Annotated in this window: 50 protein-coding genes and 1 pseudogene (2 of these 51 running past the window's edge); 23 read left to right on the top strand and 28 right to left on the bottom strand. The window is 70.9% G+C overall.

Features of this window, described 5'->3' with window-relative positions; translation table 11 throughout:
- Positions 1-250 carry the start of an LLM class flavin-dependent oxidoreductase gene (locus ACZ6JY_RS27825; RefSeq protein ID WP_469200010.1) on the bottom strand. The gene continues 785 nt to the left of window position 1, outside the view, so the window shows 250 of its 1,035 coding nt (coding positions 1-250); its start codon is at positions 248-250; its stop codon lies beyond the left edge, outside the window.
- Positions 251-472: 222 nt separating this feature from the next.
- On the opposite strand from ACZ6JY_RS27825, the gene ACZ6JY_RS27820 reads away from it, so the two are divergent.
- A complete protein-coding gene (locus ACZ6JY_RS27820) occupies positions 473-805 on the top strand; it encodes an ATP/GTP-binding protein (protein ID WP_469200008.1) in 333 nt (110 codons plus the stop codon).
- 7 nt (positions 806-812) lie between these two features.
- Here the strand turns inward: ACZ6JY_RS27820 and ACZ6JY_RS27815 are convergent, their stop codons facing one another.
- From ACZ6JY_RS27815 to mce, 7 genes are all read right to left on the bottom strand, one after another.
- A complete protein-coding gene (locus ACZ6JY_RS27815; protein WP_469200006.1) occupies positions 813-1,772 on the bottom strand; it encodes an ABC transporter permease in 960 nt (319 codons plus the stop codon).
- Positions 1,769-2,965 carry an ABC transporter ATP-binding protein gene (locus ACZ6JY_RS27810; protein WP_469200004.1) on the bottom strand — a complete coding sequence of 399 codons (1,197 nt, stop codon included), beginning with the start codon at positions 2,963-2,965 and terminating at the stop codon, positions 1,769-1,771. The genes ACZ6JY_RS27815 and ACZ6JY_RS27810 overlap by 4 nt, the downstream gene beginning before the upstream one ends.
- Before the next feature lie 124 nt (positions 2,966-3,089).
- A complete protein-coding gene (locus ACZ6JY_RS27805; protein WP_469200002.1) occupies positions 3,090-3,860 on the bottom strand; it encodes an ABC transporter permease in 771 nt (256 codons plus the stop codon).
- 3 nt (positions 3,861-3,863) lie between these two features.
- The gene (locus ACZ6JY_RS27800; protein WP_469200000.1) at positions 3,864-4,844 is read right to left on the bottom strand and encodes an ATP-binding cassette domain-containing protein; all 981 of its coding nucleotides are present in this window, start codon (positions 4,842-4,844) and stop codon (positions 3,864-3,866) included.
- Positions 4,845-4,928: 84 nt separating this feature from the next.
- Positions 4,929-5,864, bottom strand: a complete 936-nt coding sequence (locus tag ACZ6JY_RS27795) for a cellulose-binding protein (RefSeq protein WP_469199998.1) — start codon at positions 5,862-5,864, stop codon at positions 4,929-4,931.
- 180 nt (positions 5,865-6,044) lie between these two features.
- Positions 6,045-10,082: a polarized growth protein Scy gene (gene scy / locus ACZ6JY_RS27790; protein ID WP_469199996.1), complete on the bottom strand. Its 4,038-nt coding sequence runs from the start codon at positions 10,080-10,082 to the stop codon at positions 6,045-6,047.
- Positions 10,083-10,311: 229 nt separating this feature from the next.
- The gene (gene mce / locus ACZ6JY_RS27785) at positions 10,312-10,752 is read right to left on the bottom strand and encodes a methylmalonyl-CoA epimerase (RefSeq protein ID WP_469199994.1); all 441 of its coding nucleotides are present in this window, start codon (positions 10,750-10,752) and stop codon (positions 10,312-10,314) included.
- A gap of 137 nt (positions 10,753-10,889) precedes the next feature.
- Between mce and ACZ6JY_RS27780 the strand changes: the two genes are divergently transcribed.
- Entirely contained in the window at positions 10,890-12,092 is a 1,203-nt protein-coding gene (locus ACZ6JY_RS27780; protein ID WP_469199993.1) for an acetyl-CoA C-acetyltransferase, read from the top strand.
- Between the two features lie 48 nt (positions 12,093-12,140).
- Positions 12,141-13,097 (top strand): methylmalonyl Co-A mutase-associated GTPase MeaB, encoded by a 957-nt coding sequence (meaB, locus tag ACZ6JY_RS27775; RefSeq protein ID WP_469199991.1) that lies wholly within the window; start codon positions 12,141-12,143, stop codon positions 13,095-13,097.
- Between the two features lie 78 nt (positions 13,098-13,175).
- Here the strand turns inward: meaB and ACZ6JY_RS27770 are convergent, their stop codons facing one another.
- Entirely contained in the window at positions 13,176-13,895 is a 720-nt protein-coding gene (locus ACZ6JY_RS27770; RefSeq protein ID WP_469199989.1) for a PepSY domain-containing protein, read from the bottom strand.
- Positions 13,896-14,046: 151 nt separating this feature from the next.
- Here ACZ6JY_RS27770 and ACZ6JY_RS27765 point away from each other — a divergent pair, with 151 nt between their 5' ends.
- Complete coding sequence (locus ACZ6JY_RS27765) at positions 14,047-14,712, top strand: response regulator transcription factor (protein ID WP_469199987.1); 666 nt, start codon at positions 14,047-14,049, stop codon at positions 14,710-14,712.
- A complete protein-coding gene (locus ACZ6JY_RS27760; protein ID WP_469199985.1) occupies positions 14,709-16,196 on the top strand; it encodes a sensor histidine kinase in 1,488 nt (495 codons plus the stop codon). The genes ACZ6JY_RS27765 and ACZ6JY_RS27760 overlap by 4 nt, the downstream gene beginning before the upstream one ends.
- Positions 16,197-16,230: 34 nt before the next feature.
- Here the strand turns inward: ACZ6JY_RS27760 and ACZ6JY_RS27755 are convergent, their stop codons facing one another.
- From ACZ6JY_RS27755 to ACZ6JY_RS27740, 4 genes are all read right to left on the bottom strand, one after another.
- Positions 16,231-16,707: a MarR family winged helix-turn-helix transcriptional regulator gene (locus tag ACZ6JY_RS27755; protein ID WP_447040057.1), complete on the bottom strand. Its 477-nt coding sequence runs from the start codon at positions 16,705-16,707 to the stop codon at positions 16,231-16,233.
- 118 nt (positions 16,708-16,825) lie between these two features.
- Positions 16,826-17,581, bottom strand: a complete 756-nt coding sequence (locus ACZ6JY_RS27750) for an AIM24 family protein (RefSeq protein WP_469200132.1) — start codon at positions 17,579-17,581, stop codon at positions 16,826-16,828.
- 47 nt (positions 17,582-17,628) lie between these two features.
- Positions 17,629-18,279, bottom strand: a complete 651-nt coding sequence (locus ACZ6JY_RS27745) for an AIM24 family protein (protein ID WP_469199983.1) — start codon at positions 18,277-18,279, stop codon at positions 17,629-17,631.
- A gap of 1 nt (position 18,280) precedes the next feature.
- Positions 18,281-18,919, bottom strand: coding sequence for an AIM24 family protein (locus ACZ6JY_RS27740; RefSeq protein ID WP_469199981.1), 639 nt, complete (start codon positions 18,917-18,919; stop codon positions 18,281-18,283).
- A gap of 165 nt (positions 18,920-19,084) precedes the next feature.
- Here ACZ6JY_RS27740 and ACZ6JY_RS27735 point away from each other — a divergent pair, with 165 nt between their 5' ends.
- From ACZ6JY_RS27735 to glxA, 4 genes are all read left to right on the top strand, one after another.
- The gene (locus ACZ6JY_RS27735; protein WP_469199979.1) at positions 19,085-19,429 is read left to right on the top strand and encodes a DUF3817 domain-containing protein; all 345 of its coding nucleotides are present in this window, start codon (positions 19,085-19,087) and stop codon (positions 19,427-19,429) included.
- On the top strand, positions 19,426-19,719 hold the full coding sequence (locus ACZ6JY_RS27730) for an MTH1187 family thiamine-binding protein (RefSeq protein WP_469199977.1): 294 nt from the start codon (positions 19,426-19,428) through the stop codon (positions 19,717-19,719). Before ACZ6JY_RS27735 ends, ACZ6JY_RS27730 begins: the two co-directional genes overlap by 4 nt.
- 287 nt (positions 19,720-20,006) lie before the next feature.
- Positions 20,007-21,782, top strand: a complete 1,776-nt coding sequence (locus tag ACZ6JY_RS27725) for a glycosyltransferase family 2 protein (RefSeq protein WP_469200130.1) — start codon at positions 20,007-20,009, stop codon at positions 21,780-21,782.
- A 3-nt stretch (positions 21,783-21,785) separates the two neighbouring features.
- The gene (gene glxA / locus ACZ6JY_RS27720) at positions 21,786-23,753 is read left to right on the top strand and encodes a radical copper oxidase GlxA (protein WP_469199974.1); all 1,968 of its coding nucleotides are present in this window, start codon (positions 21,786-21,788) and stop codon (positions 23,751-23,753) included.
- 6 nt (positions 23,754-23,759) lie between these two features.
- Here the strand turns inward: glxA and ACZ6JY_RS27715 are convergent, their stop codons facing one another.
- Entirely contained in the window at positions 23,760-24,803 is a 1,044-nt protein-coding gene (locus ACZ6JY_RS27715; RefSeq protein ID WP_469199972.1) for a glycoside hydrolase family 6 protein, read from the bottom strand.
- A gap of 66 nt (positions 24,804-24,869) precedes the next feature.
- The gene (locus tag ACZ6JY_RS27710; RefSeq protein WP_469199970.1) at positions 24,870-25,868 is read right to left on the bottom strand and encodes an ArsR/SmtB family transcription factor; all 999 of its coding nucleotides are present in this window, start codon (positions 25,866-25,868) and stop codon (positions 24,870-24,872) included.
- 125 nt (positions 25,869-25,993) lie between these two features.
- Between ACZ6JY_RS27710 and ACZ6JY_RS27705 the strand changes: the two genes are divergently transcribed.
- The 5 genes from ACZ6JY_RS27705 (at position 25,994) to ACZ6JY_RS27685 (ending at position 31,242) form a co-directional block, all read left to right on the top strand.
- A complete protein-coding gene (locus ACZ6JY_RS27705; protein WP_469199968.1) occupies positions 25,994-27,271 on the top strand; it encodes an MFS transporter in 1,278 nt (425 codons plus the stop codon).
- Between the two features lie 10 nt (positions 27,272-27,281).
- Positions 27,282-27,791, top strand: coding sequence for a MarR family winged helix-turn-helix transcriptional regulator (locus tag ACZ6JY_RS27700; RefSeq protein ID WP_469199966.1), 510 nt, complete (start codon positions 27,282-27,284; stop codon positions 27,789-27,791).
- Between the two features lie 104 nt (positions 27,792-27,895).
- On the top strand, positions 27,896-28,228 hold the full coding sequence (locus ACZ6JY_RS27695; protein WP_469199964.1) for a DUF3817 domain-containing protein: 333 nt from the start codon (positions 27,896-27,898) through the stop codon (positions 28,226-28,228).
- 74 nt (positions 28,229-28,302) lie between these two features.
- Positions 28,303-30,003, top strand: a complete 1,701-nt coding sequence (locus ACZ6JY_RS27690) for an acyl-CoA mutase large subunit family protein (protein WP_469199962.1) — start codon at positions 28,303-28,305, stop codon at positions 30,001-30,003.
- A gap of 147 nt (positions 30,004-30,150) precedes the next feature.
- On the top strand, positions 30,151-31,242 hold the full coding sequence (locus ACZ6JY_RS27685; RefSeq protein ID WP_469199960.1) for an alpha/beta fold hydrolase: 1,092 nt from the start codon (positions 30,151-30,153) through the stop codon (positions 31,240-31,242).
- A gap of 33 nt (positions 31,243-31,275) precedes the next feature.
- Here ACZ6JY_RS27685 and ACZ6JY_RS27680 read toward each other — a convergent pair whose 3' ends face one another.
- Complete coding sequence (locus tag ACZ6JY_RS27680; protein WP_469199958.1) at positions 31,276-31,920, bottom strand: TetR/AcrR family transcriptional regulator; 645 nt, start codon at positions 31,918-31,920, stop codon at positions 31,276-31,278.
- Positions 31,921-32,239: 319 nt separating this feature from the next.
- On the opposite strand from ACZ6JY_RS27680, the gene ACZ6JY_RS27675 reads away from it, so the two are divergent.
- The 4 genes from ACZ6JY_RS27675 to ACZ6JY_RS27660 all read left to right on the top strand — a co-directional run bounded on the left by ACZ6JY_RS27675 (position 32,240) and on the right by ACZ6JY_RS27660 (position 36,578).
- Complete coding sequence (locus ACZ6JY_RS27675; protein WP_469199956.1) at positions 32,240-33,223, top strand: tetratricopeptide repeat protein; 984 nt, start codon at positions 32,240-32,242, stop codon at positions 33,221-33,223.
- 633 nt (positions 33,224-33,856) lie between these two features.
- Complete coding sequence (locus ACZ6JY_RS27670; protein WP_469199954.1) at positions 33,857-34,474, top strand: DUF6230 family protein; 618 nt, start codon at positions 33,857-33,859, stop codon at positions 34,472-34,474.
- Between the two features lie 156 nt (positions 34,475-34,630).
- Complete coding sequence (locus tag ACZ6JY_RS27665) at positions 34,631-35,200, top strand: DUF6114 domain-containing protein (RefSeq protein ID WP_469199952.1); 570 nt, start codon at positions 34,631-34,633, stop codon at positions 35,198-35,200.
- Positions 35,190-36,578: a hypothetical protein gene (locus tag ACZ6JY_RS27660; protein ID WP_469199950.1), complete on the top strand. Its 1,389-nt coding sequence runs from the start codon at positions 35,190-35,192 to the stop codon at positions 36,576-36,578. Before ACZ6JY_RS27665 ends, ACZ6JY_RS27660 begins: the two co-directional genes overlap by 11 nt.
- Positions 36,579-36,642: 64 nt before the next feature.
- On the opposite strand, the gene pyk is transcribed toward ACZ6JY_RS27660, so the two are convergent.
- The 3 genes from pyk to pta form a co-directional block, all read right to left on the bottom strand.
- On the bottom strand, positions 36,643-38,070 hold the full coding sequence (gene pyk, locus ACZ6JY_RS27655; RefSeq protein ID WP_469199948.1) for a pyruvate kinase: 1,428 nt from the start codon (positions 38,068-38,070) through the stop codon (positions 36,643-36,645).
- A 106-nt stretch (positions 38,071-38,176) separates the two neighbouring features.
- Entirely contained in the window at positions 38,177-39,397 is a 1,221-nt protein-coding gene (locus tag ACZ6JY_RS27650; protein WP_469199946.1) for an acetate kinase, read from the bottom strand.
- Between the two features lie 23 nt (positions 39,398-39,420).
- Positions 39,421-41,499 (bottom strand): phosphate acetyltransferase, encoded by a 2,079-nt coding sequence (pta, locus tag ACZ6JY_RS27645; protein WP_469199944.1) that lies wholly within the window; start codon positions 41,497-41,499, stop codon positions 39,421-39,423.
- Between the two features lie 290 nt (positions 41,500-41,789).
- Between pta and ACZ6JY_RS27640 the strand changes: the two genes are divergently transcribed.
- Complete coding sequence (locus ACZ6JY_RS27640; RefSeq protein WP_447040078.1) at positions 41,790-42,815, top strand: ATP-dependent 6-phosphofructokinase; 1,026 nt, start codon at positions 41,790-41,792, stop codon at positions 42,813-42,815.
- Positions 42,816-42,832: 17 nt separating this feature from the next.
- On the opposite strand, the gene ACZ6JY_RS27635 is transcribed toward ACZ6JY_RS27640, so the two are convergent.
- From ACZ6JY_RS27635 to ACZ6JY_RS27600, 8 genes and pseudogenes are all read right to left on the bottom strand, one after another.
- Entirely contained in the window at positions 42,833-43,462 is a 630-nt protein-coding gene (locus ACZ6JY_RS27635) for an XRE family transcriptional regulator (protein WP_469200128.1), read from the bottom strand.
- Positions 43,463-43,631: 169 nt separating this feature from the next.
- On the bottom strand, positions 43,632-44,666 hold the full coding sequence (locus ACZ6JY_RS27630) for a hypothetical protein (protein ID WP_469199942.1): 1,035 nt from the start codon (positions 44,664-44,666) through the stop codon (positions 43,632-43,634).
- Entirely contained in the window at positions 44,654-45,304 is a 651-nt protein-coding gene (locus ACZ6JY_RS27625; protein WP_469199941.1) for a hypothetical protein, read from the bottom strand. The genes ACZ6JY_RS27630 and ACZ6JY_RS27625 overlap by 13 nt, the downstream gene beginning before the upstream one ends.
- Positions 45,305-45,508: 204 nt before the next feature.
- A complete protein-coding gene (locus tag ACZ6JY_RS27620; protein WP_469199938.1) occupies positions 45,509-46,384 on the bottom strand; it encodes a carbohydrate ABC transporter permease in 876 nt (291 codons plus the stop codon).
- Positions 46,385-47,335 carry a carbohydrate ABC transporter permease gene (locus ACZ6JY_RS27615; protein ID WP_469199933.1) on the bottom strand — a complete coding sequence of 317 codons (951 nt, stop codon included), beginning with the start codon at positions 47,333-47,335 and terminating at the stop codon, positions 46,385-46,387. It abuts the gene before it with no gap.
- Positions 47,336-47,517: 182 nt separating this feature from the next.
- A complete protein-coding gene (locus tag ACZ6JY_RS27610) occupies positions 47,518-48,879 on the bottom strand; it encodes an extracellular solute-binding protein (RefSeq protein ID WP_469199931.1) in 1,362 nt (453 codons plus the stop codon).
- A 198-nt stretch (positions 48,880-49,077) separates the two neighbouring features.
- A complete protein-coding gene (locus tag ACZ6JY_RS27605; protein ID WP_469199929.1) occupies positions 49,078-49,761 on the bottom strand; it encodes a response regulator in 684 nt (227 codons plus the stop codon).
- A 308-nt stretch (positions 49,762-50,069) separates the two neighbouring features.
- Positions 50,070-51,812: pseudogene (locus ACZ6JY_RS27600) on the bottom strand (sensor histidine kinase); the annotation flags it as partial.
- Positions 51,813-52,196: 384 nt separating this feature from the next.
- Between ACZ6JY_RS27600 and ACZ6JY_RS27595 the strand changes: the two are divergent.
- Positions 52,197-53,606 carry a cation:dicarboxylate symporter family transporter gene (locus ACZ6JY_RS27595; protein WP_469199927.1) on the top strand — a complete coding sequence of 470 codons (1,410 nt, stop codon included), beginning with the start codon at positions 52,197-52,199 and terminating at the stop codon, positions 53,604-53,606.
- A 140-nt stretch (positions 53,607-53,746) separates the two neighbouring features.
- Here the strand turns inward: ACZ6JY_RS27595 and ACZ6JY_RS27590 are convergent, their stop codons facing one another.
- Positions 53,747-54,337 (bottom strand): TetR/AcrR family transcriptional regulator, encoded by a 591-nt coding sequence (locus tag ACZ6JY_RS27590; protein ID WP_469199925.1) that lies wholly within the window; start codon positions 54,335-54,337, stop codon positions 53,747-53,749.
- 165 nt (positions 54,338-54,502) lie between these two features.
- Between ACZ6JY_RS27590 and ACZ6JY_RS27585 the strand changes: the two genes are divergently transcribed.
- The 3 genes from ACZ6JY_RS27585 to ACZ6JY_RS27575 all read left to right on the top strand — a co-directional run.
- The gene (locus ACZ6JY_RS27585) at positions 54,503-56,221 is read left to right on the top strand and encodes an MFS transporter (RefSeq protein WP_469199923.1); all 1,719 of its coding nucleotides are present in this window, start codon (positions 54,503-54,505) and stop codon (positions 56,219-56,221) included.
- A gap of 101 nt (positions 56,222-56,322) precedes the next feature.
- Positions 56,323-56,550, top strand: coding sequence for a hypothetical protein (locus tag ACZ6JY_RS27580; RefSeq protein ID WP_469199921.1), 228 nt, complete (start codon positions 56,323-56,325; stop codon positions 56,548-56,550).
- 227 nt (positions 56,551-56,777) lie between these two features.
- Positions 56,778-57,125: the 5' portion of a dihydrofolate reductase family protein gene (locus tag ACZ6JY_RS27575; protein ID WP_469199919.1), read on the top strand. Its footprint extends 246 nt past the window's final position; only the first 348 of its 594 coding nucleotides appear in the window; the start codon lies at positions 56,778-56,780; its stop codon lies beyond the right edge, outside the window.

Below are 57,125 nucleotides of genomic sequence, written 5' to 3'. Positions count from 1 at the left end.
CCGGGTGTACGGTCGGCAGCACGCTGACGGCGGTGCCGATACGGAGCCGTCGCGTACGCCCCAGCAGCAGTGCCGCCAGGGTCGTCGCCGACGGACAGGTGCCGTACGGAACGAAATGGTGTTCGGCGAGCCAGACCGAGTCGAGCCCCGCCTCCTCGGCCACCTCGGCGGACCGCACCGCCCGGTGCAGCGCCTCCCCCTGCCCCTGTCCGGGGAACTGGGCGGCCAGAACAAAACTACCTACACGCATCGAACTCCTGCCTCCTTGACGCCGACGCAGGCACTCCCCCTACGGGCAACAACGCGTGACACGTGCCAAAGGCACGGCTTGGCAAGAAGATTGTTGGATTTTCCGTGCAGCGTGTGGCCGTGCGGTGCGCAGGGGTCGGCGCGCCGGTCCCGGACGGGTACCCATGGGCCCGGCGCTAGGCTTGGGGCACCCCTGATCGCCCGTACAGCCGTGAGGTGTCACGTGTCCCCGCGTCGTAATCGCCCCAAGGGCGCCGGAGAGCCGAGGGCGTCCGCGGGCGCGGAGCCGTCGGGCCGCTACGGCGGCTTCCAGAGCTCGGAGAGCTGGCAGGGCGACGAGTGGAGCGTGCGGCACGTCGCGGGCGCGAGCACGGTGGGCAAGCGGTACCGCTGCCCCGGCTGCGACCAGGAGATCCCCGCGAGCCTGCCGCACGTGGTGGCCTGGCCCGAGTACTCCGGCGTCGACGAGCGCAGGCACTGGCACAAGGCGTGCTGGAACGCGAAGGACCGCCGCACCACGCGGGTGCAGCGGTCCCGTAACGCGCCGAGGTACTAGCTTCCGGCTAGACGTCCCGCTTCTCCAGCAGGGCGAACGAACCGCCGACCGCGAGCACCGTCACGACGATCAGCACGACGAGCTGCGACGTGCCGTTGGAGCCGTCCACGCCGTCGAGGCCGAAGATCTTGGCGAGCGAGTTGATGGCGTTGTAGTCCGTCATCTTCTCGCCGAGCGACTGCGTGCTGTCCCAGATCAACAGGAACGCCGGCAGGATCGCCGGTACGAGGACCACGCCGAGCATCGCGGTGATGGCACCGGCGGAGTGCCGCAGCATGGAGCCGACGGCGAGGGCGACCACGCCGAGCAGCGACACGTACAGGCCGCCCTTGAGGACCGTGCCCGCCCACGGGACGTCGCCCGCCTCGGGGCCGCTGTTCATCGCGGAGGTCGCGAGACCCACGAGCAGGATGGAGCCCGCGGAGACGACGAACGCCACGGCGAAGAAGACCAGGATCTTCGCCGCCAGGACGCGGTGCCGCTGGGGGGACGCCGTGAACGTCGTACGGATCATGCCCGTGCCGTACTCGGACGAGGTCACGAGGACGCCGAGGGTGATCAGACAGATCTGGCCCAGCATCAGGCCGAAGAAGGCGGGGAGCGTGAACGGCACGTCGTAGTAGTCGTGCGGCTGGGTGTTCGCGGCGGCGAGCAGGCCGATGCCGACGACCAGGGCGACGAAGATGCCCAGGGTCCACACCGTCGAGCGGACCGACTTGATCTTCGTCCACTCGGAGGCGAGGGCGTTGCCGAGGTGGGTCTTCCTGACCGGGATCGGCGAGGAGTACGCGTTGTTCATCGCCTGCTGCCACGCCGAGGGCGGCGCGGGGGCGGCGGGCGCGGGCGGCGGCGGGAGGGCCACCGCGGGGGCGCCGGCCGGTGCGTACGCCTGCTGGGGGTGCTGCTGGGGCTGCTGCGGGGCCTGCTGCGCCTGCGGCTGCTGCTGCGGAGTCGGAGGCGTGGTCATCGGGCGGCGTCCTCGTTGTCGGTGGCGCCCTTGGTCAGGCCGGGCGCGGGAGCGGGTGGGGCGGCGGGAGCGGGGGCGGCGGGCTGCTGCGGGGCGGCGGCGTACGGGTTCGGCGTCCCCGCCGGGGCCTGCGGCTGCGGCATCGCGAAGGGCTGACCGCCCTGCTGGGGCGGCGGCGGCGCGTACCAGCCGGGCTGGCCCTGGCCGGGCACCGGCATCTGGCCCTGCGGCATGGCGCCGGGCGGCAGCTGTTCCTGGAGGCCCGCGCGCTGGTCGACCGTGGAGCGGTAGTCGACGGCGCCCTGCGTCATGCGCATGTACGCCTCCTCCAGCGAGGCCTGGTGCGGGGAGAGCTCCCAGAGGCGTACGTCGGCGCCGTGCGCGAGGTCGCTGATGCGGGGGAGCGGCAGGCCGAGCACCCGCAGCGCGCCGTCCTGCTCGGGCATGACCTGGCCGCCCGCCTCGGTCAGCGCGGCCGTCAGCTTCTCGCGGTGCTGCGGCTCGCTGTCGGGCGTGCGCACCCGCGCGAAGTCGGCGGAGTTCGCCGAGATGAAGTCCCTGACGCTCATGTCGGCGAGCAGCTGGCCGCGGCCGATCACGATCAGGTGCTCGGCGGTGAGAGCCATCTCACTCATGAGGTGGGACGACACGAAGACCGTGCGCCCCTCGGCAGCGAGCGCCTTCATCAGGTTGCGCACCCAGAGGATGCCCTCGGGGTCGAGGCCGTTGACGGGCTCGTCGAAGAGCAGCACCTGCGGGTCGCCGAGGAGCGCCGCCGCGATGCCCAGGCGCTGGCCCATGCCGAGCGAGAAGCCCTTGGAGCGCTTCTTCGCCACGTCCTGGAGGCCCACGACGCCGAGGACCTCGTCCACGCGGCGGGCCGGGATGCCGGAGAGCTGCGCGAGGCACAGCAGGTGGTTGCGGGCGTGCCTGCCGCCGTGCACCGCCTTGGCGTCGAGCAGTGCGCCGACCTGGCGAGGGGCGTTGGGGAGCTTGCGGTAGGGGTAACCGCCGATCGTCACCTGCCCCGTGGTGGGCGCGTCGAGCCCGAGGATCATGCGCATCGTCGTCGACTTGCCCGAGCCGTTGGGCCCGAGGAAGCCGGTGACGGTACCGGGCCGCACCTGGAAGGAAAGGTTGTACACGGCTGTCTTGGCGCCATAGCGCTTCGTCAGGCCGACTGCCTCGATCATTCTCCGCACCCATCGAATGGTTCAGGACGTCGGGGCACACGCCCCCGTAAGGGTTAGGAGGATAACGCCGCGCTGACGGTTCCAGTTAAGAGAGGGTAAAACCGTGGGACCGCTCTGCCCGCGGTCAGGCGTCCCGCTTCTTCAGGAGCGCGTACCCGCAGAGCAGCGCGAGAACCACCCACGCCAGCATGATCGCCAGACCTCCCCAGGGCCCGTACGGGGTGTCGTCGTCGAACGGCGCCTTGACCTGCATGATCCTGCTGCCGGCCTGGTCGGGCAGGAAGCGGCCGATCTTCTTCGTCGCCGACACGTTGCCGAGGATGCTGGAGATCAGGAAGAAGAACGGCATCAGGATGCCGAGGGACAGCATGGGGCTGCGCAGCATCGTCGCGACGCCCATCGAGAACATCGCGATGAGCGTCATGTAGAGCGCGCCGCCGATGACCGCGCGCAGCACACCGGGGTCGCCGAGGTCCGCCCTGTACGGGCCGAGCACCGCCTGCCCCACGAAGAACGTGAGGAAGCTGGTGGCCAGGCCCACGGCGAGGGCCAGCAGGGTGGCCACGAGGATCTTGCCGAAGAGGAACGTGCCGCGCTGCGGCACGGCCGCGAGCGAGGTGCGGATCATGCCGGTGCTGTACTCGTTCGAGACGACGAGCACCCCGAAGACGATCATCGCGAGCTGGCCGAGCGACATCCCGGCGAAGCTGATGTACGTCGGGTCGAAGGTCAGCCGGTCCCTGGCGTTCAGGCTGTCGTAGTCGTTCTTGGACAGGATGCTGATCAACATGCCGAGGGCGATCGTGACGACCCCGGCGAGGCCGAGCGTCCAGACGGTCGAGGAGACCGAGCGGATCTTGGTCCACTCCGACTTCAGTACCTGTGCCGCGGCCATCGCTCAGGCCCCTTTCCGCTGCTGCCAGCCCTCGCCCCAGGCGGGCCGCTCGTCCGCGGGGACCGCGCCGCCCGCCGGGCCCGAGTGCGCGTGGTACTCGACCGACTCCGCGGTGAGCCGCATGAAGGCCTCTTCGAGCGACGCCTGCTGAGGGCTCAGTTCATGGAGTACGAGCCGGCGGCTCGCGGCGAGTTCGCCGAGCCGCTCGGACGACGTGCCGTCCACCTCCAGGGCGCCGTCACGCGCCTCGACGGCCCCGATGCCCGCCTCGTGCAGGACGTCCAGGAGCAGCTCGCGCTGCGGGGAGCGCAGTCGTACGTACGAGCGTGAGTTCTGCCGGATGAAGTCGGACATGGAGGTGTCCGCGAGGAGCCGGCCCTGGCCGATGACGACGAGGTGGTCGGCGGTCAGTGCCATCTCGCTCATCAGATGCGAGGAGACGAAGACCGTGCGGCCCTGCGCGGCGAGGGACTTCATCAGGTTCCGGATCCAGTGGATGCCCTCGGGGTCGAGCCCGTTGACCGGCTCGTCGAACATCAGGATCTCGGGGTCGCCGAGCAGCGCCCCCGCGATGCCGAGGCGCTGGCCCATGCCGAGCGAGAACCCCTTGGCCTTCTTCCTGGCGACGGCGGTGAGCCCGACGGTGTCGAGCACCTCATGGACGCGGGCGCGCGGGATGCCGTTGCTCTGCGCGAGGCAGAGCAGGTGGTTGAAGGCGCTGCGCCCGCCGTGCGTGGCCTTGGCGTCGAGGAGCGCGCCGACGCACTTGAGGGGGTCCTTGAGCTGGGAGTAGTGCTTGCCGTCGATGCGGACGGCACCGGCCGAGGGGTTGTCGAGCCCGAGCATCATGCGCATGGTCGTGGACTTGCCCGCGCCGTTGGGCCCGAGGAAGCCGGTGACGATGCCGGGCCGAACGGCGAAGGTCAGATTGTTGACGGCCACCTTCTCGCCGTATCGCTTGGTCAGCCCGTCGAGCGTGATCATGCGGCCACGCTAGAACGCGGCAAAGCCCCCCGCCACCGGAGTGGCGGGGGGCTCCCGCGTGTTCGCGTACCCGGTCCGCCTGCCTCAGCGGGTCTGCTGCGCGGGCACCCCGCGAGAGACCGGCTCGTCCTCGGCCGGCGTCCCGGCGGCGGCGACGGCCGCACCGGTGAGCGTGGCCAGCATCTCCCGCACGTTGGTGAGCTGTGCATTGATGCTGTCCCGGCGGTTGGTGAGCGCCGCGAGCTCCCGCTCGGACTCGCTGCGAATACGGTCCGCCTTGGCGTTGGCGTCGGCCACGATGTCCTCGGCCTGGCGCTGCGCGGTCTCCACCGTCTGGCGGGCGCGCCGCTCCGCGTCGGTGCGCAGCTTCTCCGCCTCCAGCCGAAGCTGCTCCGCGCGGTGCTCGATCTCCGCGAGGCGCTTCTCGGCCTTGGCCTGACGGGACGCCAGGTCGCGCTCGGACTGGTCGCGGCGCTTGGCGAGGTTCGTCTCGAAGTCCGCGGCGGCCTGGGCGGCCTTGGCGCGGGTCTCCTCGAAGAGCGCGTCGGCCTCCTCGCGCTTGGACTGCGCGTCCTTCTGGGCCTCGGAACGCAGTGCGCCCGCCTCGCCCTTGGCCTTCTCGACGATCCGGACGCCCTCGTCCTCCGCCTTGGTCTTGCGCTCGGCGGCGAACGACTCGGCGTCGTTGCGCACCTGCTGGGCGGCGGACTCGGCGAGCTCGCGGTGCTGCTCGGCCGCGCGGCGGGCCTCCTCGCGCAGATCCTTCGCCTCCTCCTCGGCGAGGCGGAGGATCTTCTCGACGCGGGCGCCGAGCCCGGCGTACGACGGCTCGGCGTCGGTCACCTGGGCCTGGGCGTTCTGCGTTTCGAGGTGCAGCTCCTCGATGCGCTTTTCCAGGGCGGTGATGCGGGCGAGGGCGCTGTCACGGTCGGAGACGAGTTTGGAGATACGTTCGTCCACCTGAGCGCGGTCGTACCCACGCCGCACAAGCTCGAAGCCGTAGGGGGAAGTGTCGCTCATGGGGTTCCTGTCGAATGAGACCGGTGAGGTGATAAGGGAATCCTAGGGGTCAAGGCGGCGTGTCATCGAGCGGATGCCCGTTTGATCTGGAGAATGACACCCCTTTTGAGTGGCTAACCGTCAGAGCACTTGCCAGCGACAGGGCCAAAGGTCCTCACAAGCATGGTTGTCGCGCTTTGGCTAGCTATCTGACTGCTTGCCACCCGAACGGGTCGACCCTGCCGCGGCTCCGGCCTTGACGCCACCCGACGCGGAACCCCCGCCGGACGCGGACTTCCCGCCTGTTGACGGGGCCTCAAGGGAACCCAACGCCTCCAGGACATCCTGGACACGGGAGATCTCCGCGTTGATGTCGTCGCGGCGCCGTACCAGTACCTCCAGCTCGTGCTTGCCCTCCTCGACCACGCGGGTGGCCTCGGCCTCCGCGTCCGCCTTGATCCGCTCGGCCTCACCGACCAGCGAGGCCTTCTTCGTCTCGGCCTCCTTCAGGAGCCCCTCGGCCTTCTTGACGGCGGAGATCCGCACCTTGCTCGCCTCGGACGTCGCGTCCGAGACCATCTCCTTGGCCTTCGCCTGGGCCTCGGCGAGCTGCTCCTCCGCGGCCTTCACCAGCGCGTCACAGCGCTCGCCCGCGGTCTTCATCGCCTCGGCGGACTCACGGCGGGCACGCTCGTGCAGCTCCTCGATCTCGGCGGTGATCCGGTCGCGCTGCTCCTCGGAACGCTCCCTTATGGCGGTCGCGTCGCGCCGGGCGCCGACGAGCAGCTCGTCCGCGTCCGTACGCGCCTTCTCCACCCGGGAGTTGCCCTCGATCGTCGCCTCCGCGACAAGGCGGTCGGCCTCCGTGCGGGCCGCGCCGACCATCGTGTCGGCCTGCGCCTCGGCGTCCGTGGTCGCCTTGAGCGCCTTCTCCTGGGCGTCCGCCGTCAGCTTCTCCGCCTCGGCGGCGGCCTCCGTGATGAGCGTGTCGACCTGCTCGGCGGCCTCCTGGCGACGCTTGTTGGCCTCCTTGCGGGCCTCGTCCAGGGTGCGCTCGGCCTCCTCGCGCGCCTCGGAGGTGAGCCGCTCGGCCTCCCTCGCCGCGTCCGCCTTGACGCGCTCGGAGTCGCTGCGGATCCGCTCGGCGTGCTGCTGCGCGGAGTTCACCGTCTCCGACGCCTCGGCGCGCAGCCGCTCGGCGTCGCCCGTCGCGTCCGAGATGAGCTTCTCGGCCTTGGCCACGGACTCCGCACGGACCCGCTCCGCCTCGGCGGCCGTCTCCGCCTTGAGCCGCTCGGCCTCGGCGGTGGACTCCGCGAGGACCCGCTCGGCCTCGGCCGTGGACTCCGCCCGCAGCCGCTCCGCCTCCGCCGTCGACTCGTCCCGCAGCCGCTCGGCCTGCTCGGTCGCCTCCGTGCGGACGCGCTCGGCCTCCGCGATCGTCTCGTTCTGCAGCAGCTCGGCCTCGCTGCGCGCCTCGCCGATCAGCGTGTCGGCCTGGCTCGCGGCGTCGCCGCGGATGCGGTTGGCGTCCTCACGGGCGTCCGCACGCGTACGTGCCGCGTCCTGCTCGGCCGACGCCTTCGTGTCGGAGGCCTCCGTACGCACCCGCTGGACGTACTCCGAGGCGTCCGAACGCAGCCGCTCGGACTCCGCGATCGCCTCGGCGACCGTGCGCTCGGCCAGCTCCTTGGCGGCCTCCGAGGACTCCGTCGCCTCGCGACGGGTGCGGTTGGCGTCCTCGGTGGCGCGCTCCCGCTCGGCGTAGGCGTCGGAGCGGACGCGGTCGGCCTCCTCCTGCGCCTCGGTCCTGGTGCGCTCCGCGGCGTGCTCGGCGGCCGAGCGCAGGCCCGCCACCTCTTCCTGCGCCGCCTCGTGCAGACCCGCGACGGAGTCCCGTACGGACTGGGCGGTCTGTTCGGCGGCCGAGACCAGCTCGGTCGCCCTGCGGTCGGCCTCCTCCACCAGGCGCACGGCCTCGGCCTGCGCCTCCTCGACCCGCTTACGGGCCGAGGCGAGAAGCTCCTCGCTCTGCTCGCGGGCCCGCTCACGCTCCTGGTCGGCCTCGGCGCGCGCGGAACCCAGCGTCTCCTCGGCCTCGCGACGGCGCCGCGCGGCCTCCTCCTGGGCGGCGGACAGCGCCTCGGCGGCCTCCGTGCCCACGCGCTCGGCGGCCGCGGCGGCCTCCGCGCGCACCCGGTCGGCCGACTCCTGCGCCTCGGTCTTCAGCCGCTCGGCCTCCGCGGCGGCCTCCGAACGCAGCCGCACGGCGAGCGCCTCGCCCTCCGCGCGGGACTGCGAGGCGTCCGCGGCGGCCTCCGTGCGCAGCCGCTCCGCCTCGGTCTCGGCCTGCGCCTGCACGGTGCGGATCCGCTCGGCGGACTCCGAACGCAGCCGCTCGGTCTCCTCCGTGGCCTCCTTGCGCATGCGCTCGGCCTGCTCACGGGCGTCGGCGAGGGCCTGCTCCGCCGCGGTCAGGCGCTCCTCGGCCTCCGTGTGCAGCCGTGTCAGCTCCTCGGCGGCCTCGGCCTGCCGCGCCGCTATGGCCCGCTCGGTCTCCTCGTGCAGCGCCCGGGCGGCCTCCTCGGCCGCGGACTTCGTCGCGTCGGCCTGCTCGACGGCCTCCTCGCGGTGCCGCTCGGCCTCCGCGCGGGTGCGCTCCAGGGTGTCCTCGGCCTGCTTGCGCAGCGTCGTGGCGCGCTCGACGGCCTCGGCGCGGACCCGCTCGCTCTCGGCGGCCGCCGCCGTCCGCAGCTCCTCGGCGTCGGCCTTCGCCTTGGCGAGCAGCTCCTCGGCGGACTTGGCCGCCTCCTCGATCTCCTTGACCGCCTCGCGCCGCGCCTCGCCCCGGATGCGCTCGCCCTCGGAGACGGCGTCCGCGCGCAGCTGCTCGGCCTCGCCGCGCAGCCTGCGCGCCTCCTCCTGGAGCTCGACGGTCTTGGCGCGGTACTCCTTGGTGTCGTCCTTCGCCGCGCCCTTGAGCTCCTCGGCGATGTCGTGCGCCTCGGCCCGCAGCCGGTCCGCCTCGGTCTCCGCCTCCGTACGGATGCGCTCGGCCTCGTCGGTGGCGGCCTTCGTCGTCTCCTTGGCGTTCTTCGAGGCCTTGTCCAGGACCTCCTCGGCCGTCCGCGCCGCCTTCGCGAGCTGGCCCGCGGTCTCCTCGGCGGTGATCGTGCGCGCCTTCTCGGCGGCGTCCGCGATCAGCTTCTCGGCCTCGGCGCGGGCGTCGGCGATGAGCTGCTCGGCCTCCGACTTGGCGGACTCCGCCTCCTTGGTGGCCTCGCCGACCAGCCGCGCGACCTGCTCCTTGGCCGTACGCGTGCGCTGCTCACCGGCGGACTCCGCCGCAGCGATCTCCTTGCTCGCGGCGTCCTTGGCCTCGGCGAGGACCTTCTCGGCCTCCGCCCGCGCCTCGCGCAGCGCCGTGTCGGCCTCGGTCATGCGCTGCTCGGCGGCCCGGCTCGCCTCGGCGGCCCTGCGGCGGGCCTCCTCGGACTCCGAAGCGGTGGTGGAGCGGAGCTGCTCGGCGTGGTCGGTGGCTTCCTGGGCCTGGGTGGAAGCGGCGTTCAGGAGGCGCTCGGCGTCGGTGCGGGCCCTGCGCAGCAGCGCCTCGGCCTCGGCGCGGGCGGCCTCGGCGTCGCTCGCGAGACGCCGGCGGGCCTGCTCGGCGACGCGCTCGGCCTCGGCGCGGGCGGCGGCCAGGGCCTGGTCGGCCTCGGCGCGCGACTCGTCCAGGAGGCGGCGGGCCTGCTGCTCGGTGCGGGCCCGGAGCTGCTCGGCCCACGCCACGTTCTCGTTGACGTGCGACTCGACGGTCCTGCGGCGCTCGGAGAGCTCCTGGTCGAGCTGCTGACGGCGCGACACGGCCTCGGCGTGCAGCTCGGACTGGAGCCTGGCCTGCTGCTCGGCGTGCTCCTGGAGGATGCGCTGCGTCTGCGCACGGGCGTCGCGCAGCTCCCGCTCGGCGTCCGCGCGCAGCTGGTCGGCCTGGACCTGGGCGTTGCGGAGCATCTGCTCGGCCTGATAGCCGATGTCCGCGCTGTCGTAGGCAGGGCGTGACGCGAGGCTGCGGCGCGCCTCGTGCAGCTTGGCGCGCAACACCTCGACCTGGTAGCCGAGGTCCTCGGCATGCTGGACGGCTTTCTCCCGCTCGGTCTTCAGCCGGTCCATCTCGGCCTCGAACCGCGAAAGACTGTCGGTCTCAGCCCGCGAGTTCTCTTGGCGTTCGTAGCCCCGCACTGCGCGGTCCCATCCGTCCCCTGGTCGAAGTCTCCAACGAGCCCCGTCCATCCGACGGACGAGGCCCCCGGGGGAATGGTGTCAGATCAACGGCGGAGCATGGGTTGCTGCCCCGACGCTCGTCCCCCGAAACCCGGACCCCGGCACGCGACCGCCCAGCCTTCGGACGGCCTGCCGCCCCGACTTCGGACGGCCAGGCGCTAACCCTACCGGCCCGGATATACGGAGGTCAGTGCTCCTGGGACTCGGAGGGCGCCGAAGTGACGAGTTCGGTGAGCACGCCGTGGCAGTCCTTGGGGTGGAGAAACGTGATCCGGGACCCCATGGAACCCGTCCGCGGCTCGTCGTAGAGGACCCGTACGCCCTTGTCCTTGATCGCCGCGGCGTCGCCGTCCACGTCCGCGGTGCCGAAGGCGATGTGGTGCACGCCCTCGCCGTTCTTGGCCAGCCACTTGCCGACCGCGGAGTCGTCGCGGGTCGGTTCGAGCAGTTGCAGGTAGGAAGCCCCTCCGTCACTGGTCTCGTTGATCTTGAGCATGGCCTCGCGCACGCCCTGCTCCTCGTTGACTTCGGTGTGGAAGACGGTGAACCCGTACGTCTTCCGGTAGAACTCGACGGTCTTGTCGAGGTCGAAACAGGCGATCCCGATGTGATCGATTCGCGTCAGCATGTTTCAAGTGCAGCGCCTCGCACCGTGATTACGCAACGTGCGCGCGATCACACTCGTGGCCCGGTGACGGGCGGGGTACCGCTCAGTACATTCAGATAAACCCTCGTTAACTTCTCCTCTCCAAGGGGCCGTGGCACATGTCTGGAACGACCGGTACCACCTCAGTGATCGTCGCGGGCGCGCGCACGCCCATGGGCCGCCTGCTCGGCTCCCTGAAGTCCTTCTCCGGCGCCGACCTGGGCGGCTTCGCGATCAAGGCCGCGCTCGACCGGGCCGGCATCGGCGGCGACCAGGTCCAGTACGTGATCATGGGGCAGGTGCTGACGGCCGGGGCGGGGCAGATCCCGGCGCGCCAGGCCGCCGTCAAGGCCGGCATCCCCATGAACGTCCCCGCGCTCACCGTCAACAAGGTCTGTCTCTCCGGCCTCGACGCCATCGCACTCGCCGACCAGCTCATTCGCGCCGGCGAATTCGACGTCGTCGTCGCGGGCGGCCAGGAGTCGATGACCAACGCCCCGCACCTGCTGCCGAAGTCCCGTGAGGGCCACAAGTACGGCGCGATCGAAGTGCTCGACTCGATGGCGTACGACGGCCTCACCGACTCCTTCGACGGCGTCGCGATGGGCGAGTCGACCGAGAAGCACAACACCCGCCTCGGCATCGCCCGCCCCGAGCAGGACGAGGTGGCCGCCCTCTCGCACCGGCGCGCCGCCGCCGCCCAGAAGAACGGCCTGTTCGAGGCCGAGATCACACCCGTGGAGATCCCGCAGCGCAAGGGCGACCCGGTGCTCTTCGCCAAGGACGAGGGCATCCGCCCCGAGACCACCGCCGAGTCCCTCGGCAAGCTGCGCCCCGCCTTCGCCAAGGACGGCACGATCACCGCGGGCACCTCCTCGCAGATCTCCGACGGCGCCGCGGCCGTGGTCGTCATGTCCAGGGCCAAGGCGGAGGAGCTCGGCCTGGACTGGATCGCCGAGATCGGCGCCCACGGCAACGTGGCCGGTCCGGACAGCTCCCTCCAGTCCCAGCCGTCCAACGCCATCAACCACGCCCTGAAGAAGGAGGGCATGACGGTCGAGGACCTGGACCTCATCGAGATCAACGAGGCCTTCGCCGCCGTCGCGGTGCAGTCAACGAAGGACCTCGGGGTTTCCCCGGAAAAGGTGAACGTCAACGGCGGCGCCATCGCGCTCGGCCACCCGATCGGGATGTCCGGCGCCCGCGTCGTCCTGCACCTCGCCCTGGAGCTGAAGCGCCGCGGCGGCGGTGTGGGCGCGGCGGCGCTGTGCGGCGGCGGTGGCCAGGGCGACGCCCTGATCATCAAGGTGGGCAGGAGCTGAACCGCCCGTCCGCCGTCCCGTACGAAGTGAAGTGAACGGAGCTGTCACATGCAGGACGTCCCCTCCCTGGTGGCGCAGGCCCGCGAGGGCAGGCCGCGGGCCGTGGCGCGGCTGATCTCCCTGGTCGAGGGGGCGTCGCCGCAGCTCCGGGAGGTGATGGCGGCGCTGGCCCCGCTGGCGGGCAACGCGTACGTGGTGGGGCTCACCGGATCGCCCGGCGTCGGCAAGTCGACGTCGACGTCCGCGCTGGTCAGCGCCTACCGGCGGGCGGGGAAGCGGGTCGGCGTGCTCGCCGTGGACCCGTCGTCGCCGTTCTCCGGCGGCGCGCTCCTCGGCGACCGGGTGCGGATGTCGGACCACGCCTCCGACCCCGGCGTCTACATCCGCTCCATGGCCACGCGCGGCCACCTCGGCGGGCTCGCCTGGGCCGCCCCGCAGGCGATCCGCGTCCTGGACGCGACGGGCTGCGACGTGGTGCTCGTGGAGACCGTCGGCGTCGGCCAGTCCGAGGTCGACATCGCCTCGCAGGCGGACACCTCCGTGGTCCTGCTCGCGCCCGGCATGGGCGACGGCATCCAGGCCGCCAAGGCCGGAATCCTGGAGATCGGCGATGTGTACGTCGTCAACAAGGCGGACCGTGACGGCGCCGACGCCACCGCCCGCGAGCTGAACCACATGCTCGGCCTCGGGGAGTCCCGCGGCGCGGGCGACTGGCGGCCGCCCATCGTGAAGACGGTGGCGGCACGCGGCGAGGGCATCGACGAGGTCGTCGAGGCGCTGGAGAAGCACCGGGCGTGGATGGAGGAGCGGGGCGTCCTCACCGAGCGGCGGACCGCGAGGGCCGCCCACGAGGTGGAGACCATCGCGGTCACCGCGCTGCGGGAGCGGGTCGGCTCGCTGCACGGCGACCGCAGGCTCTCCGCGCTGGCGGAGCGGATCGTGGCCGGAGAGCTCGATCCGTACGCGGCGGCGGACGAACTGGTCGAGGGCGTCACCACCGGCTGACGGTCCTGGACATGCCACAGGGGCGGCGTCGGTGACGCCGCCCCTGTGGCGGTGGCGCTGGTCCCGTGGGTGGGACTGTCAGTCGTCCGAGCCGTCGTCGTCCGAGCCGTCGTGGTCGTCGTGGTCCTGGCCGTCGTCGTCGTGGTCGTCCGAACGGTCGGCGGTGACCTTGCCGTTCGTCAGGCTGACGTGCCAGTCGGCCTCGGCGCCCTTGGCGCCGGTCGTCTCCACGTCCCAGGCACCGGCCTTGCCGTCGTCGTCCAGGTCCACGGAGGTCACCGTGCCCTTGTCGGCGGCGGCCCGCGCGGCGTCGGCGGCGCTGGTGGACGCGCCCTTGAGCGCGGAGTTCACCCGGGCGGCGTCGGCGGCGTCGTCACCGTCGTCGTCCTTGTCGACCCAGGAGCCGAGGACCTTGCCGGTGCCGGGGTCGACCTCGACGTTGTGCCAGGTGCTTCCCTTCAGGATGTCGACGTCCCAGACCAGGCCGCCGTCCTCGTCGTCGAGCTCGGCGGAGACCGCGGTGCCGGACGTGTCGGCGAGGGCCGCCTTGATCGCGTCCGCGGCCGTCACCTCGGCGGCCTTCGCCTCCGCGGTGTTCTCCGCGGCGTCGTCGCGGTCATCCTTGCGGTCGTCGGAGTCGTCGTCCTTACCGTCGTCCTTGCGGTCGTTGTCCTGGAGCTGGACGCTCGACTTGCCCGCGGCGCTGTCGTCGTCCCCGCCGGTCGCGAAGGCGGTGGCGGTGCCGCCGCCGATCAGGGCCGCGGCGGCGACGGTGGCGATGACGATGTTGCGCTTCATGAGGGTCCTCCCGAGAAAGTGAGCGGTGCCGGCGGCGGCCGGGGGGCCGCTGCCGTTCGCTTTCGACATGGACCAATCTGGCGGACCGACCCTGAACCGAAGCTGAAGCCGCCTGAAGGACTCTTCAGGTTCGCTCTGCGACCCTGAACGCATGCGCCTGTTGATCGTGGAGGACGAGAAGCGGCTTGCCCTGTCGCTCGCCAAGGGTCTGACCGCCGAGGGCTTCGCCGTGGACGTCGTCCACGACGGCCTCGACGGGCTGCACCGCGCGAGCGAGGGCACGTACGACCTGGTCATCCTCGACATCATGCTCCCCGGCATGAACGGCTACCGGGTCTGCTCCACGCTGCGCGCGGCGGGCCACGACGTGCCGATCCTGATGCTCACGGCGAAGGACGGCGAGTACGACGAGGCGGAGGGCCTGGACACGGGCGCCGACGACTACCTCACCAAGCCGTTCTCGTACGTGGTGCTCGTGGCCCGCGTGAGGGCGCTGCTGCGCCGCCGCGGCACCGCGGGCCCCTCCCCGGTCCACACCCTGGGCGACCTCAGGGTCGACACGGCCGCCCGGCGGGTCCTGCGGGGCGAGGAGGAGATCACCCTCACGGCGAAGGAGTTCGCGGTCCTCGAACAGCTCGTGCTGCGGGCCGGGGAGGTCGTCTCCAAGGGCGACATCCTGGAGCACGTCTGGGACTTCGCCTACGAGGGGGACCCCAACATCGTCGAGGTGTACGTGAGCACCCTGCGCCGCAAGCTGGGCGCGGCCCTCATCAAGACGGTGCGCGGCGCCGGTTACCGCCTGGAGGCCCCGCGATGAGGCGGCTGTTCGGCTCCGTCCGGGCCAGGGCCACGCTCGGCGCGAGCCTGGTCGTCGCCCTTGCCCTGGTCGCGGCGGGCGCCGCCGTGCTGCTCGCGCTGCGCGCCAATCTGACCGCGCAGGCGGAGGGCCGTGCCGACTCCGCGGCCCGTGAGGTCGCCGCGCAGCTCGTGGCGGGCCGGCCGTACGCGGAGCTCGACCTGCCGGAAGAGGACGAGAACCCCGTGCAGGTCGTCGACGACGAGCACAGGCTGGTCGCCGCCAGCGAGGACCTGGAGCGGATCAGCGGCACCGGGACCACCGCGGTCAAGCCGGTGGCGGCCACCGCGCGCCCCGGCGGCCAGGGCGACGGCGAAGCGAACGGCGACGACAGCGCCGACGGGGACGACAGCGCCGACGCGGACGACAAGGGCGAGGCGTCCGAGCCCGGGGAGATCGACGACGCCGATTACAGCTCCGGGTCGGCCACCGTCGACGGCGACCGCGACGACTACCGCTTCGCCGCGGTCGAGGTCAGCACGGAGGAGCGCGGCGACTTCACCGTCTACGCGGGCGGCTCGCTCGCCGACGAGAAGAGCGCGGTGTCGACGGCGCTGACGTCGATGCTGATCGGCTTCCCGCTGCTGCTCGCGGTCGTCGCGGGCGTCACCTGGCTGGTGACGCGCCGCGCGCTGCGCCCGGTGGCGGCCATCACCGCGGAGATGTCCGCGATCACGGCCTCGGAGGATCTGGCGCGCCGGGTGCCCGAGCCGGACACGCACGACGAGATCGCCCGCCTGGCCCGTACGACGAACGAGACACTCACCGCCCTTCAGACCTCGGTGGAGCGGCAGCGGCGCTTCGTGGCGGACGCCTCGCACGAGCTGCGCAGCCCCATCGCCTCGCTGCGCACCCAGCTGGAGGTGGGCGCCGCGCATCCGGAGCTGCTCGATGTCGACGGGGCGGTCGAGGACACCGTGCGGCTCCAGGAGCTCGCCGCCGACCTGCTGCTGCTCGCCCGCCTCGACGCGGGGGAGAAGCCCGGCGAGACGCGCGTGGATCTGGCGGCCTTCGTCCGCGAGGAGCTGTCGCAGCGGACGCGGGACCGTGCCGAGGTGCGCACGGACCTGAAGAGCACGGAGGTCGCGGGCTCCCGGAGCCAGCTGGCCCGGGTGCTCGGCAACCTGCTGAACAACGCCCAGCGGCACGCCCGCTCCCGGGTCACGGTCACCACCCGGTCCGATGGCGCGTGGGCGGTCCTCGAGGTGTCCGACGACGGCGAGGGTGTGCCGCCCGGCGAACGGGAGCGGATCTTCGAACGGTTCGTGCGCCTCGACGACGCCCGGACACGCGACGAGGGCGGGGCCGGCCTCGGTCTCGCGATCGCGCGGGACGTGGCGGCACGGCACGGCGGCACGCTCGTGGTCAGGGAGGCGCCGTCCGGTGGTGCGCTCTTCGAGCTCCGGCTGCCCGGCGGCCCCGACCGTCACCCGTCGGCGGACTGAGGCGGGCTGGGGCCGGCGCGGCGGGCCGGACGGGTCAGGGCTTGCCGCGCTGGGAGCGCAGGTGTTCCGCGATCGGGGTCAGGGCCTTGTGCAGCTCGCCGAGCGCCTCGGGCGAGACGAGGTCGACGAAGTGCCGCCGCACGGAGGCGACGTGGTGCGGGGCGACCCTGCGCATGGTCTCCATGCCGTCCTCGGTGAGGACGGTGTAGAGGCCGCGCCGGTCGGACTCGCAGTTCTCGCGGCGCACCAGGCCCGCGTTCTCCATGCGGGTGATCTGGTGGGACAGCCGGCTCTTGGACTGCAAGGTGGCCGCGGCGAGGTCACTCATGCGCATCCGCAGGTCGTCCGACTCGGAGAGGTGCACGAGAATGTCGTAGTCGTTCATGGTCAGGTTGAACGGCTGGAGGTCTTTTTCGAGCTGATACGTCAGCATCCTGTTGACCTCCACGTGGGTGCGCCAGGCGCACTGTTCCTCGTCGGTCAGCCACTGCGGGGCCGTCTCGGTCTCCATGGAATCGATTCTACCTAAGAAGTTGAAAGGTGAACGAACAGGGGAATGTGACGCGCCTCGCACCCCTGGTCACACGGAAGCGCACAGGCGTTCGCCGTCACACTCCGCAGACTACCGCTCACAGCCCGAAGCGACGCTGGAGGTCCCCCAGTTGTCCGGGAAGACGCGGTGCGCCCGTCTGCTGCCCCGGCTGACCCGACGCGCCCCGCGCGCCCGGCACCCCCGCCTGCCGCGGCACCTCCCCGGCGGACTGCTCGGGGACGAGCGTCTCGGTGGACTGGAGCAGCACCGTGCCCGCCCCGACGAACTCGAACTGATGCTCTTCCCCGGAGGTCCCCCCGATGCCGGTCAGCGCCCGCACGCCTCCGATCACCCCCGTGAGATACCCGTGGTCGTAGTGATGGCAGGGCGAGGGGCAGTCGGCCCAGCCCACCAGGGCCTGCGGATCGACCCGGATCGGCGGCTCCATGAACACCACCGGACCGTTCGACGCCGCGACGAACTTGCCGGTTCCGATGAGTGTCAGGAAGCCGGGGACGATCGACTGCTTGAGTGCCAGAGTTGGCTGAAAAGCGAGGAGGTTGCCCGAGCGAATGGTCAGGTTGCCCTCATCAAGGTCGTACGAATTGACGTCGAAGGCCCGGTCGGCGAGGAGCATCTTGCCCTGGCCGTCCGCCACCACCCAGTCACTTGCGTGCAGCGGCGAATGAAAACTGGTCCGGACCAAGCGGTCCAGACGGCCGTGCCCGATGCCGTTGAACTCCATCCGGCCGTAGTAGGCGATCATCTTCCCCTTCTGCAGGAACCACTGGCTTCCCTTGAGCTCCACGCAGAAGGTGTACGCGTTCACGTTGTCGTCGCTCGGCAGCGTCATCGGGTCGAAGACGGCCGGGGCGCCCGCGGGGGTCGAGACGTTCGGGTTCACAGCTTCTCCTCCGAGGCCTGGACGTACACCGAGCCGGTCCCCGACAGCTCCAGCTGGAACGCCTCGCCGGAGCCGCGGCCCACCATGTCGCGCCAGCCGAGCGCCGTGGACAGTTTGTTGCGCACCTCGCCGTGGTGCGCCACGTACGCCTGCGGGTCGACGTGGACCGGGCGCTGGGGGGTGATCGGCACCTCGATGACGCCGCCGTGCGCCATGACGGCCACCGCGCCGTGTCCCTTCAGGGTCGTGGTGAACAGGCCCTGGCCGCTGACCTGGCCGCGCACCATGCCCATGACGCCGCCCTGGGAGCCCATGAACATCGTGCCCTGCTGGAGCGTGCCGTCGAAGGCCAGCAGCCGGTCGGCCTCCACGCAGAGCGTGTCTCCGGAGAGGCCGATCACCTGGATGTGGTGGCCGCCGTGCCCGAAGAGGACCGTGCCCGCGCCCTCCACGGTCATCAGGGGCGTCGCCTCGCCGGCCACCCTGCGTCCGATCATCGACATCAGGCCGCCCTGTCCGCCCTGCACGTTCGGGGTGAAGGAGACGTCCCCCTGGTAGGCGAGCATGGCGCCGCGCTGGCTGAAGATCTTGGCGCCGGGCCGCACCGTCGCCTCGACCATCTTGGAGTTGATCTCTCGGAAGGGCATGTCAGACGTCCCCCGCGATCGTGGTGCGCTCACTGGGCTGTACATAGACGAGGCCCTCGCCCTCGAAGCGGATCTGGAAGGCCTCGCCGCCGCCCTCGCCCATGAAGGTCCGGAACGTCACGCCGGACTGGAAGCTCTGGCGCACATCCCCCTGATGGGCGATATAGGCCCCCGGGTCCACCGTCAGGGGATACTGCCGGGAGACGCGCAGCACCACCGCCGGTCCGTCGGAGACGATCGCCGCCCGGCCCGTGCCCTCGACGGTCGTGGTGAACAGACCATTGCCCTGCGAGGCGCCCCGCAGCCCCGTGAAGCTCGTGCCCGTGCGCAGGCCGACGTCGGCGCAGAGCAGATTGCCCGCCTCGACGAACAGCTTGTCGCCGCGGAGGTCCACGAGGTTGATCTCGGTGGCCCGGTCGGCGAACCAGCAGGTGCCGTGCCCCTTCACCTCCATCACCGTCATCTGCTCCCCGGTGACGCGGCGCGTCACCATGCCGCGGATGCCCTCGCCGCCCCCGGTCATCTTCTTGAAGGCCATCTGGCCCTCATAGGCGACCATCGAGCCGTTCTTCGCCTTCACCGCGTCGCCGGTCATGTCGACGGCGAGCACTCTGCTCCCTTGGAGCCGGAACGTAGCCACGAATCGACGGTAGCCGTCGCGTACCGACGCGGAACAGGGTGAAGGGCCCTGAGCGAACCCGGAGAGGACCCCGATGTCACAATGGGGGTCGCTTGTGCGTCCATTCACAAGATCAGGTCGCCGAGCGCCCGCCCCTCTTCCGCCGCCCCTCACCGAAGGTGACCCGTGGACATCAAGACTGCCGCTGCCCTGCACCGACTCCGACTCGTCTCGATCCCGGAAGCCATCTCGTTCCCGATCCTGCTGGTCTGCTCGGTGCTCAAGCGCACCACCGACTTCAACGGTGTCCCGGTGATGGGATGGATCCACGCGATCCTCTTCCTGGCCTACGTCGTCTTCCTGCTCGACGCCTGGAACCGCACGAAGTGGCCGTGGAAGACGGCCGCGGTGTACTTCCTGCTCGCCATCCCGCCCTTCGGCGGCCTCTTCGCCGAGCGCAGGCTCAAGCGTGAGGCCGAGGCCGCGGTCATCGCCTCCCGCGCCCGCCGCGAGGGGGTCGTGAACGCATGATCGTCGCCTTCTCCGTGACCCCCCTCGGCGTCGGCGATGACGTCGGTGAGTACGTGGCCGACGCGGTGCGCGTCGTACGCGAGTCGGGGCTGCCGAACCGGACCGACGCGATGTTCACCTCCGTGGAGGGCGAGTGGGACGAGGTCATGGACGTCGTCAAACGCGCCGTGGCCGCGGTGGAGGCGCGGGCGCCCCGGGTCTCCGTCGTCATGAAGGCGGACATCCGCCCCGGCGTGACGGACGGCCTCTCCTCCAAGGTCGCGACCGTGGAGCGTCACCTCTCCGAGTGACACCCGCGGTATCCGACAAAGCCCCCGCTCTCGGGTGAATTCCGAGGGCGGGGGCTTTGCCGTGTGCCCGGACAGGCGCCCCGCGGCGGCGAGCAGAACCCGAAGCCGTCCGCAACCGCTCCAAAACCCCTCAACCTAAAACCCCTCACACGGACGCACCCCGTTCGACACGCCGGAGAAACTCCACTTCTGTGTGGTTATCGGCACGTGCTGAATCGACGTTCGACGACGCAAACCTGGAGGGCGCTGTGCGGCAGCCGGAGGGGTACGACTACGAGACCCACAGCATGCTCGCGGGAGCGCTCACCGAGCCGGGCAGGGGCGAGCGCGAGGGCGGCGGCACAGGCGGCTACCAGGTCCAGTACCGCAAGCTGCTCGCGGGCGAGCCGCACCGGATACGTGCCGTGCTCCTGATGACGCTGGCCCCGGTGCTCACCGGCATGCTGCTCCTCTACCTCGTCTGGCCCTCCCACTGGACCGAGCGCGAGGGCGCCGACGGCTGGCTCGTCGGCCTCGACGTCACGATGCTCGCGGCCATCGGTCTCATCGAGCTGTTCATGCTGGTCAACGTCATATCGATCGCCCACGCCACGATGGTCGCGCGCGACCCGGTGCCGGTCTTCCCCGAGCAGGGCACCCGCGTCGCGTTCCTCACCACGTACGTCCCCGGCAAGGAGCCCCTCTCCATGGTCCGGGCGACCCTGGAAGGCGCGGTGCGGCTGCGCCACACGGGCCCCCTCGACGTCTGGCTCCTGGACGAGGGCGACGACTCCGGCGCCAGGGCGCTCTGCGAGGAGCTGGGCGTCAGGCACTTCACCCGCCTCGGCGTACCGGAGTGGAACCGCGAGAAGGGCCCCCACAAGACCCGCACCAAGCACGGCAACTACAACGCCTGGCTCGCGATGCACCACAAGGAGTACGACTTCTTCGCCTCCGTCGACACCGACCACGTACCGCTCCCCAACTTCCTGGAGCGGATGATGGGCTACTTCCGCGACCCGGACGTGGCGTTCGTCGTCGGACCGCAGGTCTACGGGAACTACGAGACGCCCGTCACCAAGGCGGCCGAGTCCCAGCAGTTCCTCTTCCACGCGCTCATCCAGCGCGCGGGCAACCGCTACCGGGCACCCATGTTCGTGGGCACCAACAACGTCGTGCGCATCACGGCGCTCACCCAGGTGGGCGGCCTGTACGACTCGATCACCGAGGACATGGCGACCGGCTTCGAGCTGCACCGCCGCCGCAACCCGCTCACCAACAGGCACTGGCGCTCGGTCTACACCCCCGACGTCCTCGCCGTGGGTGAGGGCCCGGCCTCCTGGACGGACTTCTTCACCCAGCAGATGCGCTGGTCGCGCGGCACGTACGAGACGCTGTTCAAGCAGTACTGGCGGGCGCCCTTCTCGATGCCGCCGGGACGGCTCCTCTCGTACACCCTGATGCTCGTCTACTACCCGATGACGGCGGTCAACTGGCTGCTCGGCGTCCTGAGCTGCGTCCTCTTCCTCTGGTTCGGCGCCTCCGGCACACAGGTGGCGGCCTCGGTCTGGCTCATGCTCTACAGCGACGCCGCCGCCCTCCAGATCTGCCTCTACCTCTGGAACCGCAGGCACAACGTCTCCCCGCACGAGCCCGAGGGCTCCGGAGGCCTCGCGGGCATGGCCATGTCGGCGCTCTCCGCGCCCGTCTACGCCAAGTCCCTCGGCGCGGCCGTCGTGCGCCGCCCGAGCCGCTTCGTCGTCACCCCCAAGGGCGGCGACGCGAGCCCCGACCGGCTGCTCACCTTCCGCATCCACCTCTTCTGGGCGGCGGTCCTCGGCGGCTCGCTGGTCGCCTCCTTCGCCCTCGGCCACTCGCACGCCGCCATGCGCACCTGGACGGTCCTCGCCCTCGCCATCTCGCTGGCACCGGTCTCGATCTGGGCCTTCACCCGGTTCATGGAGGGCAGGGCGGCCCGGCGGGCCGCCCAGGAGCTGCGGGACACCGCCGCGCGGCCGGCCGCGAAGACGGACGGAGAGCCGGAGCCGGCGTTCGCCACCGGCACGACCACAGGAGGGAACTGAGCCATGGCCTACCGGCCCTCGCGACGCACCAGGAAGACGCTCATCGGAGTCGGCGCGGGCACCCTGCTCGTAGGGCTGAACGCTCCCGCCGCGCTCTCCTTCGCCGAGGAGCAGTACTACGAGTACAAGATCGCCCAGCCCGGCTACAAGGCGAGATACGGCTCCTGGCAGCAGGTCGACATCCCCGAGGAGTTCCGCACCAACGCCATTCACGCCGCACTCCTGCACACCGGCAAGGTGCTGATCGTCGCGGGCTCCGGCAACGAGCAGAAGAAGTTCGACGCGGGCTCCTTCGACACCATCCTGTGGGATCCGAGGAACAACACCTTCAAGAAGATCCCGACACCCGAGGACTTCTTCTGCTCCGGGCACGCCCAGCTCCCCGACGGCAGGCTCCTGGTGGCGGGCGGCACGGCGCGCTACGAACTGCTCGACGGCGAGGTGGAGCGGGCGGGCGGCGGCATGCGGGTCAAGAACGAGAACCCCGACAAGGCCGTCGTCCTCAAGAAGGGCACGAAGTTCCGCTCGCCGTCCGGCATCGAGTACGTCAGCAAGTTCGACGTGCACGTCCCCAAGGCCAAGCGGGACTACGAGATCAAGTACTCCAAGTCCGGCGTCATGCAGCCCTGGAAGACGAAGGTCAAGGCGAGCGAGGCGCGGGTCTTCGTCGAGGCGCTGGATCCGGGCGAGCAGTCGGTCAACGACAAGTCGGCCCAGTACGAGATCGAGGGCCTGACCGGCGACGAGGCCGACAACACCTACGGCATCGCCGAGAAGATCGACATGGAGAAGCAGGACTTCCAGGGGATCAGGGCGGCGTACGAGTTCGACCCGCGGGCCGAGAAGTACATCCCGGTGGAGCCGATGAAGAAGGCCCGCTGGTACCCCACGCTGGTCGGCCTGGAGGACGGCAAGGTGCTCGCGGTCTCCGGGCTCGACGACGTGGGTGTGATCGACCCCGGCGACAACGAGATCTACGACCCGAAGACCAAGAAGTGGACGGACGGCCCCAAGCGGTACTTCCCGACCTACCCCGCCCTCTTCCTCACCAAGGGCGGCAAGCTCTTCTACCCGGCGTCCAACGCGGGCTACGGCCCGGCCGAGAAGGGCCGCGAGCCGGGGCTCTGGGACCTGGACACCAACACGTTCGAGAAGGTCCCCGGGCTGACCGACACGGACCAGACCGAGACATCGGCGTCCGTGCTGCTTCCGCCCGCGCAGGACCAGAAGGTGATGATCCTGGGCGGCGGGGGAGTGGGCGAGTCGGACAAGGCCACGGGCCGCACGGCCGTGATCGACCTCAAGGAGGAGAACCCGTCCTTCAAGACCGGGCCCGAACTGCCGCAGGGCACGCGGTACCTGAACAGCGTGATCATGCCGGACGACTCCGTCTTCACCTCCAACGGCTCGTCGGACTACCGCGGACGCGGCGCCAGCAACATCCTGAAGGCGCAGTTCTACGACCCGAAGACCAACTCCTTCCGCGCCGCCGCGTCGCCCAAGGTGGGCCGCAACTACCACTCCGAGGCGCTGCTCCTGCCCGACGGCCGCGTGGTCACCTTCGGCTCGGACCCGCTGTACGACAACGAGCAGAACACCAAGCTCGGCCACTTCGAGCAGCGCATGGAGGTCTTCACGCCGCCCTCGCTGCACAAGGGCGCCAAGACCCGCCCCGTGCTCGGCGCGGGACCCGAGCGGCTCGCGGCCGACGGCCGCGCGACGTTCCGCACCGAGCGCCCCGGGGAGATCGCGTCCGCCCGCCTGATGCGCCCGAGTGCCGTGACGCACACGACGGACGTCGAGCAGCGCTCCATCGCCCTGCGGCTCACCCGCGGCAAGGGCGAGGTGACGGTCGACGTGCCGCGCGAGGACGCGGCGCTGGTGCCGCCCGGCTGGTACATGCTGTTCGTCACGGACAAGGACGGGACGTCGTCCGAGGCCAAGTGGATCCACGTGGGGCCGAAGGGGTGACGGGGGCTACGCGCCCTTGGCGTTGTGCGCCAGGCCGAGCGCGTAGTCCGGCCACCAATGGCCCGCCGCCGGGCCGCCTCGGCAGGGACCGTCGGAGTCGCCGGGGCGCTTGATCCACAGGACGGCGTCGAGCAGCGGGTCGTCCGTGCGGTCGGTCGGCGGGGTGCCGAGGCCGCGGCCCGGCGGGTTGCACCAGGCGTCCTGCCGGTCGCCCGCCAGCGGGCCCTTGCCGTTGCGGCTGGTGTCCATGACGAAGTGCTTGCCGCCGACGGTCGCCGACAGGGTGCGGCCGTACGACTTGGTGGTCGCGTCGCTCTGGAAGTTGGAGACGTTCAGCGAGAAGCCGTCGGCACGGGCGACGCCCGCCTGCCGCAGCGGCTCGGAGAGCTTGTGCGCGTCGGTGATCCAGCCGGGGTTGCCCGCGTCGAGGTACACCTTGACGTACGGCTGCCGCTTCAGCCGCTGGATCGCCCCGGAGAGCAGGTCGTAGCGGTCGGCGTGGTACTCCTGCGGGGTGCAGCCGTCCACGATGTGCGGGATCGCGTCGGGTTCCAGGATGACCAGCGCGGGGGCGTCCCCGATGGCATCGGCGAAGCTGTCCACCCAGCCGCGGTAGGCCTCCGCGCTGCCCGCGCCGCCCGCGGAGTGCTGGCCGCAGTCGCGGTGCGGGATGTTGTAGGCGACGAGCACGGCCGTGCGGCCCTCCTTCATCGCGCCCTCGGTGGCCGCCCTGACGTCGGACGCCGGGTCGTCACCGGCCGGCCAGACGGCCACGGGCTGCTCGGAGATCCGCCGGAGCACCTCCGCGTCCCGCTCGCGCCCCTCCCGCCGCCACTCCTGGACCTGGCGGGCCGCGGGGCTGTCGGGGTCGACCCAGAACGTGTTCGGCGGCGCCTTCGAGGCCGCGGCGGACGGGTCGGTCGCGGCGGCGCCCTCCGGCCGCGTGGCACCGGCCTCGGAGCCGGAGCCGGACCCCGAGGAGCAGCCCGCCGTGAGGCCGAGTGCGGCGAGAGCCGTGAGTGCCGTGAACGTGCGGAGCAGCCGGTGCATCCAGACCCCTTGGGCGACGGTGGGAGCTCTGATGGTCAGTCAGCCCGGCAATCGTTGCATATGGGGTTATTCCTGGCCTCGTGCCACACCGCCGTCGAGGAGCGCGATACCGAGGGGGGTCCGCTCGTACAGCACCTGGTGGCCGTACCGCCGCGCGTCGAGCAGTCCCGCGTCCCGCAGCGCGCCGAGGTGCGCCGACACGGAGGACGCGGCGAGGCCGAGCCGCCGGGCCAGCTCCGTCGTGCTGCCGGGCACGTCCAGCGCGGCGAGCACCGTGGCGCGGCCCCGGCCGAGGACGCGTACGAGCGCTTCGGGCGTGCGCTCGGCGGGTTCGCTCCACAGGCCCGCGATGCCGCGCGCCGGGTAGGCGAGCGAGGGCTGCCATGGAGGGTCGAAGCCGCTGATCACGTCCGGCCAGGAGAACACGCTCGGGACCAGCACGAGGCCCTGGCCCCCGAGCTGCCGCACGGACTCGTCCCGCCACTCGACGGTCAGGGTCGCGGAGTTCCAGGAGAGCCGCCGGTCGATCTCGGGGAGCAGCCCGCCGAGGCCGACCTCCGCGAGCCGCCGTGAGTGGTGGGCGACATCGGCTTCGAGGAGGGCCCGCAGGCGGGGCCAGTCCGGCTCGATGAGGGCGTGCCAGGCGGCCTCCATGGCGTCCGCGAGCTCCGCGACGGCGCGGGCGGGGTCGGCCAGCAGCGCACGGCCCTTCGGCGAGGCGGCGGCGCCCGGCGTGCAGGCGAGCGCCCGCGCCATGTCGTCCCGCGCCGCCCCGGGGTCGGTCGCGCGGACCGCGGCGATCTCCTCCTCGAAGCGGGCGGCGGGCCCGATCGGGGGCGGTCCGAGGAAGTCGGGGGAGTGGCCCCGCTGCGGCATCAGGAGCCACACCGCGCCGAGGTCGACCTCGCGGGCCGCCTCGCGGATGCGGCGCAGCCACTGCGGGTGGTAGCCGTGCCGGTCGGGCCGCTTCAGGGTGCGCACGGCCTCCTGGGTCTCCCACAACGGCGACACCGCGAACCGGCAGCGCAGCAGATCATCCCGGCCGAACCGCAAACGAAACGACATGCACACCTCCCTCACGGGGCTTGCTTTGGCCTTGCTCCGGCCCACCCCGGCACCGCTCCGGTTTCGGAGATTCGGCTGGTGCCGAAACTCTAGGGGCGTCGGTGGGGCCGCGTCAGGCTGCGGTCATGGAAGACGCCTCCGAGCCCGCCACCGGTTATCTCCGGGTCTTCGCCGTCCGGGAGTTCCGTGCCGTCTTTGTCGCGCACGCGTTCTCCCTGCTCGGCGTCGTCATCAGCGAGATCGCCCTGACCGTGCTCGTCTACGGGCTCACCGGGTCCCCGCTGCTCAGCGCCCTCACGTTCGCGCTCGGCATGCTGCCCTACCTGGTCGGCGGGACGCTGCTCTCCGGGATCGCCGACCGGTTCCCGCCGCGGCGGGTGCTCGTCGTCTGCGACGTGGTGTGCGCCGGGTGCGCGGCGCTCATGGCGTCACCCGGGACACCCGTGTTCGGGCTGCTCGCCCTGCGCTGCGCCATCGCCCTCGTCGCGCCCGTCTTCAGCGGCACCCGGATGGCCACCCTCACCGACATCCTGGGCGACGGCGACCTCTTCGTACTCGGCCGCTCCCTCCTGCGGATCGTCTCGCAGAGCTCGGTCCTCGCCGGCTTCGGGCTCGGCGGCATCCTGCTCACCTTCGTGTCGCCGCGCGGGGCGCTCGTCATCACCGTCGCCACGTTCGCCGCGTCGGCGCTGCTCCTGCGGTTCGGCACCCGCAAGCGGCCCGCGCGCGGGGGCGGTGGCGCGGCGCTGGTCCGCTACTCGCTCGCCGGCGCGCGCCAGGTGCTCGGCGACCGCCGGGTACGGGCCCTGTTGCTGCTCTTCTGGGTGCCGCCCATGTTCATGGTCGCCCCCGAGGCGCTCGCCGCCCCCTACGCGGACCAGATCGGGGTCGGCGTCGCGGGCGTCGGGCTGCTGATGTGCGCGCTGCCGGTGGGCACCATCGCGGCCGAGCTGTACGCCGGGTCCGCGCTGTCCGCGGGTTCGCGGGCCCGCATCGTGCTGCCGCTCGCCTCCCTGACCCTGCTGCCGCTCGCCGTGTACGTGTGCACGCCGGGCCTCGGCTGGGCCGTGGCCGCGCTGGTCCTCGCGGGGACGGGGTCCGCGTACACCCTGGGGCTCGACCGCTGGTTCGTCGACGCCGTGCCGGAGGAACTGCGGGGGCGCGCGATGACCGTGCACACGGCGGGACTCATGACCGTGCAGGGCGTGGGCATGGCGCTCGCGGGCCTGGCCGCCGAGTTCTGGGCCGTGAGCACGGTCGTCGCGGGGGCGGGCCTCCTCGGCACGGTCTGCTGTCTGCTCCTCGCGGCGGAGGTGCGGCGCACAGCGGCCGCCGCGCCCGCTCCGAAGGTACGTAAGCCCGAATTGCGAGACGGGGCAGACCAGCATATGACCGGCGGGTAAGGTCTTTGGCGTGCCGAAGCCGCTCAGTCTTCCCTTCGATCCCATCGCCCGCGCCGACGAGCTCTGGAAGCAGCGCTGGGGATCGGTGCCGGCCATGGGCGCGATCACCTCGATCATGCGCGCGCACCAGATCCTGCTCGCCGAGGTCGACGCCGTCGTCAAACCGTACGGACTGACCTTCGCGCGCTACGAGGCGCTGGTGCTCCTCACCTTCTCGCAGGCCGGCGAGCTGCCGATGTCGAAGATCGGCGAGCGGCTCATGGTGCACCCCACCTCCGTCACCAACACCGTCGACCGTCTCGTGAAGTCGGGCCTCGTCGACAAGCGGCCGAACCCGAACGACGGACGCGGCACGCTCGCCTCCATCACGGAGAAGGGCCGCGAGGTCGTCGAGGCCGCCACACGCGAGCTGATGGCGATGGACTTCGGGCTCGGGGCGTACGACGCCGAGGAGTGCGGGGAGATCTTCGCGATGCTGCGGCCCCTGCGGATCGCCGCGGAGGACTTCGAGGAGAAGTAGCGCGGTGCACGCGACGGACCGCCGGGCGGCGAAGCGAAGCCGTTCGTTCCGCCCGGGGCGGGGTCGGCGAAGATCGCGTGCAACGGGCCGTTACGCTCGTAGCCATGAAGCGAAGCGTGCTGACCCGCTACCGGGTGATGGCCTACGTCACCGCCGTAATGCTGCTCGTGCTGTGCGTGTGCATGATTTTCAAGTACGGCTTCGACAAGGGTGAGGGTCTGACGCTCGTCGTGTCGCAGGTGCACGGCGTGCTCTACATCATCTACCTGATCTTCGCCTTCGACCTGGGCTCCAAGGCGAAGTGGCCGTTCGGCAAGCTCCTGTGGGTGCTCGTCTCCGGCACCATCCCGACCGCCGCGTTCTTCGTCGAGCGCAAGGTCGCCCGCGAGGTGGAGCCGCTGATCACCGACGGCTCGCCGGTCACCGCCAAGGCGTAGCCTCCGCCGCCACGGGCAAGCTCGTGGCGGTTTCCCATCGACATTTACTAGGACGTCCTAGTAAATTCGGGGGTATGGACGCTGACGCGATCGAGGAAGGCCGCCGCCGCTGGCAGGCCCGTTACGACAAGGCCCGCAAGCGTGACGCGGACTTCACCACGCTCTCCGGCGACCCGGTCGACCCGGTGTACGGGCCGCGGCCCGGCGACACGTACGACGGGTTCGAGCGGATCGGCTGGCCCGGGGAGTACCCCTTCACGCGCGGGCTCTACCCCACCGGGTACCGCGGCCGGACCTGGACCATCCGCCAGTTCGCGGGCTTCGGCAACGCCGAGCAGACGAACGAGCGCTACAAGATGATCCTGGCCAACGGCGGCGGCGGCCTCTCGGTCGCCTTCGACATGCCGACCCTCATGGGCCGCGACTCCGACGACCCGCGCTCGCTCGGCGAGGTCGGCCACTGCGGTGTCGCCATCGACTCCGCCGCCGACATGGAGCTCCTCTTCCAGGACATCCCGCTCGGCGACGTGACGACCTCCATGACGATCAGCGGGCCCGCCGTGCCCGTCTTCTGCATGTACCTGGTCGCGGCCGAGCGCCAGGGCGTCGACCCCGGCGTCCTCAACGGCACGCTCCAGACGGACATCTTCAAGGAGTACATCGCGCAGAAGGAGTGGCTCTTCCAGCCCGAGCCGCACCTGCGCCTCATCGGCGACCTGATGGAGCACTGCGCGCGCGACATCCCCGCGTACAAGCCGCTCTCCGTCTCCGGGTACCACATCCGCGAGGCCGGGGCGACGGCCGCGCAGGAGCTCGCGTACACCCTCGCGGACGGCTTCGGGTACGTGGAGCTCGGCCTCTCCCGCGGTCTCGACGTGGACGTCTTCGCGCCCGGCCTCTCCTTCTTCTTCGACGCGCACGTCGACTTCTTCGAGGAGATCGCGAAGTTCCGCGCGGCGCGCCGCATCTGGGCCCGCTGGCTGCGCGAGGAGTACGGGGCGAAGACCGACAAGGCCCAGTGGCTGCGTTTCCACACCCAGACCGCCGGCGTCTCCCTCACCGCCCAGCAGCCGTACAACAACGTCGTGCGCACGGCGGTGGAGGCGCTCGCCGCGGTGCTCGGCGGCACGAACTCCCTGCACACCAACGCCCTCGACGAGACCCTCGCGCTGCCCAGCGAGCAGGCCGCCGAGATCGCGCTGCGCACGCAGCAGGTGCTCATGGAGGAGACCGGCGTCGCGAACGTGGCGGACCCGCTGGGCGGCTCCTGGTACATCGAGCAGCTCACCGACCGCATAGAGGCCGACGCCGAGAAGATCTTCGAGCAGATCAAGGAGCGCGGGCGGCGGGCCCGCCCCGACGGGCAGCACCCCATCGGGCCGATCACGTCCGGCATCCTGCGGGGCATCGAGGACGGCTGGTTCACCGGCGAGATCGCCGAGTCCGCCTTCCAGTACCAGCGGTCCGTGGAGAAGGGCGACAAGCGCGTCGTCGGCGTCAACTGCCTCGAAGGCTCGGTCACCGGTGACCTGGAGATCCTGCGGGTCAGCCACGAGGTGGAGCGGGAGCAGGTCAAGGACCTCGCGGGACGCAGGGCGGGACGGGACGACGCACGCGTGCGTGCCTCGCTCGACGCGATGCTCGCGGCGGCGCGTGACGGCTCCAACATGATCGCCCCCATGCTGGAGGCCGTACGGGCCGAGGCCACCCTGGGCGAGATCTGCGGCGTACTCCGCGACGAGTGGGGCGTCTACGTGGAGCCGCCGGGCTTCTAAGGCCGTGCCTCGATAGGGGCGCGGGGAACTGCGCGACTAGCCCCCACCGGCCCGCGGGTCTCCTGGCAACGTGAGGAAGAACGCAGGTTTAAGTCCCCCAGGTCAGGGCAGGCGCCGGATCCCAGTGCCCCCGACCCAGGAGACTCCGTGAGCTCGTCCGGCCACGCCCGCACCGCCGCCATCGCCATAGGAGCCGCCACCTTCACCGTCCTCGGCGCGCTGCTCGTGGGCGGCTCCGGCGAGGTCAGCGCGAGCCCGCCGCCCGAGCCGAAAGTGCAGGACGACTTCGACTCGCTCGGCCCCGAGGTGCGGGCGGCGAAGCTCGCCGACGGGCGGACGGCGCACTACTCGGACACCGGCAACACGGACGGCCGCCCCGTCCTGTACATCGGCGGCACCGGCACGAGCGCCCGCGCCTCGCACATGACGGACTTCTTCCGCACCACCCGCGAGGACCTGGGCCTGCGGCTGATCTCCGTGGAGCGCAACGGCTTCGGCGACACGGAGTACGACGCCGGGCTCGACAAGGGCGACTACGCCGAGGACGCCCTTGCCGTCATGGACCGGCTGAAGGTGAAGGACTTCACCGTGGTCGCCATCTCCGGCGGCGGCCCGTACGCCGCCGAACTCGCCGCCAGGGCCCCCGAGCGCGTCTCGGCGCTGCACCTCGCCGCGGCCCTGCCGCCCTACGGCACGGAGCCCGCGTTCTGCGGCATGAGCGACGAGGCGCTCGCCGACGCCGTGCGGGACCAGATCAAGGACCCGCGCAAGTGGTGGGCCTTCCCCGACGACAGCCCCGTGAAGTCGATACCGGGCTTCGCCGACACCGCGTACGAGGAAGGCGCGCGGACCTACAACCAGCGCGGCCAGCAGTCCGACCCGGCGCCCCAGGTCCACGAGCAGCGGCTGTACTGCGAGCGCCCCGGCCCCGACCTGTCGCAGCTCGACGCGCCCGTCTACCTCTACGGCGGCAAGAAGGACACCACTGTCCCGCCGGAGACCCTGAAGGACTGGCAGCGGGAGCTGCCCGAGGTGCGCAAGGTGCGGACGTACGCCGACTCCGGCCACGACGTGCAGTACCGGCACTGGGACCAGATCCTGGTCGACATGGCCGGGCACGACGACCGCACGGTCGTCTGCAAGGGCAAGCACACGCGCGTGCTCGTCGCCAGGGAAGCGGACCGGCTCGTCGACAAGGGCCACGCCACGCTCGGCAGCTGCGCCTGGGCCAAGAAGTAGCCGACTTCGGAAGCCGCGGGCGAGCCCGGCTGATCAGCCGGGCTCGCCCGCGGCTTCCGCCGCCGTGGCCAGCCCGCTCAGCAGCAGCAGTGTGAAGCGGCGGGCCCACTCCTCGTCGACGGGTTCCGCGCTGACCAGCGCCCGGTGGACCACCGCGCCGGCGATCACGTCGAAGATGAGGTCCGCCGTGCGGGCCGCCGCGGCGTCGTCCGGCTCCGCGGGGAGCTCGCCCCGCTCCTGCGCCCGTTTCCGCCCCGCGAGGACCAGCCGCTTCTGGCGGTCCACGATGGACGCCTTGATGCGGTCCCGCAGCGGCTCGTCCGTCGTCGACTCGGCGACCACCGCCATGAGGGCCGTCTTCGTCTCGGGCCGCCCCAGCAGCAGCGCGAACTGCAGGACCACGCCCTCGATGTCCGCGGCGAGGCTGCCCCGGTCCGGCAGCTCCAGCTCGTCGAAGAGCTCCGCCACCGCGTCCACGACCAGCTCGCTCTTGCCCGCCCAACGTCGGTACAGCGTCGTCTTGGCGACCCCGGCCCGCGTGGCGACGGCGCCGAGCGTCAGTTTCGACCAGCCGAGTTCGACCAGGCCCTGCCGGGTCGCCTCCAGGATCGCGGCGTCGGCGGCCGGGCTCCGCGGACGGCCGCCGGTGCGGTGGGAGGGAGTGGGGGGACTCTGCATGCCCGCGACCATACCGGCCAGTACGGGCCCCTCCGGGGCACCGAGTGAGAGAGATCACCGGGGGTGTCTTCCCAGGTCCGCCGGGCGCCAGTTACGCTACGACCCGTAGCGAAAGCGACATCACGCCGAGCGACACCACACAGCACGACCAGAGCGCGACCACGCACACGATCACGCAGGACCCGAGGCGCGGGGTGGGGACCCCGGGCCAACCAGCGGTCCTCCTCGGGACCTTGAAGCCGTGCCCCTGGGACCCCGCGATCCGGCGGGACGTCACAGACGGGCGCGGTTCGCCCACGGCTTGGGGGAGGATGTACTCATGCAGCCACGGAACATGTCCATGAGCGGAGTCGTCGACCTCGCCGCGGTGAAGGCGGCCCAGGAGGCCAAGGCGAAGGCGGAGCAGGCGCGCGCCGAAGCGGCCCGGCAGGGCGGGGGCGCGGCGGGCGCCGCGGTCTCCCCGTCGAGCCTGGTCATCGATGTCGACGAGGCGGGCTTCGAGCTCGAGGTCCTGCAGCGGTCCACCGAGGTCCCGGTCGTCATCGACTTCTGGGCCGAGTGGTGCGAGCCGTGCAAGCAGCTGAGCCCGCTCCTCGAGCGGCTCGCGCAGGAGTACAACGGCCGTTTCCTTCTCGCCAAGATCGACGTCGACGCGAACCAGATGCTGATGCAGCAGTTCGGGGTCCAGGGGATTCCGGCCGTCTTCGCGGTGGTCGCCGGGCAGGCGCTCCCGCTCTTCCAGGGCGCGGCCCCCGAGGCGCAGATCCGCCAGACCCTCGACCAGCTCATCCAGGTCGGCGAGGAGCGCTTCGGCCTGACCGGTCTCGCGGTCGACCCCGCGGCCGGGGGCGAGGAGCCCGCCGAGGCGCCGGAGGTGCCCGCGGGCCCGTACGACGCCCTGCTCGAAGCGGCCGTCCAGGCGCTCGACGCGGGTGACCTCGGCGGTGCCGTCCAGGCGTACAAGAACGTGCTCAGCGACGACCCGGCCAACACGGAGGCCAAGCTCGGCCTCGCCCAGGCCGAACTGCTGGAGCGCGTGCAGAACCTCGACCCGCAGCAGGTCCGCAAGGAAGCGGCCGACAAGCCGGCGGACGTGCCGGCGCAGATCGCCGCCGCCGACCTCGACCTGGTGGGCGGGCACGTCGAGGACGCCTTCGGGCGGCTCATCGACGCGGTGCGCCGCACGGCGGGCGACGACCGCGACAAGGCGCGGGTGCGCCTGCTCGAACTCTTCGAGGTGGTGGGCGCCGACGACCCGCGCGTGATCGCGTCACGCACGGCCCTCGCCCGTGTCCTGTTCTGACCGCTCTCGGCTGACCAGTTACTAAACGCCGGGGCATGTGATGCCGGAGTGAAAACTTCGTCCCCCGGTGCACACAGTGGCCGCGCTTTACCAAAACTTGGTAAACGCGGCCACTGTTACTCCGAGTAAGGCATCGACTTTCTTCTGGGCGCTTTCGTCCGCCCATGTCCCGTTCACTCCCACCACCTGGGACACCGTCCGTGGCCGACCGATACCGGGCGGTCGCAGCCCGGTTATCCGCCCGTTACCAGTGAGTAACGAACCCCCTTGTGCGGGGACCGAGAATGCACCACGATCGGCGACGCTCGGTCCAATGACCCGCAGCCTCGACAGCCACTCGGGGAGCGGGCCTGAGGTCCCCACCGAGCAGACCGGTGACGCCGTCGCCGGTCTTGGACAGGGGGGTCTCTGCCGTTCCGGCAGGGCCTGTCCGTGAGGTTGTGCGTGATGCGTCAGGCGCGACCAGTGGTTGTCGCTCGGGGGTGATCGCCGGTGATGTGTGGTGCGGTACGCGCCTCCGATACGGGCGCTCTCCTTCCCGAGGACGTAGCACTTCTCCCATCCCTGCCCGGCTGAGCCGCCCGAACGGGAGCAGTCAGGGCCGGAGATGTACGTCCGAGAAGGAGGAAAGTCATGGAGTCCGTGGCTCGTGGCGGAACCAGATGGAAGCGGTTCGCCGTGGTCATGGTGCCGAGCGTCGCGGCGACAGCCGCGATAGGCGTCGCCCTGTCCCAGGGTGCGCTCGCGGCATCGTTCAGTGTGTCAGGTCAGCAGTTCAAGGTGACTGCCGACAAACTCGACGGCACGGGATTCGTCCAGTACGGGGCCTTGGACAGCGGCAAGTCGGGTAACCACCCGGTCACCGTCGTCGGCCTCGAATCGGCCAAGATCACCAACCTGTGCCAGTCCGTGGTCGTCCCGGTACCGGTCTTCGGCGATGTGTCGATGACCCTCAACGCCGGTGCGCCCGGTGGTCCGAAGGTCTTGGCGAAGAAGCTGTACATCGACGCCGACGACCTTCAGGCCAACGCGACCTTCAACAAGATCGACATCGGTGTATCGGTCGACCGGACCACCAAGGGTCCGGGTCCGGCCAAGGGTGACAAGTACGCCCCGGACTCGTTCGCGCAGCAGGCGGAGTCGGTGCAGTTCACCGACGTCAAACAGCGTGCGTGGGCGACCACCGCCGGCACCTTCAAGCTCTCTGGCCTCCACATGTCGGTCAAGAAGGGCAAGCACGAGTGCTACTAGGGCCAACGCTGCCCTAGTAGGTCGTACGCAGTTCGGTACGCACTCGATGCGATGAACGGCCGGGCGCGGGGGCGCGACGGCACTCGACGGAGCCGTCCCCGTGCCCGAATCCGCACGACACACAGAACCAACGCCATTCCCGAGGAGCTGTACGACATGAGCGCCGAAGCGCAAGTGGGACTGAGCGACAAGCTCGGCCGGATGCGCGGATCGTTCCGGGGGTGGCGCGGTCAGCGCCCGTTCTGGGGTGGTCTGCTGACTCTTCTCGGCGGCATCCCGATCATGTACTTCCCGTATGCGAACCTCACGCTCGGCACGATGACGATCCGGATGGCGACCACCGCCGGCGCCGGGTCGCTGATCATCGGCGTGCTGTTGGTCGTGCTCGGCCTGACCATGTGGTTCCAGCCGCACTCCCGGGTCTTCGCGGGCGTCGCGGCGATCCTGCTCGCCCTGGTCTCCCTCGTGGTGTCCAACTTCGGCGGCTTCGTCATCGGCTTCCTGCTCGCGCTGATCGGCGGCGCCCTCGGCGTCTCCTGGGCGGCCGCGAGGCCTGCCGGTGAACCCGCGAAGGGACGCAAGGCCCAGGGGGCGGGCGGCCCCGTGGACGACGGGGCGCCCGGGGCTCCCGACGCGGCGGCCGCGGGTGGGGTGAGCGGCGCGCAGGACGATCTGTCAGGAACGAGCCCGACGAACGGGACGAACGGGAGGCGCCGTGCCGGCTGACGAGGTGCACCACGAGAGCTCCGCGGGGGAGCTCCGTGCGAGAACCGGGCCGCGCCACGCGGCACCCAGGAAGCCGCTGCTGACCCGGCTTCAGGTACCCGCGGGCAAGGCGATAGCCATCGCGGCCATGCCGACCGCGGTCCTGATGGGCATGGGCCTGACCCCGACGCTCGCGCAGGCGAAGCCGGGAGTCCCCGACAACCCCTTCCAGGACGGCCCCTGCGTCACCGCGCCCGACAAGGACGCGGAGGACGAGGCGGGGCAGGACGCCGCAAAGGCGGAGGAAGAGGCCGCGGAGAAGGACGCTCAGGACGCCGCCGAGCAGGACGCCGGGAAGAAGGCGTCCGACGGGGACAAGTCCGACGGGGACAAGGCAGGCGCGGACAAGTCAGGCGCGGACCAGGGCGAGCAGGGCGACGACGCGCGGGGTGAGGGGAAGCCTTCCGCGACCGCGTCACCCTCCGCCGGGGACGGGGCGGACGCGGACGACAAGGACGAGCCGGCCTCGGAGCCGTCCGCCGACGAGCCCGAGCCCGCGGAGACCAAGAACCCCTGGGACCCGCTGGGTCTCGGCGACGCCCTGAAGGACGCCTTCACGCCCGACGACAAGGAGAAGGAGGAGGAGAAGGAGAAGGAGCCCGCGAGCCCGGCGCCCGACTCCTCCGACTCCTCCGGCTCCTCCGACTCCGAGGACAAGGTCACCGACCCGGTCAAGGACACGGTCGGCAAGGTCGGGGACGGCGTCGAGGACGGCCTGGAGAAGGGCACCGACGGTGTCGCGGACGAGGCAGGCAAGGCCGGGGACGAGGTGAAGGACGCGGCCGAGGAGAAGGACGCGGCCGAGGAGAAGGACGGGGCCGAGGCCGAGGACCCGATGGCGCCGGACGCGAACGGCAAGAAGCCGTTCCCGTGCGTGGTCGAGAAGAAGGTCGACGGCGAGGGAGAGCAGACGCCCGTCCCGATCCCGAACCAGCCGTGGCACCTGGAAGCCAGCTCGCTGACGCTCAAGGGCGCCGACTACCAGGGCGTCGTGAACCTGACGATGCCCAACGGCAAGACCAAGCAGGCCCTGAAGTACGTCGTGCAGAACACCGACATCGGCGACCTGCACCAGATCGTCGAGGGGCCGGGCGGCAAGAAGTACCACGTCGAGGCGGCCAAGGGCTCCACGTCCACCATCAGGGGCGGGGAGACCACGATGTACACCGAGCGGATCTCGGGCAAGCTGTTCGGGCTCATCCCGATCACCTTCGACCCCGAGCACCCGCCGCCGCTCAACATTCCGCTGATCCACTTCACGGATGTGACGGTGCAGCAGGCGGGCCAGTTCGGCGGGAACCTCACGATTCCCGGCCTGCACCAGTCGATCTCGGGCTGAACCGGCTGAACCGGCTGAGAGCGCTGAGGGCGCCCCCATGAACAAGGGGGCGCCCTCGACCGTCCTAGTTGCCGCCGCCGCCCAGGTGGTGCACCCGGACCATGTTGGTGGTGCCGGGGACGCCGGGGGGCGAGCCCGCGGTGATGACGACCGTGTCGCCGTCGTTGAAGCGGTTGAGCTTGATCAGCTCGGCGTCGACGATGTCGACCATCGCGTCGGTGTTGTCGACGTGCGGCACGACGTAGGTGTCCACGCCCCAGCTCAGCGTGAGCTGGTTGCGGGTCGACTCGTCGGTGGTGAAGGCCAGGATCTGCTGGGCCGCGCGGTAGCGGGACAGACGGCGGGCCGTGTCACCGGACTTGGTGAAGGCGACCAGCGCCTTGGCGCCCAGGAAGTCCGCGATCTCGGCGGCGGCACGGGCCACCGAACCGCCCTGCGTACGCGGCTTCTTGCCGGGCACGAGCGGCTGGAGGCCCTTGGAGAGCAGCTCCTCCTCGGCCGCCGCGACGATCTTCGACATCGTCTTGACGGTCTCGATCGGGTACGCGCCGACGCTGGACTCGGCCGACAGCATGACCGCGTCCGCACCGTCCAGGATCGCGTTGGCGACGTCGGACGCCTCGGCGCGCGTGGGGCGCGAGTTGGTGATCATCGACTCCATCATCTGGGTCGCGACGATCACCGGCTTGGCGTTGCGGCGGCACATCTCCACGAGGCGCTTCTGCACCATCGGGACCTTTTCGAGCGGATACTCGACGGCGAGGTCACCGCGGGCCACCATCACGGCGTCGAACGCCGCGACGACGCCCTCCATGTTGGCGACGGCCTGCGGCTTCTCCACCTTGGCGATGACGGGGACCCGGCGGCCCTCCTCGTCCATCACCTTGTGGACGTCCTTGACGTCGCCCGCGTCGCGCACGAAGGACAGGGCGACCATGTCGCAGCCCATCCGCAGGGCGAAGCGCAGGTCGTCGACGTCCTTCTCGGAGAGCGCGGGCACGTTCACGGCCGCGCCGGGCAGGTTGATGCCCTTGTGGTCGGAGATGACGCCGCCCTCGACGACGATCGTCTTCACGCGCGGGCCGTCGACCTCGACGACGCGCAGCTCGACGTTGCCGTCGTTGATCAGGACCTGGTCGCCCTTGGAGACGTCGCCGGGCAGCCCCTTGTAGGTGGTGCCGCAGATCGACTTGTCACCGGGCACGTCCTCGGTGGTGATGGTGAACTCGTCACCCCGCACCAGCTCGACGGGTCCCTCGGCGAAGGTCTCCAGGCGGATCTTCGGGCCCTGGAGGTCGGCGAGGACGCCGACGGCACGGCCGGTCTTCCCGGCGGCCGAGCGGACGCGGTCGTACCGGCCCTGGTGCTCGGCGTGCGTGCCGTGGCTGAAGTTGAAGCGGGCCACGTTCATACCGGCCTCGATCAGCGAAATGAGCTGATCTTCGGAGTCGACGGCTGGGCCCAGCGTGCAGACGATTTTGGAACGGCGCATGGGGGCGATCCTATCGGTTTGTTTCGCGTCGGAATATTCCGTCTGGTGGAATCTACAAATGGGCGGAAGTGCGCTCAGGCGTTGCGGTGCCGGGCCGAATTCGGATTCACGTTTTCGCCGGGTCACTGACCAGGGCGTAAGTCTGGTTCGCGATCTCCAGTTCCTCGTCCGTCGGAACGACGGCGACGGCCACGCGCGCGTACTCCGGCGAAATCAGCCTGGCTTCGTCGGATCGTACGGAATTCAGCTCGCCGTCGACCGCGAGGCCCAGCTCCTCCAGGCCGGCCACGGCCGCCTCGCGCACCGGCGCCGCGTTCTCGCCGACCCCGGCGGTGAACACGACGGCGTCCACCCGGCCGAGCACGGCGTAATAGGCGCCTATGTACTTCTTCAGGCGGTGGATGTAGATGTCGAAGGCGAGCGCGGCCGCCTGATCGCCCTCGTCGATCCGGCGCCGGATTTCCCGCATGTCGTTGTCGCCGCAGAGCCCGACGAGACCGCTCTTCTTGTTCAGCAGGTCGTCGATCTCGTCGATCCCCATTCCGCCCACCCGGGCCAGGTGGAAGATGACCGCCGGGTCCATGTCGCCGGAACGGGTGCCCATCACGAGCCCCTCCAGCGGTGTGAGCCCCATGGAGGTGTCCACGCATCTGCCGCCCCGCACGGCCGACGCCGAGGCGCCGTTGCCCAGGTGCAGCACGATCACGTTGACGTCCTCGGGAGCCTTGCCGAGCAGCTCCGCGGTGGCGCGCGAGACGTAGGCGTGCGAGGTGCCGTGGAAGCCGTAGCGGCGTACGCGGTGCTGGTCGGCGGTCGCCACGTCCATCGCGTAGCGCGCGGCGGACTCCGGCATCGTCGTGTGGAACGCGGTGTCGAAGACGGCGACCTGCGGCAGGTCGGGGCGGAGCGCCCGGGCGGTGCGGATGCCGGTGATGTTCGCCGGGTTGTGCAGCGGGGCGACCGGCACGAGCCGCTGGATCTCGGTGAGTACCTCCTCCGTCACCACGGTCGGCTCGGTGAACCTCAGGCCGCCGTGCACCACCCGGTGGCCGATCGCGGCCAGCTCGGGGGAGTCGAGGCCGAGGCCGTCGGCGGCCAGTTCCGCGGCGACGGCCTTCAGCGCCGCATCGTGGTCGGCCATCGGCTCCTCGCGCTCGCGGGGCTCCGAGCCGCCACCGGCCAGCGGCGTGTGCCGCAGCCGCGAGCTCGCCTCGCCGATCCGCTCGACCAGGCCGACGGCGAGCCGTGAGCGGTCCCGCATGTCGAGGAGCTGGTACTTCACCGACGAGGAGCCGGAGTTCAGGACGAGTACACGAGTGGAGGTCACTTACGCAGCGCTTTCTGTGGAAGTCAGCCGGTGGCCGGGGTCTGGGCCTGGATCGCCGTGATGGCGACGGTGTTGACGATGTCCTGGACGAGCGCGCCCCGGGACAGGTCGTTCACCGGCTTGCGCAGGCCTTGCAGGACCGGACCGACGGCGATGGCGCCGGCCGAGCGCTGCACGGCCTTGTAGGTGTTGTTGCCGGTGTTCAGGTCGGGGAAGATCAGCACGCTGGCCTGGCCCGCGACGTCGGAGCCGGGCAGCTTGGTGGCGGCGACCGAGGGCTCCACGGCGGCGTCGTACTGGATGGGCCCCTCCACCTTCAGGTCGGCGCGGCCGGCGCGCACCAGCTCGGTGGCCTCGCGCACCTTGTCGACGTCGGCGCCCGAACCCGACGTACCCGTCGAGTACGAGAGCATCGCGATCCGCGGGTCCACGCCGAACTGCTCGGCCGTCGCGGCCGCCTGGACCGCGATGTCCGCGAGCTGCACGGCGTTCGGGTCCGGGTTCACCGCGCAGTCCCCGTACACGAGGACCTTGTCGGTGAGGCACATGAAGAAGACCGAGGAGACGATCGTGGCCTCCGGCTTGGTCTTGATGATCTCGAAGGCGGGCCTGATGGTCGCGGCGGTGGAGTGCACCGAGCCGGAGACCATGCCGTCGGCGAGGCCCTCCTCGACCATCAGCGTGCCGAAGTAGTTCACGTCGGTCACCACGTCGTGGGCGAGCTCGACGGTGACGCCCTTGTGGGCGCGGAGCGCGGCGTACCGCGCGGCGAAGCGGTCCCGCAGCTCCGAGGTCTGCGGGTCGATGACCTCGGAGTCGGCGAGGTCGACGCCGAGGTCGGCGGCCTTCTTGCGGATCTGCTCGACCGGGCCGAGCAGCGTCAGGTCGCAGACGCCCCGGCGCAGCAGTACGTCGGCGGCGCGCAGCACGCGCTCCTCGGTGCCCTCGGGCAGCACGACGCGACGGCGGTCGGAACGGGCCCGCTCCAGGAGCTTGTGCTCGAACATCATGGGCGTGAGGCGGTCGCTGCTGGGCGCCGAGACGCGGCCGAGCAGGACCGCGGTGTCCACGTACCGCTCGAAGAGGCCGAGGGCGGTCTCCGCCTTGCGGGGCGTCGCGGCGTTCAGCTTGCCCTCCAGGGCGAAGAGCTCGGCCGCCGTGGGGAAGGAGCCGCCGGAGACGGCGATGACCGGGGTGCCGGGCGCGAGGCGGTCGGCGAGGGTGAGGATCTCCTGGCCCGGCTGTTCGTCCAGGGTGAGCAGGACGCCCGCGATGGGCGGCGTACCGGCGCTGTGCGCGGCGAGCGAGCCCACGACCAGGTCGGCGCGGTCGCCGGGGGTGACGACGAGGCAGCCCGGGGTCAGGGCCTTGAGGAACCTCGGCAGCATGGCGCCGCCGAAGACGAAGTCGAGCGCGTCACGGGCGAGCCCGGAGTCGTCGCCGAGCAGCACGCGGCCGCCGAGCGCATGGGTGATCTGCGCGACCGTCGGCGCGGAGAGGGCGGCCTCGTCCGGCAGGACGTAGCTGGGCACGGGCAGGTCGGGGGCGAGGAGCTCGTGTATCTCGGCGCGGTCGGCGGGGGCCACCCGGTTGGTGATCATCGCGAGGATGTCGCAGCCGAGGCTCTCGTACGCGCGGTGGGCGTTGCGCGTCTCGGCGCGCACCGACTCGGCGGTCTGCTTCCTGCCGCCGACCACGGGGATCACGGAGGCCCCGAACTCGTTCGCGAGCCGGGCGTTGAGCGAGAGCTCGTCGGGGAGCTGGGTGTCGGCGAAGTCTGTGCCGAGGACGAGCACGACCTCGTAGTCCCCGGCCACCGCGTGGAAGCGGTCCACGAGCCGTGAGACGAGCTCGTCGGTGCCCTGCTCGGCCTGGAGCGCGGACGCCTCGTGGTAGTCCATGCCGTACACCGACGCGGCGTCCTGCGAGAGGCGGTAGCGGGCCCGCAGCAGGTCGAAGAGGCGGTCGGGGCCGTCGTGGACGAGCGGGCGGAAGACACCGACCCGGTCGACCTGACGCGTCAGGAGTTCCATGACTCCCAGTTCGACGACCTGGCGGCCGTCGCCGCGGTCGATCCCGGTCACGTACACGCTGCGCGTCACGCGTGCTCTTCCCTTCTTCGCTGCTCTCAGGACGCCCGGAGCGGGCCGCCGAGCGAGCTGGACAAATTACCCGATATCGCGGCTGTGCCCTCTTGACAATACCTCTGTGGCTGAATAGGGGGCTTGTGAAGGAACTCCACGGCCGCCCGACGGTCGGGTGCCCTGGCTCGGAGGGCTCCATCCCTGTCGCACGAACATCCCTCAAACACCTGTGAGCGGCGTCCCCCCTCCGGCCGTGGAACAATCGGACCGGCTCACAAGTACCTGTAGCGAGCAGGAGACACAGCGCGATGCGTATCGGAATTCTCACCGCGGGCGGCGACTGCCCCGGCCTCAACGCAGTGATCCGGTCGGTCGTGCACCGTGCCGTCACGCACTACGGCGACGAGGTCATCGGCTTCGAGGACGGCTACGCGGGCCTGCTCGACGGACGCTACCGCGCCCTCGACCTGAACGCGGTCAGCGGCATCCTGGCCCGCGGCGGCACGATCCTCGGCTCGTCCCGCCTGGAGCGCGGCCGGTTCCGGGCGGCCTGCGACAACGCCAAGGACCTCATCGAGCGCAGCGGCTTCGACGCGCTCATCCCGATCGGCGGCGAGGGCACGCTCACCGCGGCGCGCATGCTCTCCGACGCGGGCGTGCCGGTGGTCGGCGTCCCGAAGACGATCGACAACGACATCTCCTCCACGGACCGCACCTTCGGCTTCGACACGGCCGTCGGCGTCGCCACGGAGGCCATGGACCGCCTCAAGACCACCGCCGAGTCCCACCAGCGCGTGATGGTGGTCGAGGTCATGGGCCGCCACGCCGGCTGGATCGCCCTGGAGTCCGGCATGGCGGGCGGCGCCCACGGCATCTGCCTGCCCGAGCGCCCCTTCGACCCCGCCGACCTGGTCAAACTGGTCGAGGAGCGGTTCTCGCGCGGCAAGAAGTTCGCGGTGATCTGCGTGGCCGAGGGCGCGCACCCCCAGGAGGGCACCATGAACTACGGCGTGGGCGCGATCGACCAGTTCGGCCACGAGCGCTTCCAGGGCATCGGCACGGCCCTCGCGTACGAGCTGGAGACCCGCCTCGGCAAGGAGGCCAAGCCGGTCATCCTCGGCCACGTCCAGCGCGGCGGCACCCCCACCGCGTACGACCGCGTCCTCGCGACCCGCTTCGGCTGGCACGCGGTCGAGGCCGTGCACAACGGGGACTACGGCAGGATGACGGCGCTGCGCGGCACGGACATCACGATGGTGCCGCTCGCGGAGGCGGTCACGGAGCTGAAGCGGGTGCCGAGGAACCGGATGGACGAGGCGGAGTCGGTCTTCTAGCGGCCGGGAGGCCGGGCCTATGCCCCGCCGCCCCGGACGAGACCCCAGAAGTGTTCGAGCACGCGCTCCAGATAGTCCCGCCCGGCCTCGCCGGAGGCGTCCGAACCGGCCCCGGAGCCCCAGCTCAGGGTCCGTGCCATGCGTGACTGGTAGTCGTCGTGCATCTGCCGCAGTACGTCCTCGACGTGCCGTTTCTCCACGGGCAGCAGCTTGGCCACGGGCCGTACGTACCCCTGCCAGCGGGTGGTGACGGCGCTGCGCAGCAGTTCGGCGAGGGGCTCGGCGCGTCCGGTGACCTCCACGAAGTCGGGCACGGCCAACCGCAGGGCGCGGGCGAGCGCCTGGGACTGCCGTTCGTTGCCGCGCCAGGTGTTGGTCTCCTCCATCCGCAGATACGCCTGGAGCTCCACGCCGGACTGCCGGGCGACGTCCTCCGGGGCGAGCCCGCACGCCAGCCGGTGCTCCCGCAGGGTCCTCGCGGCGCCCATGAGGTCCCCGGGGGAGCACCAGAGCGTGGCCGCGAGCGCGGTGAGCTCGGCGGAGCTGGGCGCCGACAGTCCGCGCTCCCAGGAGGCGATGGTGTCGGGAGTGATGTGGGTGAGCCCGTAACTGGCCCGCATTCCGTAGGCGACGTGCCCGTGCGCCATCCCCAGCGCCTCGCGCAGGCGACGGGCGGCCGGGAAGTTGAAGGGCGGCGTGGGAGGCTGCGGCGATTGGCTCGATTGCACGGGCACACGGTAAGCGCTGCGAGAGCCCGCGACTACGGTGTGTTCCTACGAGGTTGCGGATTGGGGGAAAGGTGCCGAAGGAAGGCCCTCAGCGGTTGATGGCCTGGATCTCCTGGACGACCACGTCCTGCTCGGCGCCGAACTCGCCGTCGGGAAGCTGCTGTTCGCCGTCCACGCCGGTGCCCGTCCAGTGGATCTTCCAGGTGACCGTCGCCTTCAGCGGGTACGAACCGTCTCCCGATGACCGCAGGTACTTCACCCCGCAGGGCGGCTCCTCCTTGGAGCTGCCCTTGGTGTAGGGCCGCCCGATCTTGCCGTCCACGATCTCGCAGACGCCGTCCGCGGGGTACGTCTCGGCGTCCGCCGTCCCCGGGTCGATCTTCAGGGAGACCGGTTCGGCGGTCGTCGTCGCCTCGATGCCGAGGACCTGGACCCTGGCCGTGACCGACACCGGCTTGAACTCCGCGCCGTCCAGCCAGGCCCAGGTGGGCAGGTTCACCTTGGTCTCGGCCTCGGGGGCCAGCGACACCTTCGTGCCGGGCACGCGGATCCTGGCGTACGCGAGCTTCGCGAGCACCTCCGCGTCGATGACGGGGAGACCGGCGGGCGGCGGCTCGCCCTCGTCGACCCAGAACGTTTCCTCGTCGCACTTGTCCCAGCCGGGCGGGAAGTCCTTGTTGGCGTACCCGTGCCACCAGTAGCCCTCGCCGGCCTTGTCGAGGTTGAAGTTCTTGTACGGCTCCCCGTCGACGTACCGCTTGCGCTGCTCCAGGTCCCACTCGGCCCCCGTGGACTCCGCCCCCCACACCGCCTCACGCTCCTTCTTGAACTGGGCGGGGGTGTAGGCGGGGCCGTACCAGCAGGGGGGCGGGCTGTAGTCACCCGTCGGGGCGATCGCGCCGGTCTTGGGGCCCGAGCCGTTCTTGGAGTCGTCGTAGCTGATGCCGCCGGCGGTGGCGAGGAGGGAGCCGCCCTCCTGGCTGCCCGACACCTCCGGTGCGGGCGCCGCCCCGGTTCCACCGCCGATGCCCTTCTCGGCGGCGGCCGGCGTGGCGGACAGGGTCACACCGGTCATGGCCGCGGCGGCCATCAGCGCCATCGACCTGTACTTCATGGCTGGCATTTGTCGCTCCCCCGAGTCGCGTTCAGCTTCGTGGTCACCCAGACACCTGACTTGTTCTTGCTGAGCTGGGCGGCGTAGAGCACGTAACTGTTCTTCGTGGCAGGTCCCTTGTCGACCTTGTCCTTCTTGAGGTACTTGTCGTAGGCCTTGCTCTGGTCCTCGCAGTACGTGAGGCCCGCGCTGTCGCCGTCCGCCGTGACGGCCGCTTCGTAGTAGCGGTAGGCGCCGGTCGTGCGGGCCTCGGCCTTCACGTATTCCTCGACGTACTTCTGCGCGTTGGCCGCGGCCTCGCCCTCGTAGTAGAAGCGCAGCGCCTTGTGGGCCGGGGACTTCTCGGCGATGGCCATGTCGACGGCCTGGATCGCCTGCTCCCTGTCCGCCAGCACGGCGTCCTTCACCTTGTCGCCCGTCTTCGCCCAGTCGAAGGTGAAGGAGACGTCCGACGGCAGCTCGATCTCCGGCCGGTCCGCCACCGGTGCCCGCTCGTCCGGCGGGGCCGGCTTCTCGTCACCGCCGCCCGCCTGCTCCGCTCCCGCGATCTTGTCGTCCTCCGGCTTGTCGTCGTTGCCGCAGGACGTCAGCAGCAGGGCCGCGGACGCGGTGAGCGCGGCCGTCGCGAGGCGGAAGGGGCGGTTCACTGTCAGCTCCTGGCGAAGTGGGAGGGAGGTCGTGGGTCTCGCACGCTAGTGCCGTCCAGGAGCCGGTACCAGGGAGATGTGTGCGTACGAAAGGGGCGCGGGGGACGTATCGCCGCGAAGTCGTGTCACAGTTCTGTGTCCGACGCCAGAGCTGGTTCAGGCCAGACCAGACCAGGCCGGGCCCGACCCCGGCAGGGCCGTGGTTCAGCCCTTCACCGCGCCGCCGAGCGCGAAGCCGCCGCCCAGGCGCCGCGAGATCAGGACGTACAAGAGGATCACCGGCGTCGAGTAGAGGATGGAGAACGCGGCGAGCTGGCCGTAGACCACGGTGCCCTTGTTGCCGAAGAAGTCGTTGATGCTGACCGACGCCGGCATCTGTTCCGGGGTGAGCAGGAGCATGAAGGGGACGAAGAAGTTGCCCCACATCATGACGAAGGAGAAGACGGTCACCACCGCCACTCCGGGGCCCATCAGCGGCAGGACGATCCGGAGCAGGGACTGGAAGGACGACGCGCCGTCCGTCCACGCCGCCTCCTCCAGCTCCTTCGGCACGCCGTCCATGAAGTTCTTCATCAGCCAGATGGCGAACGGGAGTTGGGACGCGGCGAAGAAGAAGATCGTGCCCTGCATGGTGTCGATCAGGTCGACCTGCACGAACAGCGCGTACACCGGGACCATGATCGCGGTGATCGGCAGGCTCGTCGCGAAGAGGATCGTCAGCATGAAGGGGCGGTTGAGGCGGGACCGGTAGCGGGAGAGGGGATAGGCGGCGAGGGCCGCGCAGACCACCGTGAGCAGGGTGCCGCCGCCGCAGAGCAGGAAGCTGTTCAGGAGCGGGGTGAAGGTGATCTCCGGGGTGAGGACCTTGTCGTAGTTGTCGAGGGTGAGGCTGTCCGGGAGCCGTACGCGCAGGTCCGCCTTCGGGTCGAACGAGGACAGGACGACCCAGGCGAGGGGGAGCACGAACGCGCCCGCCACGAAGAGGAGGCCCGCGTCGGCCGCGAGGCGGTGCTTCGCACGGCGGGAGCGCGGGGTGCGCGGAGCCCTGGTGGTCTTGACGGCGGTCTTGATGGCGGACACTCAGACCTCCGTACGCAGCAGGCGCATGTAGACGAGGGAGAAGAGCGAGCCGACCACCAGGAGGAGCAAAGCCACGGCGGTGCCGTAGCCGATCATGCTCTTCTGGAAGGCCTGCTCGTACATGAAGAGCGGCAGTGTCTGGCTGCGGTTACCGGGGCCGCCGCGCGTCATCACCCAGATCAGGCCGAAGACGGAGAGCGTCTGGAGGGTGTTGAGCATGAGGTTCGTGCCGATCGAGCGGCGGATCATCGGCAGCGTGATGTGCCACATGCGGCGCCAGCCGCCCGCGCCGTCGACCTCCGCGGCCTCGGTGATCTCCTTGGGGATCTCGTTGAGGGCCGCCGAGTAGACGAGCATCGAGAAGGCCGTGCCACGCCAGACGTTGGCGAACGAGACCGCCAGGATCGGCAGCGTGAACAGCCAGTTCTGGGACGGCAGATGGAGGAAGTCCAGGACCGCGTTCAAGGTGCCCTCGCGGCGGAAGAACGCGTACAGCAGGAAGCCGGCGACCACCTCCGGCAGGACCCAGGCCGTGATGACGACGGCGCCGGTGACCGTGCGGACCGGCTTCGACGCGCGCTGCATGAGGGTGGCCAGCGCGAGGCCGAGGGTGTTCTGGCCGATCAGGGAGGACAGGACGGTGAAGACGAGGGTGAGCCAGACCGCGTTGAGGAACCGTTCGTCGCCGAAGGCCTCGCGGAAGTTGTCGAACCCGATGAAGCTGGACTCGGCCTGGCCGGTCAACTGGAGGTCGGTGAAGGCGATGTACGCGCAGTAGCCGATCGGCCCGGCCAGGAAGAGCACCAGGAGGACGACGGCGGGGGACACGGGCAGGGCCCTGAACAGGCCCCGCCGGGCGCGGGCGGCCGTGCGGCGGGCGGGCGGCGGGAGGTCCGGGCCCCGTGACGTCTTGACGACGTCGCCGGGGCCCGCGGGGGGCGCGGTAGTCACGTACGGGCACTCACTCTCTGGTACCGGCACTCATTCGGCATCGGGCCACACGCACCGAACGGCACCACTGCGTCCGGGCACCACTTCGGCCGGGCGGTGCCGTCCAGGTCCGGGGGGTGCCGTCCAGGTCCGGGCGGTGCTGCTTCGGGTCGGGGGGCATCGTCCTGTTTGCGGGCGGTGCGCTACTTCTTGATGACCTCGCCGTCCGTGGCCGAGTCGACCTCTTCGTCGTAGCCGCTCGCCGCCTCGGCCACCGAGGCGTCGCCGGTCGTCACCGACTCCATCGCCTCCTGGATGGCGGTGGAAACCTTCGGGTACGCCGGATACGCCGGCCGGTAGTGCGTCGAGGCGACCAGGTCGGTGAAGAACTTGATGCCGGGCTGCGCCTTCACGTACGCGGGGTCGTCCGCGACGTCCTCGCGGACCGCGATGCCGGAGTTGGCCACGTACCACTTCTTGGCGTTGGCCTTCGTCTGCATGGTCTCGATGAACTTGAAGGCCAGGTCGGGATTGTCCGCCTTGGAGGGGATCGCCCAGGTCCAGCCGCCGGACATGCTCACCTTGCCGGGCGCCTGGCCGTGCTGCGTCGGCATGTGCGCGAGGCCCAGCTTCTTCGACCACTCGGGCCACTCGTGGCCCGCACCCTTGCCCCAGTCCTGCGGCAGCCAGGAGCCGTCGAGGTTGATGCCGAGCTTGTCCTCGGGCAGCAGCTCACCGCGGACGCGGGTGGCGAAGTTGGGGTCGAGGGCGTCCGAGACGTCCGGGCCGAGCTTCTCCTTGTAGACGGTCTCCACGAAGGTGAGGGAGTCCTTGAAGCCCTTGCTTCCGGTGACCCACTTCTTCGACCCGGGGTCGTACAGCGGGTCCTTGCCCGTGCCGTACGCCAGCATCTCGAAGCCCTGCATGGACGCGGCCTCGCCGGCCGGCTTGCCGGTGTAGACGTTGAGGGGGGTGACTCCGGGGACCTTCTTCTTGATGGTGCGCGCCGCGTCCAGGACCTCGTCCCAGTTCTTCGGCTGCCAGTCGGCCGGGAGCCCCGCCTTCTCGAAGATGGTCTTGCTGAACCAGAGGCCGCGCGTGTCCGTGCCGTCCGGCACCCCGTACGTCTTGCCGTCGGCCGCCTTCGCCGCCGTCTTGGCCGTGTCGATGAACTGGTCCCAGTCCTTCCACTTGGCCAGGTAGGGATCGAGAGGCTTCAAGTACCCGCTGGTGATGTCCGAGTTGATGAGGAACGTGTCCTCGTACACCAGGTCGGGCGCGGTCTTGGGGGAGCGCAGCATCTGCTGGAGCTTGGTGTAGTACTCGGAGTCCGGCGCCTTGATCGGCACCAGCTTGACCTTCTTGCCGGGGTTGGCCTTCTCGAACTGCTTCTTGATGTCCGCGAGATAGGTGTCCATGACCCTGATCTCGTTGTCCGTGGACTGCTTGAACGAGATCTTCACGGTGTCGGGGTCGTCGCCGGAGCCACCGCCGCACGCGGAGAGGGTGCCGGCGGTGAGCAGGGTGGCGGCGGCGAGGAGCAGTGGGCGGTGGGTGGGGCGCACGGGCACGACCTCCTACGGGCCGACGCGGCCGGGTCGCCGCGCGGGGCTCTGCCCGGTGAACGTAAGGGCGTGCTCGGAGCAAGGTCAATGCCTGTGCGGCCGCTTGGAGTCGTTGCCCGTCACCAACGTGACAACGTTGTTATCAGGCGTACGTTGATGAGGTGCCCGGGGTGGGAAAGGCGCGGGGCGGCCGTGGGTTCACTCGGTGGAGGTGAGCCAGCGGTACACCAGTTCGGGGCGTCCTACGTGGCCGTACTGGGGGCTGCGGGCGGCGCGTGCGGTGTCGACCAGGTGCTCCAGGTAGCGGCGGGCGGTGATGCGGGAGAGCCCGGCGGTCTCGGCCGCTGCGGTGGCGGTCAGGCCGCCGGGGGCGTCGCGCAGCGTGCGGATGACGCGCTCCAGGGTGGGGCCGCTGAGCCCCTTCGGCAGGGCGGCGGGGCCGGGTGCGCGCAGCGTGGCGAGGGCGCGGTCCACCTCGTCCTGGCCGGTGGCCTCGCCCTCGGCCGCGGCGGTGCGGAACTCCGCGTAGCGGGTGAGGCGGTCGCGGAGGGTGGCGAAGGTGAAGGGCTTCAGGACGTACTGGACGACGCCGAGGGACACGCCCTCGCGGACCACGGCGAGGTCACGCGCCGACGTCACCGCGATGACGTCCGTGGGGTGCCCGGTGGCCCGCAGGGAGCGGGCGAGCTGGAGCCCGTGCCCGTCGGGGAGGTGCAGGTCGAGGAGGATCAGGTCCACGTGCGTGCGTTCGAGGGTCCGGCGGGCCTCGGCGGCGGAGTGAGCGGGCCGCTCGATGGCTTCGAAGCCGGGCACGCGGTTGACGTAGAGCACGTGAGCGTCAGCAGCCACGGGGTCGTCTTCGACGACGAGAACCCGAATCACTCCGCACCTCCACGACTGCGGCTGCGGCTGCCGCTGCCGCTGCCGGGGGGTCTGGTGTCGGGCGGGGGCCCGGGGCGGTCGGTGTCGGGCACGCGTCCGGGTTCGGGGCAGCCGGGCTGCGCCTCAGGTCGGCGTCCGCGTTCGTCGCTCTCGTGCCCGGCCTTCGGCGGGCGTTCCCCGTGTCCGGGCTCCGCCGTTGAGGGTCCCCCGCCTTCGGCCTCCGGCAGGCGCCCCCCGCGTCCGGGCCTTGGCCGGCGTCGGCCCGCGTCGGTCCCGTACCGGGTCGCGGTGAGGCGGCCGCGGGTGGGTGCCGGCCGGGCGCTGGACGCGTCTCTGTCCGGCTCGGTCCCCGGCCCTGGCCCGGGTGGGGTGCTTTCGCGTGAATCCATCGCTCCCTCTGCGTCTCCGTTTCCGTCTTCGTCTCTGTCTTCGGCTTCGTTTCGGGCTTCGCCGTTTTCGGGGGTGGCGGGCGGTCCAGGGGGCTGCTTGGCGTCCGCGCCAGGTGTCCGTAGCGTCACCTCGAACTCCGCTCCGCCCTCGGCGGACTCCCGTACCGTCAGGTGCCCGCCGTTCCTCGCCACCGTCTGGCGGACCAGTGCCAGGCCCAGGCCGCGGCCCGTCGCCGCCTTGGTCGACCAGCCGCGTTCGAACACCGTCTCCCGTTCGGCCGGGCTCACCCCGGGGCCCGTGTCGGAGACGCGCAGGAGGAGGGCGGAGCCGTCGGCGCGGGCCGTCGCCGTGACGCGGGCCGACAGTGAGCCCTGCGCCGCGTCGACCGCGTTGTCGATGAGGTTGCCGAGGATGGTGACCAGGTCACGGGCGGAGAGGCCCGCCGGGAGCATGCCGTCGTCGATGCTGCTGTCGTCGGAGACGACGAGTTCGACGCCGCGCTCGTTGGCCTGCGCGGCCTTGCCGAGGAGCAGCGCCGCGAGGACCGGTTCGCTCACCGCGGCCACCACCTGGTCGGTCAGCGCCTGCGCCAGCTCCAGTTCGGCGGTGGCGAAGTCGACGGCCTCGTCCGCGCGGCCCAGCTCGATGAGGGACACCACCGTGTGCAGACGGTTGGCGGCCTCGTGGGCCTGCGAACGCAGCGCCCGCGTGAAGCCGCGCTCCGAGTCCAGCTCGCCCGCCAGGGCCTGAAGCTCCGTGTGGTCGCGCAGAGTGACCACGGTTCCCCGGCGTTCGCCGCCGGTCACGGGCGAGGTGTTGACGACGACCAGGCGGTCGGCGGTCAGATGCAGCTCGTCCACCCGCTGCTCGGCGGCGAGGAGCGCCCCCGTGAGGGGCACGGGCAGCCCCAGCTCCGCGACGTTGCGCCCGATGGGGTCGCCCCGGACACCGAGCAGCTCCCGGCCGCCGTCGTTGATGAGGGCGACCCGCCGCTGCCCGTCCAGCATCAGCAGCCCCTCGCGCACCGCGTGCAGCGCCGCCTCGTGGTAGTCGTGCATGCGGCTCAGCTCGGCGGCGTTCATGCCGTGGGTGCTGCGCCGCAGCCGGGCGTTGATGACGTACGTACCGATGCCGCCGATGACGAGCGCCGCCGCCGCGACACCGAGCAGCGCGAGAAGCTGGCCGCGCGCCTTGGCGGTGATCTCCTCGATGGTGATGCCCGCGCTGACGAGCCCGATGACCCGCCCTTCGCCCGCCTCGCCCGCCTCGTCCGCCCAGATCGGCGTGACCACCCGTACGGACGGGCCGAGCGTCCCGGTGTACGTCTCCGAGAAGGTCTTTCCCCGCACCGCGTCCGCCGTGTGCCCGAGGAAGTGCTCGCCGATGCGCCGCTCGTCGGGGTGGGTCCAGCGGATGCCCCGCGGGTCCATGATCGTGACGAAGTCGACGCCGGTGTGCCGCTGCACCCGGGCCGCGTACGGCTGGAGCAGCGCCGACGGGTCACGGCCGCCGATGGCCTCCCGTACGGAAGGGGAGTCCGCGACCGCGCGCGCCGCCGCGGTGGCCTGGTTGCGCGCGCCCTCCTCCGCCTGGTGCTTGTCGCTCAGATACGTGAAGAGCGCGCACCCCGCGACCACGGCGGTCACCAGCACGATCTGCATGGCGAAGAGCTGGCCCGCCAGGCTGCGCGGAAGGCGGCTGCGGCCGGTCGGACGGGTGGGGGACATGGTGCAAGTCTGCCTCTTCGTACAAGTGATCGTATCGGCGCGGCCGACCGCGCGGCCGTGCTCACCGCCGTGGCGGCCGTACGGCGTGTCCGTGGGGCGGGCGGTGCATAAGTGAACCGGTGGTCGTATAAGTGCGAACTAAATGAACGCAAGCGTGACGGTCCGCGCAGGGCGGGAGATAGTCGCCGGGATCCCCAGGACACCGATGAGACATCGGTGCGGGCATCGCCGAGGTACACCGCCCAGGACGTGAGCCGCACGCACTGCAGGCGCCACCAGGCACCACAACGCCGACGTCGTCGTTCAAGGAGGGCCCCCGTGACCAGCACGGCCGACCCGCAGAAGGCACCCGCGGCCAAGCGGGACCGCACGCATTACCTCTACATCGCCGTCATCGGCGCCGTGCTGCTCGGCATCGCCGTCGGCTTCATCTGGCCGGACTTCGCCAAGGAGCTCAAGCCGGTCGGCACCGGCTTCGTGAACCTGATCAAGATGATGATCTCCCCGATCATCTTCTGCACGATCGTGCTCGGCGTCGGCTCGGTCAGGAAGGCCGCCAAGGTCGGCAAGGTCGGCGGGCTCGCGCTCGCCTACTTCATGGCGATGTCCGTCGTCGCGCTCGCCATCGGCCTCATCGTGGGCAACATCCTGCACCCGGGTTCGGGCATGGACATCACCGAGTCCGAGAAGGGTGCGGGCCACACGGCGGCCGACGAGGCGGACAAGGGTCTCGTCGACTTCGCGCTCGGCATCATCCCGAAGACGCTCGTCTCCGCCTTCACCGAGGGCGAGGTGCTCCAGACGCTGCTGGTGGCGCTGCTCGTGGGCTTCGCGCTCCAGGCCATGGGGCGCTCGGGCGAGCCCGTCCTGCGCGGCGTCGAGCACATCCAGAAGCTGGTCTTCCGCGTACTCGGCATGATCATGTGGGCCGCCCCGATCGGCGCGTTCGGCGCGATGGCCGCCGTCATCGGTGAGACCGGCGTGGACGCGCTGAAGGCGCTCGCCACGATCATGATCGGGTTCTACGTCACCTGCGCGCTGTTCATCGTGGTCGTGCTCGGCACGCTGGTCAGGGTCGTGACCGGGGTCAACCTCTTCAAGCTGCTCAAGTACCTGGGCCGCGAGTTCCTGCTGATCCTCTCCACCTCCTCGTCGGAGTCCGCGCTGCCGCGGCTCATCGCGAAGATGGAGCACCTCGGGGTCAGCCGTCCGGTCGTCGGCATCACCGTCCCGACCGGCTACTCCTTCAACCTCGACGGCACCATGATCTACCTGACCATGGCCTCGCTGTTCATCGCCGACGCCATGGACCAGCCGCTCGGCATCGGTGAGCAGATCTCGCTGCTGCTCTTCATGATGATCGCCTCCAAGGGCGCGGCGGGCGTCTCCGGCTCGGGCATCGCGGTCCTCGCGAGCGGCCTCCAGTCGCACAAGCCCGCCCTCGTCGACGGTGTCGGCCTGATCATCGGCGTCGACCGCTTCATGAGCGAGGCCCGCGCGCTCACGAACTTCGCGGGCAACGCGGTGGCCACGCTGCTGATCGGCACGTGGACCAAGGAAGTCGACAAGGAGCGGGTCACGGAGGTCCTCGCGGGCCGGCTGCCCTTCGACGAGCGGACGCTGATCGACGACGGACACGGACACGGACCCGAGCCCGCGACCGCGCCCGAGCCCGCCGTGGCGCCGAAGCCGCGGGCCGAGGATGACAAGGAACCAGCGAAGGTGTAGCCACCCTTCACCCAGTTCACCGCGGGGCGCCACCCACGACGCAGCAGCCGACAAGCTGCCGCGCCAGGGGCGGCGCCCCGCGTTCGTATGTCCGGGGCCGGGCGCCCCGCGTCCCTGCGCCCGCGCCGGCCGGCAGGGCGCTACAGCGAACCCGTGATGATCTTTCGTACCCGTTCCGCGGGGACGCCCGCTGAGAGCAGGGCCGTTGAGGCGGCCGCTCTGCCCGCGTCGCCGGGGGCCAGGAGGCCGTCGTTGACGGCTTCCATCAGGCCGAAGAGCTGCTGTTCATGGACGTACGCGAGGGCGGCTGGCGGCAGCGACGAGGTGAACGAACCGTCGTCGAGGCCCTGCCGCAGCACGTTCACGCACTGCTCGCGCACCGGGGCGAGGCGCTGCCTGATGCCCTCCATCGCGACGCTGCGCTGCGCGAGGGCGACCAGCAGGCGGTAGCCGTCGGCGATCTCCCAGACGGCGACCATGGAGTGCGCGAGCGACTCGGCGGGGTCGTCGGAGCGCGCCCGGCCCGAGGCGTGGGCCGCGGCGACGGCCTCCACGGCGCCGTCGATGAGCGCGCCGATCAGCGCCTCCCTGCTGGGGAAGTGGCCGTACACGGTCCGGCGCACGACGCCCGCGGCCCGCGCGATCTGGTCCATCGACGCCTCCGGGTCGCGGAGGAGCTCCGCGAGAGCGACCTCCAGGATGCGGCGGCGGTTGGCGTCGGCTCGGCTCATGGCCTCCATTCTGCACGCGGCACACGGCCCCCCGCCCCGCACCGGTTTTGCACACCGCTGTGCAATGACGTAACTTGCACAGTGGTGTGTATTTGCACAGTGCTGTGCAAGCGCATCGGTGAACGGACACACACGGGGAACTGGGTCAGAAGGGGTGAGGCTTCAGTGGCGCTGGTCATGAAGCAACCGGTCGAGGAGATGAAGCAGCCGTACGGCCGCCGCTGGTGGGCGCTGGGGGTGCTCTGCCTGAGCCTGCTGATCATCGTGATGGCGAACACGGCGCTGACCGTCGCCGCGCCCGACATGACGAAGGACCTCGGCCTCTCCAGCTCCGACCTCCAGTGGGTCATCGACGGCTACACCGTCCCGTACGCGGCGCTGATGCTGCTGCTCGGCGCCATCGGCGACAAGTACAGCCGCCGCGGCGCGCTCGTCCTCGGCCTCGTCGTCTTCGGCGCGGGATCGGTCGCGGGCTCCCTGGTCGACAGCTCCACGGGCGTCATCGCGGCCCGCGCCGTCATGGGCTTCGGCGCGGCCATGATCATGCCCGCCACCCTGTCCCTGCTCGCGGCGACGTTCCCGCGGGCCGAGCGGGCCAAGGCCATCGTGCTGTGGACCGCCACCGCGGGTCTCGCCATCGCGGCGGGCCCGCTGGTCGCGGGCGCGCTCCTGGAGAGCCACGGCTGGTCGTCGACCTTCCTGATCAACGTGCCGGTGGCCGTCCTCGCGATCCTCGGCGCCTTCGTGCTCATCCCGCCGTCCAAGGCGGGCCACCACGACCGGATCGACTACGTGGGCGGACTGCTCTCCGTCGTCTGGACCGGCGCGCTGATCTACATGATCATCCAGGGCCCGCACTTCGGCTGGGACGCCAAGGCGGTCTCGGCGGCGGTCGTCGCGGGCGTCGGCCTGCTGGCCTTCGTCGGCTGGGAGCTGCGGCACCCGCACCCGATCCTGAACGTCCGCCGCTTCCTCGACCGCCGCTTCGCGGGCTCGAACCTGGCGGTGGCGCTGTTCTTCCTCGCGGTCTTCGGCGCGTTCTACTACCTCACGCAGCACCTTCAGTTCGTGCTCGGCTACAACCCGCTGGAGACCGGCGTACGCATGCTGCCGCTCGCGGGCGCGGTCTTCGTCGGCTCGGCGCTCACCGGCTACCTCACCCCGCGCATCGGCATGAAGATCACCGTGACGGCGGGCATGGTCGCGGGCACGGTGGCGCTCGCGCTGCTCACGCAGGTGGACGCCGGCTCCTCGTACGGGGACTTCGTGGCCCCGCTGATCGTCCTCGGCCTCGCCATCGGCCTGGCGCTCTCGCCCTGCACCGACGCGATCATGGGCGCCTTCCCGGAGTCCGAACTGGGCGTCGGCGGCGCGGTCAACGACACGTCCCTGGAGCTGGGCGGCTCGCTCGGCATCGCCATCCTCGGCTCGGTGCTCGCCAGTTCGTACTCCTCGAACCTCGCGGACGCCGCGAAGTCCTCCGGCGCGAAGCTGCCCGACGGCACGCTGTCCACCGCGCAGGACTCGGTCGGCGCCGGTTACGCGGTGGCCCAGGGCATCGGCGACCAGGCCCGCGCGACGGCCCAGAAGGCGGCGCAGGCCGGCTCGGAGCAGCAGGCGGCCCAGCTGAAGGGCCAGGCCGAGCAACTGGCGCAGGGTGCCCACAAGATGGCCGACGCGGTCGGCTCCGCCTTCTCCGACGCGGTCTCCCACACCAGCCTGATCGGCGCGGCGATCCTCGGCGTGGGCACGGTGCTTGTCGCGGTGCTGCTCCCGCGGAAGGGGCGGGGCGAGACGGCTCCGGAGGCCTCGGAGGGGGCCTCGGAGGAGCCCTCGGCCGAGCCCGCCGAACAGGAGGCGGCCGAGCCGCAGCCGCAGCGCTGACACAGCCTCAGGATCACCGCCGACGCCCCGGGTAACCTCGGGGCGTCGGCGTATGACCAGGGCCGACGGTGACGGGGACAGTCGAGGGACGGGGGAGAGCCATGGCCGTCAAGCCGGTGAAGGCCGCCATCGGGGACATGTGGATCAAGTGCCAGATCTGCGGCTCGGACACGTTCCGCGAGCGGGACGTGAAGCTGAACAGCTTCGGCATGGAGTTCATGAAGATGGCGTGGGCCGATGAGGCGGCGACCGGGCTGATCTGCTGGCGGTGCGGATACGTGCACCTCTTCGTGAACCGGGAGATCAAGCTGTTCCGGGCGGACAAGTAGGCGCCGCCTGCGCCCGGGTGCGCGAACGGGCACCGCCGCGACCCGTTTCCGGAAACCGTTGACACCACTCCAGGCGAAGTACTATGTTCTGACCACTTCAGGCAGAGTACAACGGGCGCCGTGATAGCCCGGCCCTGCGCGGCAACGCTTCCGAGGAGACCTGACTGACCAGCAGCAGCGACATCCGCCCCCGTCCGACCGACCGCGACCGTCACCAAGGAGCCCCCATGCGAAAGCTCGCCTACTTCATCGCCGTCAGCCTCGACGGGTTCATCGCCGGCCCCGACGGTTCCGACCCCACGGGCCCCGACGGCTTCTGGCCGGTCGGCCAGGACTACGTCCAGCACCTCGCGGAGACGTATCCGGAGACCCTGCCGGCCCCGGCCAGGGAGGCCCTCGGCATCACCGCCGAGGGGACGCACTTCGACACGATCCTGGAGGGGCGCAGGACGTACATGATCGGTGTGGACGCCGGGCTGCCCAACTGCTACCCGCACCTGCGGCACCTCGTCTTCAGCCGCACCCTCACCACGAGCCCCGACCCGGGCGTCGAGCTGGTCGCCTCCGACCCCGTC

This window comes from Streptomyces sp. NPDC046335 (assembly GCF_055587985.1).
This window is presented reverse-complemented; position numbering and strand designations above follow the sequence as displayed.

Bases quoted from the DNA above. Each gene is read 5' to 3' on its own strand.
- ACZ6JY_RS27815 (WP_469200006.1), bottom strand. From the start codon at position 1,772: ATGACCACGCCTCCGACTCCGCAGCAGCAGCCGCAGGCGCAGCAGGCC.
- ACZ6JY_RS27810 (WP_469200004.1), bottom strand. From the start codon at position 2,965: ATGATCGAGGCAGTCGGCCTGACGAAGCGCTATGGCGCCAAGACAGCC.
- ACZ6JY_RS27805 (WP_469200002.1), bottom strand. From the start codon at position 3,860: ATGGCCGCGGCACAGGTACTGAAGTCGGAGTGGACCAAGATCCGCTCG.
- ACZ6JY_RS27800 (WP_469200000.1), bottom strand. From the start codon at position 4,844: ATGATCACGCTCGACGGGCTGACCAAGCGATACGGCGAGAAGGTGGCC.
- ACZ6JY_RS27795 (WP_469199998.1), bottom strand. From the start codon at position 5,864: ATGAGCGACACTTCCCCCTACGGCTTCGAGCTTGTGCGGCGTGGGTAC.
- mce (WP_469199994.1), bottom strand. From the start codon at position 10,752: ATGCTGACGCGAATCGATCACATCGGGATCGCCTGTTTCGACCTCGAC.
- ACZ6JY_RS27780 (WP_469199993.1), top strand. From the start codon at position 10,890: ATGTCTGGAACGACCGGTACCACCTCAGTGATCGTCGCGGGCGCGCGC.
- meaB (WP_469199991.1), top strand. From the start codon at position 12,141: ATGCAGGACGTCCCCTCCCTGGTGGCGCAGGCCCGCGAGGGCAGGCCG.
- ACZ6JY_RS27770 (WP_469199989.1), bottom strand. From the start codon at position 13,895: ATGAAGCGCAACATCGTCATCGCCACCGTCGCCGCCGCGGCCCTGATC.
- ACZ6JY_RS27765 (WP_469199987.1), top strand. From the start codon at position 14,047: ATGCGCCTGTTGATCGTGGAGGACGAGAAGCGGCTTGCCCTGTCGCTC.
- ACZ6JY_RS27760 (WP_469199985.1), top strand. From the start codon at position 14,709: ATGAGGCGGCTGTTCGGCTCCGTCCGGGCCAGGGCCACGCTCGGCGCG.
- ACZ6JY_RS27755 (WP_447040057.1), bottom strand. From the start codon at position 16,707: ATGGAGACCGAGACGGCCCCGCAGTGGCTGACCGACGAGGAACAGTGC.
- ACZ6JY_RS27750 (WP_469200132.1), bottom strand. From the start codon at position 17,581: ATGACGCTGCCGAGCGACGACAACGTGAACGCGTACACCTTCTGCGTG.
- ACZ6JY_RS27745 (WP_469199983.1), bottom strand. From the start codon at position 18,279: ATGCCCTTCCGAGAGATCAACTCCAAGATGGTCGAGGCGACGGTGCGG.
- ACZ6JY_RS27730 (WP_469199977.1), top strand. From the start codon at position 19,426: ATGATCGTCGCCTTCTCCGTGACCCCCCTCGGCGTCGGCGATGACGTC.
- ACZ6JY_RS27725 (WP_469200130.1), top strand. From the start codon at position 20,007: ATGCTCGCGGGAGCGCTCACCGAGCCGGGCAGGGGCGAGCGCGAGGGC.
- glxA (WP_469199974.1), top strand. From the start codon at position 21,786: ATGGCCTACCGGCCCTCGCGACGCACCAGGAAGACGCTCATCGGAGTC.
- ACZ6JY_RS27715 (WP_469199972.1), bottom strand. From the start codon at position 24,803: ATGCACCGGCTGCTCCGCACGTTCACGGCACTCACGGCTCTCGCCGCA.
- ACZ6JY_RS27710 (WP_469199970.1), bottom strand. From the start codon at position 25,868: ATGTCGTTTCGTTTGCGGTTCGGCCGGGATGATCTGCTGCGCTGCCGG.
- ACZ6JY_RS27705 (WP_469199968.1), top strand. From the start codon at position 25,994: ATGGAAGACGCCTCCGAGCCCGCCACCGGTTATCTCCGGGTCTTCGCC.
- ACZ6JY_RS27695 (WP_469199964.1), top strand. From the start codon at position 27,896: ATGAAGCGAAGCGTGCTGACCCGCTACCGGGTGATGGCCTACGTCACC.
- ACZ6JY_RS27690 (WP_469199962.1), top strand. From the start codon at position 28,303: ATGGACGCTGACGCGATCGAGGAAGGCCGCCGCCGCTGGCAGGCCCGT.
- ACZ6JY_RS27680 (WP_469199958.1), bottom strand. From the start codon at position 31,920: ATGCAGAGTCCCCCCACTCCCTCCCACCGCACCGGCGGCCGTCCGCGG.
- ACZ6JY_RS27675 (WP_469199956.1), top strand. From the start codon at position 32,240: ATGCAGCCACGGAACATGTCCATGAGCGGAGTCGTCGACCTCGCCGCG.
- ACZ6JY_RS27670 (WP_469199954.1), top strand. From the start codon at position 33,857: ATGGAGTCCGTGGCTCGTGGCGGAACCAGATGGAAGCGGTTCGCCGTG.
- ACZ6JY_RS27665 (WP_469199952.1), top strand. From the start codon at position 34,631: ATGAGCGCCGAAGCGCAAGTGGGACTGAGCGACAAGCTCGGCCGGATG.
- pyk (WP_469199948.1), bottom strand. From the start codon at position 38,070: ATGCGCCGTTCCAAAATCGTCTGCACGCTGGGCCCAGCCGTCGACTCC.
- ACZ6JY_RS27640 (WP_447040078.1), top strand. From the start codon at position 41,790: ATGCGTATCGGAATTCTCACCGCGGGCGGCGACTGCCCCGGCCTCAAC.
- ACZ6JY_RS27635 (WP_469200128.1), bottom strand. From the start codon at position 43,462: ATGGCGCACGGGCACGTCGCCTACGGAATGCGGGCCAGTTACGGGCTC.
- ACZ6JY_RS27630 (WP_469199942.1), bottom strand. From the start codon at position 44,666: ATGCCAGCCATGAAGTACAGGTCGATGGCGCTGATGGCCGCCGCGGCC.
- ACZ6JY_RS27590 (WP_469199925.1), bottom strand. From the start codon at position 54,337: ATGAGCCGAGCCGACGCCAACCGCCGCCGCATCCTGGAGGTCGCTCTC.
- ACZ6JY_RS27580 (WP_469199921.1), top strand. From the start codon at position 56,323: ATGGCCGTCAAGCCGGTGAAGGCCGCCATCGGGGACATGTGGATCAAG.